Raw genomic sequence first — 48,179 nt, 5'->3', positions numbered from 1 at the left:
CCGACTTCATCAGTTCCGTGACCGACGAGGTCATGGAGGAGATTGGCGCGTGGCAACAGCGGCCTCTGGAGCCGATGTATCCGGTCATTTTCTTTGATGCTCTGCGGGTCAAAATTCGCGAAGAAGGCTTGGTTCGCAATAAAGCGATCTACTTGGCACTGGGCGTTTTGCCAGATGGAACGCGCGATATTCTTGGCATCTGGATTGAGAACACCGAAGGTGCGAAGTTCTGGATGAAGGTGTTCAATGACCTCAGGACGCGCGGCGTCGAGGATGTGCTGATTGCCGTAACCGACGGCCTCAAAGGCATGCCGGAAGCGCTCAGTGCAGTATTTCCGGAGACGACACTGCAGACCTGCATCGTCCACCTGATCCGCAACAGCCTCGCTTATGCGGCCTGGGACAAGCGTCGAGCCTTGGCCAAGGCTCTCAAACCGATCTATCAGGCCATCAACGCCCAGGCGGCTGAACAGGCACTGGATGAGTTTGAAAGCGGGCCTTGGGGCACGCAATATCCAACAGTGGTGACTGCCTGGCGACGGGCGTGGGATCGAGTGATTCCGTTCTTTGCTTTCCCACCGGCCATCCGGAAGGTGATCTACACCACCAATGCCATCGAGAGTATCAACGCTCAGCTACGCAAGATCATCAAAACCCGCGGTCACTTCCCGAACGACGACGCGGCGACCAAACTGATCTGGCTGGGGCTGCGCAACATCACAGCGAACTGGGGGGCAGCGGCGCATGACTGGAAAAGTGCGATGAATCAATTTGCGATTCTGTACGGAGATCGGTTCATCAGGCCAACCTGGTGAAATCAAGGCCTGCCGGGCGGCAGGCCATTACCGGCCCGCACACAAAAAACCTGACACTCCCGGCGCTACAAATGCAGCGGCAGGCACCTGTCAGCCCTGATGCGATCCCTGCTGGCCCAACCTGCCACCAATAACCTCAAGACTCTCCAAACATGGCAATAAAGTTGGCCAGCGCTGGCGATGCATTCTGCCCGCTCCATTTCATGTACAACCCAAGCCCTGGCACAGGCTGGTCACCGATAACCCGGATCGGCCGAAACTGCACACGTTCGCCAGGCGTGGAACTGGCAAACGAAGCCGGCACCAGTGCCACGCCAAACCCACAGGCCACCAAGCCAAGCAGCGTGTGAATCTGCGCAGCCTCCTGCACCACCTTGGGGTAAAAACCCGCCGCTTCGCACAACGCGATCAACTGCGCGTGATAGCCACCGCCAAGGTTTTGCGGGGTGAACACGAAATCCTCATCGGCAAACCCGCGCAGGTCCACGTCGTATTCCTGGGCCTTCGCATGACGGGCGGGCAACGCCATGACGATCTGCTCGTCAAGCAGCAGTCGCGACTCAAGGGTTCCGGCCGGCAGCGGCAACCTGCGCATGAAGCCGACATCTGCCTCGCCGGCCAGCAGCGCCTTGGCCTGCGAGGCCGACGGCATCTCGCGGATGGTCAGTTGCACGTTCGGGTAGGTCTCGCGGTAGCGGCGCAAACTGTTGAGCAGCGAGTCGTAGTAGGCGATGGAAATGGCAGTGATGGCGAGCTTGCCGCTGACCCCGGCAGACACATTGCGGGCGTACTCGATGCCCTGTTCCAACTCGGCCAACGTGCGGTAAGCCGTGTCGAGAAATGCCGTGCCGGCGGCGGTCAGGTGCACCCCGCGCTTGTTGCGCAGGAACAGCTTGAACCCGAGCTTTTCCTCAAGTCGACCAATCGCCTGGCTCAGTGGCGGTTGCGCCATGTGCAGGCGCTCGGCCGCCTTGTGAAAGTGCAGCTCTTCGGCCACGGCAATGAACTGCCGCAGCAAACGTGTCTCGATCATCCAGCATTCCTTCAGTACAGCTGACCCGGCGGTGATATCTTTCAGATATCAAACTTGCATGCTTTTAATATTAAGCCATTGATTTTTTTGTTGATATCTTAAAAAGGAGATTTGAAGTTACCCAGCAAATGCCCGTTACAGACCCTTTCCACGACAAAGTTGCGGTGATCACCGGCGCTGCACAGGGCCTGGGCTTGTCCTATGCCATGGCACTGGCCGAACGGGGCGCTAGGGTGGTGATCAGTGACCTGGGCACCGATCGTTCCGGGCAGGGGCAGGATACCTGGGCCCTGGATCACGCGCTGGCGGCCATGCGGGCCAAGGGCTTCGCGGTTGTCGGTCACACCGGCCGGCTGGAAAACGAAGACGCATGCAAACAACTGGTCGAGCTGGCCATCGAGCATTTCGGTGCACTGGATATCCTGATCCATAACGCCGGCTGGGTCGATTACCAGCGCATCGAGGCGCAGGATGACGCTTTTCTGCAGCGCGCGCTGGGCATCAACGTACAGGCACCCGTGTGGCTGGCCAAGCATGCCTGGGCCCACCTGAAGCGTTCCACGGCCCCGCGCGTGGTGCTGACCACCTCGGACCGTGCCATGTACCAGCGCTATGCGCAGCCCGGCCTGGTGGCCTACGCTGCCGGCAAGATGGCCCAGGTCGGCATCATGAATGCCCTGAGCATGGAGGGCCAGGAGCACGGCATCCTGGTCAATGCCATTTCACCCGTGGCCAAGACTCGCATGTGGGGCATTACCCAACCCCCGGAGGAGCTGAAACCCGAGTGGGTCACGCCCGGGGTGCTGTACCTGGCCAGCGCGCTGTGCCATGACACCGGCTACATCCTGCGCGCCAGCAATGGCCAGTTCACCGCCACACGCTTCAACGAGAACAGCGGCGTCAGCTACCCTCGGGACCTCGGCCGTGTGCAGGCGGGCAACCTGGCCGAGGTGGCCGAACGCTGGAACCGCATCAAGGAATGCAACTATGTGCCAGTCAAGGTCGCCAATACCCGCGCCGACCTGGGCGAAAGCCTGGTGTGGGACGAGCACAGCAGCACTTTGTACTTCGTTGATATTTCTGGCGGGCGGATCAACCGGTTGGCGGCCGACGGCGAAGTCGAGAGCCTGTACGAGTCCGCCGCACGCATCGGCGCCCTGGCGTTGACCGACCACGGCAACCTGATTTTCACCGAGGATGCCAGCGTGGGCATCTTCAATGTGCCGTCGCGCACGGTGAGCCAGCATTCGGCGGCGGTGCATCCCCGCCCGACCTACCGTTTCAACGATGGCGCATGCGACCCGCAAGGGCGTTTCGTGACTGGCTTGATGGACGAAACCCCCAGCGGCAAAAGCGGGGCGTTGTTTCGCTTTGACGGGCAGTTGTGCGATCAGGTGATCCACGACGACATGGCGTTGCCCACCGGTATTGCCTGGTCGCAGGACGGCCGCACGGTGTACTTCGTCGATTCGGCGGCGCGCGCAATCTATTGCGCCGACTACCTGGCCGAAGGGCGGCTGGGCGCCGTCACGCTGTTTGCCGAAACCCCTGCCGAGCTGGGGCGCCCGGACGGGCTCGCCCTGGATCGCGAAGGCGGCCTGTGGGTGTGCCAGTACCATGGCAGTTGCCTGCTGCGCTATGACCGCCAAGGCCACCTGACCGACCAGGTGCTGATGCCGGTGCCATGCCCCACCAGTTGCTGCTTCGGCGGCCCGGGGCTTAATACCTTGTACATCAGCACCGCGCGCTACGACATGAGTGCCGAAGACCTGCACCATTATCCGGACGCCGGCGACCTCTACGCTATCCGCCCGGAAATCGGCGGCGTCGCCCGACACTGCTTCAAGGAATAAGCACCTGGGCCTGACTGGCCGGTAACACGGCCAGTTCACCAAAGCGTTGCGCCGAATCGATATAGCGCAGCGCAGACTTTGCGTCTTTCCAGCCCACATAGCTCATCAGCGACTTCAATTCCCACCCATTGGCCGTGGCCCAGGTGGCAAAGCCACGGCGCAGCGAGTGGCCGGTGTACAGCGCTGCCGGCACCCCGGCGCGCTCCAGCATGCGCCGCAGCAGGCCGACCAGGCTGTTGCTGTTGAGTGCGCTGTCGCCGAGGTTGCCCCAGCGGTCTAGCTTGCGGAACACCGGCCCGTGGGCAATGCCGGCGACCTCCAGCCACTGCAGGTAGGCAGTGACCGGGCACAGGGCCTTGAGGGCAGGGGTGCGGTGCTGCACGCCCAGGGCCTCGCGGTCACCCTTGCTGCGTGGCAGGAACAGGGTGATGCCGACACCCGCTTCGGCCTGGATGTGTTCGATGCGCAGACGCGCCAGTTCATCGCCGCGAAAACCGCGCCAGAAGCCCAGCAACAGCAGCGCACTGTCGCGACGGGCGCGGCGCAGGGCGGCCAGGTCGTGATGCTCACGGGCCTCACGGGCTTCCTCTTCAAAGCAGGCCACGGCGGTTTGCAGGTGCTGCAGCAACAGCGGGGCTGCCTGTTTTGGCGGTGTCGGGTGCAGGGTGCGGATGCCACGCAGCACCTGACGCACCAGCGGCGCCTTGGTCGGATCGGGAAAGCCCTGGGCGACGTGCCATTGGCTGAGCGCGGCCAGGCGCTGGCGCAGGGTGCTGACGGCATGCTGGTCAGCGTGGTCGGCCAGGTAGCGGGCAATGCTTTCAGCGGTGGCCGGAAGGAAGCCGCCCCAGTGGGTTTCGAAGTGTTCGATGGCAGCCTGGTAGCTGCGCCGGGTATTGTCACGGGTGGCGGCGCGCAGGTAGCGCTCGATATCGGTCATGGTGCGGGTGTCGGTGGGTGATGGGCACACCATACCCGGTATCAGGGCGCAATGCATGCCAACGGGGTCGCGCAGGCAGGCTCAGGGCCGCAGCGCTGTGTCCATCATCTGCTGCAGCGGCGCATAGTCCGCCTGGCTGACCGGGACCAGGCCGCTGGCATCCTGCGAAGCAACGAACGCCGCCAGCGCCTGCGGGTCATCGAGCATGGCACTGCGAATACGGCTTCTCAGCGCCGGACACAGGCTGGCACTGAACACATACGGGTCGTAGTAGATTGGCCGTGACCGCCATTGTGCCTTGAGCTGCGCCGGTGCAATGGCGTGCTGGGCGAGGTACGCGTCGGTGCGCTCGCTGGCGACGAACGCGGCATCGACCCGGCCTTCCAGCAAGGCTTGCAGTGCATTGTCGTGGTTGCCGGCATACACCAGCGCACCAAAAAACTGCGACAGTGGCATGCCCACCCGTTCGGCGAACTCGACGCTGGGCACCAGGCTGCCGGAAGTGCTGGCCGGGTCGGTCAGCGCCACACGCTTGCCGCGCAGCGCCTCGATGCCATCAGGGCTTGCACCCCGGGTCAGCAGCAGCGCCTGGTAATGATTGCCCGCCGGGGTGTAGGGGCCAGCGCTCAAGGTGAGGGTGGCAAACGGCTCGATGCGCGGATCGCGGCGGTGGGCCAGCACGTACGAGGCGGGGCCGAGGCGGGCGATGTCCGCTCCACCCGAGACGATGGCATCGACCACGCTTTCGTAGGAGCTCGCGATCACCAGCTCCACTGGCACCCCCGCCGCCACGCTCAGGCGCTGCAGCAGCGACTGATGCTCGCGGATCATCTGTTCGGCGCTTTTGATCGGGATCACCACCAGGCGCAGGCTGCGTGGCGTACAGTCCGCCGGCGCAGCATTGCCAGGGGGGATGCCGAGCAGGTTGACCAGCAGCAACCCGGCCAGGGTTTTCAATACGCGCATGCCTTGTCCTCGACGCCGTTGAAAGGCGGGTATTCGCGCAACTGCGCCAGCGACAGCGGCCGGCTGAAGTGGTAGCCCTGGGCAATATCGCAGCCCGCCAGTTTCAGGCACACCACCTGTTCACGGGTTTCCACGCCCTCGGCCACCACTTCCAGCCCCAGGCGCTTGGCCAGGATGATGGTGGAGGACACGATCGGGCTGTCGTCATGGCTGTTGGACAGCGGCGCGATCAGCGAGCGGTCGATCTTCAGCTTGCTCAGTGGCAGTGAGTGCAGGTGGGCGAAGCCTGCGTAGCCGCGGCCAAAATCGTCCAGGCTGATACCCAGGCCGGCGTTGCGCAAGGTATGCAGGTGCGTCACTGCCGTGCCTTCGGCGTCAAGGATAGTGGTTTCGGTGATTTCCAGCTCCAGCCGATGGGGCGCGAGGCCATGCTGCAGCAACTTGCGCAGTAGCCGCGCGGCGAAGTCGGCCTGGCGCAGCTGCAGGGCGGAAACATTCACTGCCAGCCGCGTCTCCCGGCCCTGGGCATCCCAGCTGGACAACGCCTCACAGGCCAGGCGCAACACCTCCCAGCCCAGCTCGACAATGAAGCCGCTGCGTTCGGCCAGGTCGATGAAACGGTCCGGGTACAGCAGCCCGAATTCGGGGTGGTCCCAACGCACAAGCGCTTCGTAGCCCAGCACTTGCTGAGTATCCAGGCGTATCTGCGGCTGGTAGTGCAGCACGAACTGGCGCTCGGCCAAGGCGCTGCCAAAGGCCTGCTCCAGGGTGAACGCCTGAATGTCAGCCAGGTTCAGCGAGGGGTCGAAGAAGCGATACTGCGCGCGCCCGGCCTGCTTGGCCGAGTACATGGCGGCATCGGCGGTACGGATCAGGCTGTCGATGTCCTGGCCATCGCGCGGGCAGATGCTTACGCCCACACTGGGGCTGGTGTTGACCTCCTTGCCGTCCAGGGCGTAGGTGGCCGACAGCTTCTGGACCAGTTCACGAACCCAGCCATTGATCTGTTCTTCACTGCGCTCGCCGGCAAGCAACACCACGAACTCGTCGCCGCCAAAGCGCGAAGCCTCGTCGCCAGGCTCCAGCAGGCGCTGGATACGCCCGGCCACGGCCTGCAGCAGCAAGTCGCCGATCTTGTGCCCAAGCGAGTCGTTGATCGACTTGAAGCGGTCCATGTCGATGAACAGGATCGCCATCAGCCGGCGCTTGCCGCGCTGCCTGGTCAGCGCCAGGCCGGCCACTTCGACGAACTGGCGGCGGTTGTGCAGGCCGCTGAGGTGGTCGGTGGCGGCGGCGTGGCTGCTGCGCCGGTGTTCGTCCTCCAGGCGGCCGATCAATTGCTGGTTGACCTGCTGGGCATGTTCCAGCGCGCTGAAGGCCTCCTGGCGCTTGCGCAACAGGCGCAAGGTCCACAGCAGGCTGGCGAGGATCATCAGGGTCATGCTGAGGTTCAGCCAGAACTGCCGGGAATAGGCCAGGGTCGAGGCCGCCAGGATTTCATCCTGGCGCTGGCTGACCACCACGCTGAAGCCCCGTTCAGGGACGCGCCGGTACAGGCTCTGGTACGCCTCGCCAGCTGCGTATTGGGCCAGCAAGCCCGCTTCGTTGCCGCTGTTCGGTAGCTCGGGCTGCAGCGTATCGCCCGCCACCACCACGCCACTGGTGTCGATGCGCAACCGCTCCAGGCCGTCATCCTGCAGCAGCCGTACCAGGCCACTGCTGCCCAGGTCGATGTGCTGGAACAGCACCGCCAGGTAGCCGATGTCCAGCTGGACCACCAGGATATGGTCGATTTCGCGTCCGGTCAGGTCGGTCAGTGGCAGCACAAAGGGCAGGCGCCAGTCAGGCAGGGCGGCTGGCGGGCGGGCGGCTTGAACGCTGGGCAGGAAAGGTTTGAAACCATAGCGGGCAATGTGTTGCTGCAACTGCCGCAACCAGTCTTCGGGCAGCCCGCGGGCCTCGTCGGCATGGCTTGCCGACAGCAGCCGGCCTTGCCGGTCGTACAGGCTCATGCGCTTGAACACCGGGTCTTCGGCGAGTATCCGCGCCAGGCTGAAGTTGCCCTGGCGCAGCATCTTCATGTCGTCCTGGGTGACCCGGCCCACGGCCTGGGCGCGGTCGACAAGCTGGCGCAGGCTTTCGCCGACGATACTGGCCAGGTTCAGGTGCTCGGCGGCCTTGGCCGACAGCGCATCTTGCCGAGCGGCAGCTTTTTGCGTGACGTGCAGCCCCCAGAGGAAGGCCAGGGTCGCTGCACAGAGCATCAGGATCAGCAGCCGCAGAAGGCTGGCGGAGGAAAGCGAACGGCGAATCACTGCTGATAGTTCCCGACCCTGGGTGATGTTTGAAAAATACGACAGTCAGATGACAGCCTAATGACTAGTGGCCAATAGCCTCTAAGGTTTTCCCCGGTCAGCTACTGGTGTCTGCAAGCGCGCGGTTTCTTCCTCGATATAACTCATCAACGCGCTGACCTCGGCATCGCCCAGGCGCATGTTGGGCATGGCCAGGCGGTTGTACTGCTCATACAGCAGCATGGCCAAGGGGTCTTTTTCGGCCAGCATCTGGTCGGGCTCTTTCAGCCAGCGGGTCAGCCAGTTGGCATCACGCTGGCGGGTCACGCCCAACAGGTCGGGGCCGATACCGGGTTGCCCGGGTTCGCTGCGGCCCAGGGTGTGGCAGGACGAGCAGCGTGTGCGGAAGATCTGCTCGCCACTGCTGGGCGGGCGTATCACGGGGGCCTGGGCATAGTCGTTGTGCATGGCGCTGGCCTGCTTCCAGTTGTGCAGGCTGTTGCCCAGGCGGTCGGCGAGGATGTACGGGCTCTCGAAGGGCGAGGCCTTCATCCAGCGGCCGGTGGCCTGGTTGCCGATGATCAGGCTCAGGTTGTGGTCCTTGGAACGGCCGTTTTCCAGGCCGTCGATCCACAGCCCAAGGCTGCGGCGCAATTTTTCGATATCGTCGGGTTCACCGGTGAGCAGCGTCCAGCCCGGGCCAATGCCGAACTTTTCGGCGTAGCGCTTGAGGGTGGCGGGAGTGTCGTTGTAGGGGTCGATGCTGATGGAATAGAGGAAGATGTCCTTGCCGATGCGGTCCCCCAGTATTTTCTGCACCTGCCGCAGGCGGGCGGTTTCCACCGGGCAGGAATCGGTGCAGCCAGTGAAGATGAAGTTGATGGCCACCACCTTGTCCTTGATCAGGTCGTCGAAGAAATGCACCTTTTCGCCGTCCTGGGTCAGCAGCGGGATGTTGGGGAAGTAGTCCGCTCCCCAGGGGGTGGCGGCTTCGTCGGCCACCGGTTGTTGCGGCTGCAATGGCCAGAATGGAAGGCTGGCGGCGAACAGCGCGAGCACCAGCAGGAAACGCCATGTGCCGGGCATGATGCGGTCCTCTTTGTGGGGATGCTGCACACAATCTTTGCAGGAGCAGCCTTGTGCTGCGAAGCGGCCATTACAGACGTGGCGGCTGCCTGCACCGGCCTCTTCGCAGCACAAGGCTGCTCCTACAGTCGTTACCATTGCCCAGCTATTTGATGCTGATCGGCACTGTCACGCTCTGGCCCAGGGTCGACTTCACGGTCACCGTTGCCGGCGTGGCCGGGCCGTTGCCGGTGGTGGTTACCGACAAGCGCCAGCGGGCACCGCTGGTGGCGGCGGTGAGTGTGGCCGTGCCCAGGTTCAGCGGCCCGGCGGTGGTTGCAGCGGTCACGCTGATGCTGTTGCCAGTGGCCACCGAGGTGGTACCGGCCAGGTCCCAGGTGTAGCGGTTGCCACTGCGTACCTGCACCGTGGCACTGGTGACCTGGATCTGGTCGACTGGCGCCGCCGGGTTCACCACGATGCTGACCGTGGCGGGCGCTACCGACTCGGCACCCTTGGCATCACGCGCCGTGTAGTTGAAGCTGGCGGTGAACGGTGTGCCTACCGTGGCCGGTGGGGTGTAGGTCACGGTAGTCCCGTCGGTGCTGGTGGTGCCCTGGCCAGAGTCCGGCTGGCTGAGGCCAGTGACGGTCAACGGCAGGTTGCCTTCCGGGTCGGTGTCGTTGGCCAGCACATTCAGGCTGACGGCCTTGCCTGCGGTAGTGGCGGCACTGTCGTTGTTGGCGACCGGTGGCTTGTTGGCCGAACTATCGTCATCGCCATCATCATTACCTTTGGTACGGAAGGTTGGCAGGCCCACCGAAGCCATGTATTCCACCCCGTCCCAGCCCGGCAGCGGGGTCGGCATCACCTGGAACTGGCCCGGATGCTCGAGGTCCCAGCGCAGCAGCATCGACGAGTCCTCGTGCTGGGTGTTGTGGCAGTGCTCCATGTAGGTGCCAGCGAACTCGCGGAAGCGGATGGCCATTTCCACTTCTTCCGACGAATCGGTATCCGGGCCGATGCGATACACATCCTTGCGCGCCCATTTTTCCCACTCTGGCGGCGCCTTGCCGTCGCGGCTCAGGATCACGCCTTCCTCGAAGTGCACATGCACCGGGTGGCTCCAGCCGTTGCCGCCGTTCTTGATTTTCCACACCTCCAAGGTCCCGTCGCCGCTGAACCCGGCATCGGTGGACTGGTTGGCCAGTTGCGGTGCTGCACTGATGCGGCGTGGGTCCATGCTGTAGCCGAAACCACCGTCGGTCTTGATCGTCCACGGGGTGGTGTCGGTGCCGTCCGAGCGGCCGAAGATGAACTCGCGGTGGCGGGCATCCTTGATCTTGGCCTGGTCGGTTGCCGAGTTGCGGTCGATTGGCAGCGGCAGCATTTTCAAGCCTTCAGCCTTGCCCGGTTTGGCCGGTTCGTAGGCCACCGGGTCCATGCTCAGGTCCTGACCGGCGTACGGCTGTACCAGCAGTTGCAGGAACTTGCCGACTGCAGGGTCGCCGTTGTCCCACTGCGGGCCGTTGCTGGTCTGCTTGATCACTGCCTTGTATTTTCCCGACAGCACATCGGCCAGCGAAATAGTGCCTTCCGGGCCCTTGCCGGTGCGGTGCTCCTCAAGGTTGATGAAGTACAGCTTGTCGCCGGCCTTGATGCCGTTCTTGGCGAAGTTGATGATGATGTCGTAGCGTTCGGCGATGCCTTGCAGCGGCAATATACCGTTGTTGTCCTGCAGGTTACCGTCGGCATTCAGGTCCATGGTGCCGTCGAACGGCACGGCGTGTTCCATGATGTTGCCGTCGTTGGCGATCATGTGGAACGGCACTCGCGCATACGACACGTTGGAGCCGGACGGGCCTTTGAACTCACCGCTGGTGCCCGCAATTTCACGTACCACGGCAAACTTGAAGTAGCGCGACACCGAGCCGTTGAGGATGCGGAAGCGGTAGCTGCGCGCACGCACCTTGAGCTTGGGCTGGTATTGCCAGTTGACCAGGATCTGGTCACCCAGGAAGCCATCGGTGTTGAACGGGTTGAACCACAGCTGGCCGTTGGCATCCCAGGCCTTGTCGGCGATCACCAGGTTCACGTCGTAGTCGCGGTTCCCCCATGGCATGCCCGAGCCGCTGGGGAAGCGCAGGTTGACGCCATCCTGCAACGCCTCGTTGCCGCGGTCCAGGGCGCTGTAGTAGTTCATCATCACGGCGTTGCCCTTGTAGACGTTCTGCGCCGTGAAATCCATCATATGGTCGTGGAACCAGTGGGTGCTCATGGTTTCACGCCAGTCGCCACGAATCTTTATGCTGCCGTTCTGGCAGGTTTTCAGGCCTGGCGAGTCATCGTTGACGAACAGCGTTTCACCTGGCGCGCAGGGGAACGCCGCACGCGGGTCCTGGGCACGCGTGTTGATGGTGTCGTAGCCGGCCAGCTGCACGGGCCAGCGGTAGTCGTAGTACTGACCGGGGAAGAAGTAGGCGTTGGCGAAGCCGTCGCTTTCAGCCGGTGAGTGGCCGTTGTGCTCGTGGGTCGAAATGGTATGCAGGCCAAAGCCCCCGTTGGCCGAGGGGTCGATCGGCAGGGCGTTGTAGTGGCGCATCAGGATTGGCTGGCCGTAGCGCACCATCAGCAGCTTGGGCGGGAAGGTGCCGTCGAACGTCCACAGTGACTTGTGGTTCTGCAGTGGGAAGTTGGGGTGGAATCGGGTATCGATGCCTTTGGTGGTACCCAGCGTGGTCGGGATATCGGACGTCTGGTAGTACAGCCCGCCCGGCGCGAACTCACCGGCAGCATAGTTGTGCAGCTGCTTGCGATCGCGCAGGCCCAGGTTTATCCGCGCCCCGGCCTGGGCGGTCTTGAACGCCGCCTGCGGGTAGAACTCGTTCCAGCGCTGGTGCGACCAGCCTTTTCCTGGTGGCCGGCCTTCTGCCGGCGAACCCACCGGGTGGCGGTTGAGGAACATTTCGATCTGCGCCTTCCACGGGTTGCGGTCCAGCACGTTGGCGTACTGGGTGGGGAAGGGGTACAGGCCTGGCTGCTTGAGGAATGCTTCCAGCGCGGTGCCGCTGGGGCCGCTGCGGGCCACCACGTTGGGGTCCTGTGCAGGGGCGGCGCCGAGCGTGGGGACCGGGAATGTCAGGTCGGGCGGAGGCAGTGCCGGGTCGAGTTTTTCCGGCCCGAATTCTTCAAACAGCAGCAATTGCTGGGTGAAGGGTTGGGCGCCGAACAACGGGCTGGGCTTGCCGTTGGTAGGGTACCGGTCCGAGGTTTGCAGCGCGGGAGGCAGCACGTTGTCTATACGCACCGTCGAACGGTCGCCATACACGCCATCAGTGAGTTCCAGCGAGCCCTCGTTGGCTTCTTTCAAGGTATTGAGGTTTAGCAGAGCCGGCGTGGGGTCGTCGGGCTGATCAGAGTAATAGGACGGATCGGTCGGTGGTGGCTGGCTATTGTCATCCAGCGGCGAGGCCACTGCTGTGATCAGTCCGAGGCTGAGCATCAGCGCTGTGACGGTAGATAGCTGGAATGCATGCCTGGCAGGGTGGATCATGGCAGGTGTTTTCATTGCCTTGTGCCTCGCTCACGGCTATATGGCTGGGAGCCATCAATGGCGTTTTGCCTGGTTCAAGGGCCTGAGCAATGGTTGTGCCAACAGATATTTCTGTAATGCTTTGTTAAACAAATCCTTGCGGCGCCTGAGGCGCGCTAAATAACCGCGCGTCAATAATGGGGATAAGTCCCCAGTAGCGGGGCACCGGTTGCCCACGTTTTGGGGAGTGGGGGGAGTGACAGCCGGGGCGCCCTGGGGTATACCTGAACGCCACCAAGGGGAGCCCGGCAACGGGCTGAGAAACCGCTGAGCTCTGCAGCGCGGTGACCCTTCGAACCTGATCCGGATCATGCCGGCGAAGGGATGGGATTCGAAACCTGCCTTTTTGCCGGCCTCACTGCGGGGCCTGTCCATGCCAACTTCCAAGGTCTCGCTGTCACCCCCTTCAAGGACAGCAACATGACCGAACGCTTCAGCCAGTTCCTGCGCCGCCAGAGCGAGCCGACCTGGTCGGCGGCCGTTGGCCACCGTTTCGTGACCCAATTGTGCGACGGCAGCCTGCCTGACCCGATCATGGTCGACTACCTGGTGCAGGATCACCGCTTCCTCGACAGCTTCCTGGCCTTGCTGGGCGCGGCCATCGCCAGCACCGACAGCTTCGAGGCGCGCCTGCGCTTCGGGCGCTTTGCCGGAATGATCAGCAGCGACGAGAACACCTACTTCCTGCGCGCCTTCGAGGCCCTCGACGTCAGCCCTGCACAACGCAGCGAGCCGGCCGATAGCGCGCCAACGGCGGGCTTCAAGGCAATCATGCGCGAAGCGGCGGCGACCCGCTCCTACGCGGCGGCGCTGGCCGTGCTCAACGTTGCCGAAGGCCTGTACCTGGACTGGGCGCTGAAAGCGCCGAAACCCATGCCGGCCAATTTCGTCCATGCCGAGTGGATCACCTTGCACGACAACCCGGCGTTTCAGGCGTTCGTCGCCTTCCTGCAAAGCGAGCTGGACCGCGTCGGCCCGCAGGAGGCGGCACTGGCGAGTGACTTCTACCAGCGCACCGTGGCGCTGGAGCTGGCCTTCTTCGACGCCGTGTACCCGGAGGTCAAATGAGCATGGACATCTTCCAGCGCCTGAAGACGGCTGCCGAGCCCCAGTGGCACAGCTATGTCGACCATGATTTCGTGCGGCAGATGGGCGAGGGCACACTGAGTGAGGCGGCGTTTCGGACGTACCTGGTGCAGGACTACCTGTTCCTTGTCCAGTTCGCCCGCGCCTGGGCCCTGGCTGCCTACAAAAGTCGCCGCCCGGCCGACATCCGCGCGGCACAGGCGGGGCTGGCGGCGATTCTGGATGAAACCGAGCTGCACTTGCGCCTGTGCGCGCGCTGGGGGCTGACCCAGGCCGACATCGAGGCGGCACCCGAGCACCAGGCCACCGTGGCCTATACCCGTTATGTGCTGGACTGCGGTGCAGCGGGCGACTTGCTGGAGCTGCACGTGGCACTGGCGCCGTGCGTGATCGGTTATGCCGAGATCGGCCGGGCCCTGGCAGAGCAGATCGGCGACTTGAGCAACCACCCGTACCGCGAGTGGATTGGCGAGTATGCCGGGGACGGTTATCAGGGCGTGGCAGCGGCAGCGCGCAAGCACCTGGATGAGCTGGCGGCGCGGAGCATGACCGAGCAGCGGTTTGGCGAACTGGTCGGTATTTTTGGCCAGGCGTCGAGCCTTGAGGCTGATTTCTGGCAGATGGGGTTGGATGGGGGGTGATTGGGGGCTGAGAGGTGTTTGCCCCAGGATTTTCAGCGCCTGTCAGCCCTGATGCAAATCTCCCAAATCAAAGGGCTCGAACCGCTATGATGTGTGAGCAATGCAAAGCCCAAGGAGATCCTCGATGAACATCCTCAACGCCCGACTGCGCGGCAAACCCGGCCTGTTCCGCATCGAACTGAACGCCGAGCGCGTCGCCGCCATCGTGCCCCAGCCCGAGCCGGTGACACCACGCGCCGCCGATGACCTGGACGCTGGGCAAAACCTGGTGGTGGCGCCTTTCATCGAACCGCATATCCACCTGGACGCCACGCTTACTGCCGGCGAACCAAGGTGGAACATGAGCGGCACCCTGTTCGAAGGCATCGAATGCTGGGCCGAGCGCAAGGCAATCACCACCCACGATGACATCAAGACCCGCGCGAAAAAAACCATCGGCATGCTCGTGGACCACGGCATCCAGCATGTGCGCACGCATGTCGATGTCACCGACCCCGCGCTCACCGCGCTCAAGGCCATGGTCGAGGTGCGTGACGAAGTGCGCGAGCTTGTCGACCTGCAGATCGTTGCCTTCCCGCAGGAGGGTATCGAGTCGTATGCCAACGGCCGGGCGCTGATGACCGAAGCGGTGGCGATTGGCGCCGACGTCGTCGGTGGTATTCCGCATTTCGAAAACACCCGCGACCAGGGCGTGTCGTCGGTGAAGTTCCTGATGGACCTGGCCGAGCGCAGCGGCTGCCTGGTGGATGTGCACTGCGACGAAACCGACGACCCGCAATCGCGATTTCTCGAAGTGCTGGCCGAAGAAGCCCGGGTACGCGACATGGGCAGCAGGGTAACGGCCAGCCATACCGTGGCCATGGGCTCGTATGACAATGCCTACTGCTACAAGCTGTTCCGCCTGCTCAAGCTGTCGGGCATCAACTTCGTGTCGTGCCCGACCGAGAGCATTCACCTGCAAGGGCGCTTCGACAACTACCCTAAACGACGCGGTGTCACCCGCGTGGCCGAGATCGATCGTGCCGGCATGAACGTGTGCTTTGGTCAGGACTCCATCGTCGACCCGTGGTACCCGCTGGGCAACGGCAACATCCTGCGCATACTCGAGGCTGGGCTGCATATCTGCCACATGCTCGGCTACGACGACCTGCAGCGCTGCCTGGATCTGATTACCGACAACAGCGCCCGCACCCTGAACCTGGGCGAGCGCTACGGCATCGAGGTCGGGCGGCCGGCGAACCTGTTGCTGCTGTCGGCCCCAGACGATTACGAGATGGTGCGCAGCCAGGGGCATGCGCTGGTGTCGGTGCGCCATGGCAAGGTACTGATGCGGCGCACCCCGGCGCAGGTGCAACGGTTGCTCTAAAGTTGGCAGGGCACAGCTGAATGCCAGTCAGTTAAGCAATTGGGGCCGCTCGGCGGCCCATCGCCGGCAAGCCAGGCTCCCACAAGTACGGCGCATGGCTTGAATGCGATGCGGTCGGATGGAGCAGGCATCCAGCAAGCTTGGCTCCCACAGGTACGGCGCATGGTTTGAATGCGATGCGGTCGGATGGAGAAGGCATCCAGCAAGCTTGGCTCCCACAGGTACGGCGCATGGTTTGAATGCGATGCGGTCGGATGGAGCAGGCATCCAGCAAGCTTGGCTCCCACAGGTACGACGCATGGTTTGAATGCGATGCGGTCGGGGTGGGAGCTGGCTTGCCGGCGATGGGCTGCACAGCAGCCCCATTAGCCTTGACTGACTGGCATCAGGGCTGAATGGCCTTCAAAAACTTCCCTGCAAGATGTTGCGGCGGCACACGATCACCGCAACACCCCGCTGCTGCAATAGCAGCGGCACCTTCGATACTCCTCCGTTAGCTGAGGCCGATCTCCGCTCTCGTTGGCGCCGTTGCGTCCTCCCCATTTCTTCGATCACGAACCCGTCACCGGCTGGTGCTGGAATGCGTTAGCGATGCGCACGTGTGTACGGCTGCGTCGTAAAAACGCCTGAAATTTCACATAACATGCGATAAGCCGTGATTATTCCACCTTAATAGAGCATTGCGGGGCAGCCCAACTATCGTCATAATTGGTATGTAATTACATGGTACATAACACAGTACAAAATCGTAGGAGCAAGCATGGCCCGGGGCGGTATCAACAAGGTCGTAGTGCAGCAGGCACGTCAGGCACTGATTGCCCGGGGCGAAAACCCCAGCATCGACGCCATACGTATAGAGCTGGGCAATACCGGGTCGAAGACCACGATTCATCGCTATTTGAAGGAACTGAACGGCCAGCAGCCGGTGGCGTCGGAAGGGGGCGTAGCGCTGAGCGAAGTGCTCAGCCGCCTGGTCGGCCAACTGGCCACGCAGCTGCAGGACGAGGCGGACCTCAGGATCGAGCAAGCCGAAAGCACATTCACCGAGCAGCGCGAACAACTCGAAGCGCAGCTTGCGATCGCGCAACAGGCGCTGGCTGCAGCCCATCAGCAGCACCAGATCGACGTGACTGCGCTGGCAGCCGAGTCGCAAAAGCTGCTGTCCACCCAGAGCACGCTGCAGGCCGAACAACTGCGCAGCGCCAGCCTCAATCAGTCGCTGGGTGAAATGCAGGTGCGCCTGGCCGACAAGGACGAGCAGGTCAAATCGCTGGAGGACAAGCACCGCCATGCCCGCGATGCGCTGGAGCACTACCGCACGGCCAGCCGTGAACAGCGCGATCAGGAGCAGCGCCGCCACGAAGCGCAGCTGCAGCAGTTGCAGCTGGAACTACGCCAGTTGCAACAGGGCATGATCGTCAAGCAGGACGAGCTGACCCGCCTTCACCGCGACAACGAGCGCTTGCTGGGCGAACACCGCCAGGCCGCCAATGAGTGCCGGGCGCAAGACCAGCTGCTAGAGCAGCGCGACGCACAAATACAGGGGTTGCGCACGATGCTCGCCCAGGCCCAGGGCGCCAGCGACGAAATGCGCCGGCAGCTGGATGTGCAGACCCAAAGCCTGCAGGACAGGCGCGACCTTTGCGCCGAACAGGCTCGCCAGTTGCAGCGGCTGGAGGAGCACCTGAGGGAGCGGGACGAGGCCCTTGCGCAGTGCAGGGCGCAACTGCCTGCGGTTGCAGATTAATCAAACTTTCGCGGACGGCTGCTTTCTTCTATGGACACTCACGGGAGATAGCCATGCCTGAATCTAAAGCGCCGAACAAAGAAGGACCTCACTCGTCCGAACAGTCAGATAAGCCGAATGACCTGGGGTTCGACCCCGATTCGCCGGATGCCGATGACCCGCAGGTCGACCCGCAAGGGCCGGCCAAACCGCCAAGGGATGTGGAAAAGAAACAGTGAAGGCTAGCGTCACTCGACGTCATCAGGGACCGCAAAGCGGCCCCTGATTTGCCTGACTAGCGGTGTGCCCCCAGTATTGTCAGGCCTCGGCCTGTCTGGCTGCCTCGACACCCGCAGCAGACAACTTGATCGGATAGCTCACGCTGATCTGGTGGTCATTGCCCACCGTCACGCTGCCATCATGAATCAAACCCGCCTCCTGCAACGTCTTGAGCATGCCGGCCACGGCCTTCTCGCCGCGGTAGTTATCCAGCACTTCCTTGCCCAGCCCTTGGGGGTGCGCATGTAACAGGCGGGTCAGTACTTCGGTTTTCAATGCATCATTAGTCATGCTGGGCCTCACTTGCCGTGCTTGGTCTGAAGCGCTTTGGCGTGTTCCAGGTGCTTTTCGAGTTTCGGCAGGGTCTCGCTGGCGAAGGCCTTCAGCTCCGCCTTGTCGGACGAAGCAGCTTCTTTCTTGAACAGCTCCACTGCTTTTTCGTGGGCGTCGACCTGGTTGTTGACGTAAGACTTGTCGAACGACTCGTCGCGCCACTCCAGGATCATTTTCTTGACCTTGTCGGTCATGGCCGCCTCATCGGGCACTGAGATATCCAGCTTGCGGGCAATGTCGCCGAGTTTCTGGTTGGCCTGGGTGTGGTCGGTGACCATCTGCTGGGCGAATGTCTTGATCTCGGCGTCCTGGCTTTTTTCCAGGGCCAGCTTGCCGGTTACCACCTCGGCAATGCCAGCTTCGGTGGCCGCGTCGACAAAATCATCTGAACTGGCTGCCATCGCCTGGACCGATGCCAGGCCCAATACCATGGACAAACCAACGCGCTTGATGAAGAGACTGCTCATGCTTCACTCCTTAAACCGTGGCGCGACGTCAGTGTCGCGTACGGTTGAGGGTGCGGGGGAGGCAAAGGTTTAATCTTTTTCGCGACGGGTTTCGCTCCGGCGGCCCTGAACTATAGTGAAAGGCGGCAAAATGCCGTATGGCTAGGGATTTGAATGTGCGCAGCCAGGAAACAGGATGATGACGGGCTTATCGCGGTAGCCGGCGAGGGGCGCGCTGTGGCGTTGTTCCGCCTGGTATTGGCATTCATGCTGGTGGTGATGCTGGCCTTCGCCCTGGTGGAAGGCTGGCGTATCTGGCGCGACTACCGGCACGCCTTCAGCAATGCCGAGAACATCGTCACCAACCTGGCCCGGGCCACGGCCCAGCATGCCGAAGACGCCATCCGCCAGGTCGACGCCATCACCGCTACGTTGGCCGAGCGCCTTGAAGGCGACGGTTTCGACCACATCAACCGGCCCCGGCTGCATGCACTGCTGGCCAAGCAGAAAAGCATCATGCCGCAGTTGCACGGGCTGTTCGTGTATGGCCCGGATGGCCACTGGATCGTTACCGATCAGGCGCTTATCCCCGCCAATGCCAACAATGCCGACCGGGATTATTTTGTCTATCACCGTGACCATGCCGACCGCGGTGTGCGGGTCGGTTCGGTGGTGCGCAGCCGCTCGACGGGCGACCTGATCATTCCCATTTCCAGGCGCCTGGAGTACCCCGACGGCAGCTTCGCTGGCGTCCTGCTGGGCACCATCAAAGTGCAATGGTTCGTGAAGTATTACGGCGACTTCAAGATTGACGAGCGCGGCGCGCTGGTACTGGCCAAGCGTGACGGGACCATCCTGGTGCGGCGCCCGTTCGTCGAGCCGGCGGTAGGCCGAAGCCTGGCCAACAGCGAGATCTTCCGTAACCACTTGCCTTACGCTGCGGAGGGGGTAGCAGAGGCAGTAGCGGTGGTAGACGGGACGGCTCGGCTATACGCCTACCGCGCGCTGTCGAGTTATCCGCTGGTGGTTGAAGCGGGCTTGTCGCGTGAATCCATCGTCGCGCCCTGGCGCCACGATGCCATCAAGTCGCTGGCGGTGTTGTTGTTCTTGTTGCTGGGTCTGGCAGCATTTGCTGGGGTGGTGCTGCGCCAGTTACGCGAACGAATAACCATCGAGCGGGCGCTGCACCAGGCGCACCAGACGCTGAAGGCGCTGGCCTTGACCGACAGCCTGACCGGGTTGGGAAACCGTCGTCGCCTGGATGCGGTGTTCGAGGCAGAATTGAAGCGTGCGCGGCGACAGGGCTACCCGGTGGCATTGGTGATGCTCGATCTGGATTACTTCAAGGCCTACAACGACCTTTACGGGCATCCTGCGGGCGACCAGTGCCTGCGGCGCTTCGCTGAAGTCTTGCAACAGGCCCTGAAGCGGCCAGCAGACCTGGCAGTGCGCTATGGCGGAGAGGAGTTCACGCTACTGTTGCCCGATACCGATACACACGGGGCAGAGGTGCTGGTAGTGGAAGTGCAGCAATTGCTGCGGCGCCAGTTGCTCGAGCACGGCGGGAGCCCGCTGGGGCGCGTGTCGTTCAGTGCCGGGATTGCGGTCGGTGATCTGGCGCGGGAAGGGGTGACGGCCGAGAGGCTGATGGCGGCCGCCGACGGCGCGTTGTACCAGGCCAAGCGGCAGGGCCGGGATGGATTTTGCGTAGCGGCAAATGCAGGGGTTGGCGTAGCGCCCTAAGGCAGGAAGCCCCAGTTGAAGACGCATGGCGCAGCGCCCGCTGGTCCCGCTCGTTGCGCAAAACCCCGCACAACCGCCAACCCAGATCCTTGTCGAACGCTTGATGCCGGGCAGCCACTGGATGTCGTGCACAACGGTAGGGCCAATGCGCATGCGTCTGTCCTGTTGTTTCAATCGGCTGCCAGTACCTGTGGCTGCAGCTGCCAGCGCACCGAGCTTACACCTTTCTCCAGGCTGACCCGGCTGACCAACCGCTCCAGTTGCCCCGGTGCCTGCGCCGTGCCCAGCAGCTCGGCGCGCACTTCCAGGCGGGCCGGGTTGTCCAGGTCTTCGCTTTGCAGCGACTGCAGGCGCAGCTCAGGGTCGGCCAGGCTATGCAGCATCAAGCTGCGAACCTGGATCTCGTCCTCGGCACGGCAGACGATGCGCACTTCAAAGTGCTGTTCCACTTCGCTGGCCGGCACCACGTCCTGTCGGTCCAGGCGCTGGGCGATGTCGCGTAGCAGGATGTTGGCGCACAGAATCACCAGGCTGCCCAGTGCCGCCTCCAGCAGCAGCCCCAGGCTGCACAGCACGCCGACCGCCGCCGTGCACCACAAGGTAGCGGCGGTGTTCAGGCCGCGTACGTTGAAGCCGTCGCGCATGATCACACCGCCACCCAGAAAGCCGATGCCCGAGACCACATACGCGGCAACCCGCGAGGCGTCGGCAGGGAGCATGCCTGGCACCGCCTGGGTCATGAGGACGAACAGGCAGGCACCGGTGCTGACCAGCGCGTTGGTGCGCAGTCCGGTCAGGCGTTGGCGCAGTTGGCGCTCGGCACCGATCAGCGCCCCCAACATCAGGGCGATGCTGACGCGCAGCAGAAATACTTTCCAATCCATAGCAAACCTCTTCCACGGGCAAATGCCCGCACGTACGCCATCAGGTGGCGCGGTTGAAAAACCAGAAAATGCGCAGGACCACGGGGGAGGGGAAGAGAAGAGGGGGGTTACAAGAAACCACCGTCTTGCCATTGCGGCCAGACAGTGCAGGACACTGCCAGGCTAGCGCGCCACGTGGGCCTGTCGCAAGCGACTGGGGCTACTGTCCAATGCAGGTCTCCTGTTCAGGGAAGCAAAATTGCGTCGCGGACCTTACGCCCCGGGACAGACGAGGTCAAGGGTAAAAAGATGACAATGGCTTCATCGGCAAAGGGCCTGCAGCCGGCACGCCTGCATGGCAAAAAACGCAGCCAGTGGGTACCCTTGCACTTTCCTTGGCCATCACCTGGACCGTTCCATGCTGTTCAATCTCGCCATCTTGTTCGGCACCCTGGTGACCATGGAGGGCGTTGGCACGCTGGCTCATAAATACATCATGCATGGTTGGGGCTGGTGGCTGCATCGATCTCACCATGAGCCACAGCTGGGCATGCTCGAAACCAACGACCTGTATCTGCTGGCCCTGGGGCTGATCGCTACCGCGCTGGTGGCATCAGGCAAGGCGGGGTATGCACCGTTGCAGTGGGTGGGCGCTGGTGTGGCGGGGTATGGGGTGCTGTATGTGGTGGCCCACGACGGTTTCTTCCACCGGCACTGGCCGCGCAAGTTTCGGCCGGTCAACGGTTACCTCAAACGCCTGCACCGGGCGCACCGGTTGCACCATGCGGTGAAGGGGCGGACCGGGTGTGTTTCGTTCGGTTTTTTCTACGCGCCGCCGTTGAAGGTGTTGAAGCGGCAGTTGCGCGGGAAGAGCGGCTGAAGGTGGCTGTGCTGGGGCGGGGTTGTTGGTTGGGCATGTTCCAAGAGGGATAGCATCCGGGCTGAAAGGCGTTTGCCATAAGAGGTGCAGCGCCTATGAGATCGAGCGCCGCGCGGGCGGCGCTCGGTTTCAGAGGCGATGAAGATGTGGTGGCGGACACCCGCGAAGCGCCGCGCTGGCGGCGCTCGATCTCATAGGCGCTGCAACTGCTGCGGCAAGCACCTGTCAGCCCTGATGCAATCCCCCGCAACCCCATGACCTGCCAGCAAAAGCACCATGGCCTCCCCTCAATTCACCGTCTCCCCCTCAGCCCGCGCCGCCACATGCCCGCGGCTCACCCACCAGCCAAACCCCGCCGCAGTAAAGAACATGATCAAGCTGTACAGCGCCGCCGGCACGGCCATGGTCGGGTTGTTCAGCAGCGAAGGGCTCAAGGCCAGGGCAATCGCCAAGGTGCCGTTGTGAATACCGATCTCCATGCCGATGGCGATCGCCTGGCGTTTGGGAATGTTCAGCAGGCGCGGTACAAAGTAGCCAACTGCCAGGCTGAGCAGGTTGAACAGCAACGCCGCCAGCCCCACCACCGGCGCGTACTCGGCCACGGTCTGCCAGTCCTTGGTCAGGGCCAGCACAATGGTGAACGCCAGGAACAGCGCCGCCACCAGCTTCATCGGTTTCTCCATGCGCCCCGCAAAGCCGGGGGCGAAACGCCGAATCAGCATACCCAGGGCCACCGGCAGCAAGACAATGGCAAACACCTGCATGACCTTGCCAAACTGCAACGGGATGGCCTGGTCCGATGCCATGAACCAGCCCAGCGACAGGTTCACCAGCAACGGCATGGTCAGGATCGCAATCAGCGAGTTGACGGCCGTCAGGGTGATGTTCAGCGCCACGTCGCCATGGGCCAGGTGGCTGAACAGGTTGGCCGTGGTGCCACCCGGTGATGCTGCCAGCAGCATCAGCCCCACCGCCAGCGCCGATTCCAGGCCAAAGCCATTGGCGATCAGGAAGCATACCAGCGGCAACAGCAGAATCTGGCAGGCCAGGCCGATCACCACCGGCTTGGGATACTTCACCACCCGGGCGAAGTCGGCCAGGGTCAGCGACAACCCAAGGCCGAGCATGATGATGCCCAGGGCAAGCGGCAGGAACGCGGTAAGCAAGGGCGAGGCGGTCATGGGCGTGTCTCTTGGGCGAAGGATCCCGACGAGTGTAGGACGGCCTCGATTGATAGCTAATTGCAAAGAGCCAGCTCTTGGTAACTGTTTGTTACCGGCAAACCGGCCATCGCGCCCGCATGCCGCATTGCAGCAGGCCTGCAGGCACAGTAGCATTCCCGCTTTTACCGAGGATTAGCCTTTCATGCCGTTCCAGCAAGGTCTGCTTGCCACTCCGGTGCCGGCGCACGCCCGTCACCTGTTCTTCACCCTGCAGTCGCCCGAGGCGTTGCCTGCCGCTCTCGATGCCTTGCTGCCGCAGATCGATGGCGTACAGCTGATCCTGGGCGTCGGAGCACCGCTGGCCAAGGCCATGGGCCGCGAAGTGCCGGGCCTGCGTGCGTTTCCGCAGCTGGATGCCGCCGTGGAAAACCCGAGCACTCAGCACGCCTTGTGGTTGTGGCTGCGCGGCAACGAGCGCGGCGATCTGTTGCTGCGTGCCCAGGCCCTGGAACAGCTGCTGGCGCCGGCCCTGCGCCTGGCCGACAGTGTTGATGCCTTCCTGCACCGTGGCGGCCATGACCTGACCGGCTACGAGGATGGCACCGAAAACCCGGTGGACGAAGACGCCGTGCAGGCAGCCATTGCGGCAGACGGCTCCAGTTTTGCAGCCTTTCAGCTGTGGAAGCATGACCTGGAATACTTCAAGTCGCTGCCGCAGGCGGACCAGGACAACATCATCGGCCGTCGCCTGAGCGACAACGAGGAGCTGGACGACGCGCCCGAATCAGCCCACGTCAAGCGGACCGCCCAGGAAAGCTTCGAACCTGAGGCGTTCATGGTGCGTCGCTCGGTGGCCTGGGCCGACCAACGCGGTGCTGGCCTGGCCTTCGTCGCCCTGGGCCACAGCTTCGACGCGTTCGAAGTGCAATTGCGGCGCATGAGCGGACTGGAAGACGGGATCATTGACGGCCTCTACCGCTTCAGCCGGCCATTGACCGGCGGCTATTACTGGTGCCCGCCGATCGCTGAGGCGGGTGTCGACCTGAGCCAGCTGCTGCAGGGCTGATCACTAAACATCCAGACACAGAAACACCTGCCAACGCAGGCCAGAGCGGCTAGCATTGAAAGTTTCCGGTTCATGACGGGGGCTTTTCCATGTACGCACGTCGTGATGTCCTACGCGCAGGTGCCGCCTTGGGTTTGCTTGCCGCGAGCCCTTGGTTGCACGCCGCTGCCCCGACCGGGCTGCTGACGCGCAAAGTCCCTTCCACCGGCGAGGCGCTGCCGGTGATTGGTGCCGGCACCTCCGGCAGTTTCGAAGTGGAAGCCGGCTCGGCTCAGTACCAGCAGCTGAAAACTGTCCTCAAGGCCTTTTTCGAGGGCGGCGGGCGGGTCATCGACACTTCACCCAACTACGGCGGCGCCGACCGTATTCTTGGCCAATTGCTGGAGGAGGGCGGCTGGCACCGGCAATGCTTCATTGCCACCAAGATCGCCGCCAACAGCCGCGCCGATGCGCAAGCGCAATGGGCTGGTAGCCTCGAAAGCCTGCGTACCGACAAGGTCGACCTGCTGCAGATCCACAACCTGCGCGACTGGCAGCGGCAACTGCCCTATGCCCAGGAACTGAAGCAGCAGGGCAAGACCCGCTACGTAGGCATCACCCATTACCTGAACAGTGGGCAGGACGAGGTCGCCAGCATCGTCCGCAGCCAGCCGCTGGACTTCATTCAAATCAACTACTCGGTCAACGCGCCCGAAGCCGCCCGCGAGTTGCTGCCGCTGTGCCAGGACAAGGGTATTGCGGTGCTGATCAACAGGGCCTTTGACGATGGCCGCCTGTTCGCCAAGGTAAAGGACCAGGCCTTGCCCGCCTGGGCTGCAGACGCGGGTATCGGCAGCTGGGCGCAGCTGTTTCTCAAGTTCGCCATCAGCCACCCGGCGGTGACCACGGTCATTCCTGCCACCAGCCGCCCCGACCGCCAGCTCGACCAGCTGAAGGCCGGCCATGAGCCGATGCTTACCCAGGCGCAGCAACAGGCGCTGATCAAGCTGTTTGCCTGACGCCATGCAGGCCTGGCGGCGGCGCCTGGACCAAGGGCTGAACATCCAGCCTGGCGAGGGGCCGGCGGTCGTCGCCGGCCTGCTGCTGTTCTACCTGCTGTTCACCGGCTATTTCATGCTGCGCCCGGTGCGCGAAACCATGGGTGTCGCCGGTGGCGTCGACAACCTGCAATGGCTGTTCACCGGCACCTTCATCGCCACCCTGGCGTGCCTGCCGCTGTTCGGGTGGCTGGCGTCCAGGGCGCAGCGCCGGCATATCCTGCCGTGGACTTACGGCTTCTTCGCCAGCAACCTTGTGCTGTTTGCCGTGCTGTTTGCCCGCGCGCCCGACGATGTGTGGGTCGCTCGGGCCTTCTATATCTGGTTGTCGGTGTTCAACCTGCTGACCATTTCGCTGGCCTGGAGCGTGCTCGCCGACCTGTTCTCCACTGTGCAAGGCAAGCGCCTGTTCGGCTTGCTGGCGGCCGGGGCCAGCCTTGGCGGGCTCAGTGGCCCGATCCTGGGCACGCTGCTGGTGGCGCCACTGGGGCATGCCGGGCTGCTGCTACTGGCGGCCGCCTTTTTGCTCGGCAGCATCGGCGCGACCCTGTACCTGCAGCGCTGGCGTGCCCGCCAGCCATTGCCAACGCAAGCCGGCCACCCGGACGCGCGGCCGCTGGGCGGCAACCCGTTTGCCGGTGCTACCGCCGTGCTGCGCTCGCCGTATCTGCTGGGCATCGCGTTGTTCGTGGTGTTGCTGGCCAGTGTCAGCACCTTCCTGTATTTCGAGCAGGCGCGCATCGTCAGCGAAACCTTCACTGACCGCACTCGACAGACGCAGGTGTTCGGCCTGATCGACAGCGTGGTCCAGGCCCTGGCCATCATCACCCAGGTATTTCTTACCGGCCGCCTGGCGCGGCGCCTGGGGGTTGGCATATTGCTGGTGGCGGTACCGCTGGTAATGGCGGCTGGCTTCTTGTGGCTGGCACTGGCACCCGTGTTCGGCGCATTCGTGGTGGTGATGGTGGTACGGCGCGCCGGTGAGTACGCGCTGGTGCGCCCAGGCCGCGAAATGCTGTTCACCGTGCTGCCCGCCGAGGACAAATACAAGGCCAAGAACTTCATCGACACTGTGGTCTACCGCGGCGGCGATGCCTTGAGCGGTTGGCTGAAGCGGGCGCTGGACGTGATGGCCGAACACCCGCAGCTGGCGATGCTGACCGGCACACTGATTGCGTTGTGCTGGGCGGCTACCGGGAGTTGGCTAGGGCGCCGACAGGCTTGCCTGGAACGCCCGCTGCGCGACTGACAAGCGCACCAAATATGGCGCCGCCGCTTATTTAACGCCGCCGGTCCGAACGCTTCGCAATAAACCGAATCCCTTCATATGCCGGAACTCCGAACAGGTGTACGGCGAAAAAGCCGTGCATTCCGAAGTCATATGAGGTTTGAGACCATGGCCAACAAAGAGAATAGCCGCACCGGCAATCAACAAGGCAGCCAGGGTGGTAGCAAGAACCCAGGCAACTTCGCCAATGACCGCGAGAAAGCTTCCGAAGCAGGGCGCAAAGGCGGCCAGCATTCCGGTGGCGGCCAAAGCAGCGATACCAGCCGCAAGGGCGGCCGTTCGTAAGTGAGGCTACGCAGTGCCAGGGCAACCTGGCACTGCGATTTTCTGAAGCAGGAGCTCCTTATGCGACTGACTCCCCTGATCGTCCTGATAGGCGCCCTGACCTTGGTCGGCGGCTGTTTCGACCGCGACAACGACCACCCGGGCAAGGATTCCGATCCCAGCAAGCCTTCTCTGCAGATGCAGCAACCCGCTGATAAACCCGCTCCCCAACCTGCGCCAGACCCTGAGCCGATGCCAGGCCAGAAAACCAGCCCATAACACGCGCATGAGGAACACGCCATGACGGTCACGACCTGCAAGACCGCCGTGAAGGGTAAGGCCTTGGCGACCGTGCCCAGCCTTCACGCTCGTTACCACGAACTGCTCGAAGGCCGTGACACGAGCAGCGCCGCGTGGTTGAACGAACAGCTGGCGCACGCTCGGCGCTTGCCGGACGACCTGCCAGCTGATCCCGCCCAGTTGCAAGCCTGGAGTGCCCAGCATGCCGCTCAGGTGGCCGAAGCCTATGCGGCGTATCTGCAGCAGCGTCGACAAGGCGCGCCACGGCGCTATTTTGCCAACCGTGCCCAGGCCTTGTGGTTTCTCCAGCAAGTGGCGCCCACCAAGGCAGTAGACGGTGCATGGCTACACAGCACCTTGCGCCACTGGGGTGATCCGCGCTTCCACGGCCTGATCCGTACCTACCTGGAAGAACTGGGCAGCGGCGACCCGCGCTGTAACCACGTGCTGATCTATCAGCGGCTGATGAGCCGCATCGGCTGCCCAGGCCAGGCCGAACTTGAGGACGAACGCTACCTGCAGGGTGCTATACAGCTCGCGCTCGGGCAGCACGGCGACGCATTCCTTGCCGAGATGATCGGCTACAACCTCGGCTACGAGCAACCGCCGTTGCACCTGCTGATTACCACTTACGAGCTGGCCGAGCTGGGCATCGATGGGCAGTACTTCCAGCTGCATGTCACTATCGATAACGCTGCCAGCGGTCATGCCCACTTGTCCACCCAGGCAGTGCGCCAACTGTGCCCCGCCCACGATCAGCATGCCTTCTATGAGCGCGTCAGGCTCGGTTATCGCCTCAATGACCTGGGTGTCGATACGCCAAGCCTGATCAGCCGCTTCGACCTGGAGGCCGAGCTGCTGCGGGCGCTTGAGCACAAGCGCAATTTCGGCCAGTTCATGCATTCGGACCACTGCCGCCTGCAGCAGCGTACCGTCAACCAGTGGCTGGCCGAGCCGGGCGCCATGCCAGCGTTTCTGCAGGCGCTGCAGGCCCAGGGCTGGATCCGCCGCGGCGAACAGCCGGCCCAGAGCCGTTGGTGGGCGTTGATCGAAGGGCCGTCGGCACCCATGTACGGCGTATTCGACGCTTACGAGAAACAGCTGTGGCACGACTGGATCGCGTCGGGCTGGCAAACCCGGGTCAGGCGCGTCATGCCGGGCAGCTGGGATGTTCCTGTGCAGCCGGAGGACGCACCTCTCGGCAGGTCGCAGGATGAAAATATCGATGCATTGATTGAGAAAATGGCCGGCAATCGCCATGCCGCACCGGAGGGTCTGATCGCGACCCGCGCGTACCTGCGCGCCACCGGCCTGATTCAGGAGCAACCCTGCTGATGATGCTCGACCCACAACATCTGGAAACCGACCGGGCATTACTGCAGCTAGGCAAGCGCCTACGCGCCGACGGCTACCGTTTCACCTGTGTCACGCCCGCTACCCACGCCCGCGTCAACAGCCGCCAGGGGGCTGAACAGGCCCGCACCTTGCGCGACGTGTTCGGCTGGAGCCGCCCGTTCTCGCCAGCCTTGCTGTCTGCTGATGAACTGGGCCAACTGCAGCGCGGCCATCTTGTCACCGAACACGGGCAACTGCTGCATAGTACCGTGCGCTGGTCGACCCTCGATGACCTGCTACTGGTGCACTCGGCATACCCCACCGACGCCAGCGATGCAGTGTTTTTCGGCCCGGACAGCTACCGCTTCGCCCAGGTCATCCATGACCACCTGCAACGCACCCCGCAGCGGGTCGAGCATGCGGTCGACATCGGCTGCGGCAGCGGCGTCGGTGCACTGCTGATTGCCCGGGCCGCGCAGCATGCTCAGGTCAGCGCTGTCGACATCAACCCGCTGGCGCTGCGCTACACCGCCATCAATGCAGCACTGGCCGGTGTCAGCAATGTTTCGGTCGAGCCCAGTGACCTGCTTGACGGCATTACCGGCACGTTCGATCTGATCGTGGCCAACCCACCCTATATGCTTGACCTGAGCGAGCGCACCTATCGGCATGGCGGTGGATCACTGGGCGCAGCGCTTTCGCTGCGCATCGTCGAGCAAGCCCGCGAACGGCTGAGCCCGGGCGGATCGCTGCTGCTGTACACCGGGGTCGCGATGGTCGAAGGGCGGGATGCCCTGTTGGAAGCGGTCCGCCTGCGGCTGGCAGGGCCTGAATGGTCGTGGGTATACCGGGAAATCGACCCGGATGTTTTCGGCGAGCAACTGGATGAGCGTGGCTACGAGCACGTGGAACGCATTGCGGCCGTGGCGCTTACCGTCACCCGTAACGGGTAATCCGACTATGGCCAGGTCGTGCACCTTCGGCATCGAAGAAGAGTACCTGTTGATCGACCTGGCCACTGGTCGGGTGCCGGTGACCCCGGCGCTGGGCGTGACCAAGCGTTGCCGCGATGCGCTAGGCAAGCACTTTGTCCAGGAGATGTTCCGCAGCCAGATCGAGGTGGCTTCCCCGGTGTTCGGCAACCTTGACCAGGCGCGGGAATTCTTCGCCCAGGGCCGCCAGCGCCTGGCCGCAGCCGTGGCCCAGGAAGGCATGGGCCTGTATGGCGCCGCGAGCCATCCGTTCGCCCAGTGGCACAGGCAGAAACCCGCCGCATCGGCGCATTATCGGCAGTTGTTCGATGACTACCAGCACGTGGCGCGGCGCAGCTTGCTCAACGGCCTGCATGTGCATGTGGGCGTGCCGGCAGAATGCGACCGGATGCAGTTGATCAATCGGTTGGTACCCTGGCTGCCGCTGCTGCTGGTGTTGAGCACATCGTCCCCGCTATGGACCGGCCAGCACACAGGCTACATGAGCTACCGCAGGGTGATTTGCGCTGAATGGCCGCACATGGGCTTGCCTGAGCCATTGCCCGACTGGCCCGCCTACGAAAGTTACCGGGCGTTGCTGCAGCGCACCGGTGTACTGGCCGAGGACGGGGATTTCTGGTGGGCGATCCGCCCCTCGCGACCCTATCCGACCGTAGAACTGCGCATCTGTGATGCCTGCCCCGACCTGGAGGATGCGCTGTGCATCGCCGGGCTGTTTCGGCACCTGGTGGAGCACAACCTCGATCCTGGGCTCGACCGCGCGCCCCCGGCACGGGAGCTGCGCTGGGTAGCGCAGGAGAACTACTGGCGCGCCATGCGCCATGGTCGCCACGGCTCATTCATCGGCCAGCAGCAACAACAGGCGGTGTCTTCCCAGGGCTGGCTCGCCCAGTTGCACGAGGCTTTCCCGGTCGATACGGCAGATGCCGAGCGCTCCCTGCTGCATGCGCGCCGCCTGCTGGACGCTGGCACCAGCGCAGACCGGCAGCTGGCCTGTTTCGAACGTGCACGCGCAAACGGCGCCACAGCGCATCAGGCGCTGCGCAGGGTGGTTGATCAGGTGGTGGAAGAGGGTGGTAAACAGCGCCCCCATGACACCGCGGCACTTGCAATCGCAGAGGGTTGAACGACAATGGCGGCGCCTTTGCCAGCCACCCGGACGTTCTGCACCATGATCCTTGCCCAGCAATTCCCTGATATTTCGTTGGCCGATACGCTTTTTGTCTTCGCCCTGGAGGCCGAAGCGGGCAGTGTGTTCGCGGGGATGAACACCGTGTTCACCGGCATCGGCAAGGTCAATGCCGCCATCGCCCTGACCAAGGCCATCGCTACGCGCCGGCCCAGGCTCATCATCAACCTCGGTTCCGCCGGCAGCCTGCGCCACGGCAAGGGCGAGGTGGTGTGTTGCACCCGATTCGTCCAGCGCGACATGGACGTGACGCCGTTGGGTTTCGCCCGCTACGAGACGCCGTTATCGGATATCCCCGTGCTGTTGGAGCATGGCGTGACAGTGCCGGGCTTGCCGCTGGAAACCTGCGGCAGCGGGGACAGTTTCGAGATCAACCATGGTGACGCGCCTTATGATGTGGTCGACATGGAGGCCTATGTGCTGGCGTTGATCGCACGTAGCGAAGGCATTCCGCTGGTCTGCCTGAAGTACATCTCCGATGACGCCGGCAGTGATGCGGCGGGCGATTGGGCGGTGCAAGTGCACCTGGCTGCCGAGGCCTTCAAACGGGTGCTGTTCAGCCAGGGCTGACCGCCGGTCGGTGTTTGCGCGGGCCGAAAAAACCATCGATGCCGGGACTACCTCGAAATGGAAGAACTGCCTTCGCGCTACACAGTCGCGAAGGCTTCTACCTGTTTTCCGCAGAGGACCCGCACCATGCCCAGCAAGCCCCAGGACCAGTTCAGCATGCAAAACCCGCTGACCCAGTATCCACACCCGCCATTCCCGGCCCAAGGCCAGGCTGCACCTGGCCTGGATGCCAACATGCAACCCAAACCCGATCACGGCGAGCACACCTATAAAGGCTTCGGTCGCCTCGCGGGGCGCAAGGCGCTGATCACCGGTGCCGACTCGGGCATCGGCCGGGCCGTGGCCATCGCATTTGCCCGCGAAGGGGCGGACATTGCCCTCAACTACCTGCCGATAGAACAGCCCGACGCCCGCGAAGTGATCAAGTTGATCGAAGCAGAGGGCCGCAAGGCGGTCGCCATTGCCGGCGACCTGAAGGACGAGCACTTCTGCAAGCAGCTGGTCGACCAGGCCCATGAGCAGCTGGGCGGCCTGGACATTCTGGTGAACGTCGCTGGCAAGCAGGAAGCCCGCAAGGACATCAGCCAGATCAGCCACGAGCAGTTCGACCACACCCTGAAAACCAATGTCTACGCGTTGTTCTGGTTGTGCCAGGCCGCCGTCCCGCTGATGCCCGCCGGGGCGACCATCATCAACACGGCCTCCATCCAGTCCTACCAGCCCTCGGCCACATTGCTCGACTATGCCACCACCAAGGCCGCGATCGTTGCCTTCACCAAGGCGCTGGCCAAGCAAGTGATCGAGCGCGGCATCCGTGTCAATGCCGTGGCACCCGGGCCGATCTGGACCGTGCTGCAGCCCAGCGGCGGCCAGCCAGCCGAGAAGATCCCGGACTTCGGCGGGCATACCCCGATGAAGCGCCCGGGCCAGCCAGCCGAATGCGCATCGGTGTATGTGCTGCTGGCCAGCCAGGAGTCCAGTTACATCACCGGTGAAATTTTCGGCGTGACCGGCGGCAACCCGCTGCCATAGGGCGCCAAGGTTAAACCTTCGCGGTCCCCAGCAGTCACTTGTGATATCGGCAGGCAATCGAGGAGCAGGTCCATGGCTAGGGCAATCTGGAAAGGCGCGATCAGTTTTGGCCTGGTACATATCCCGGTAGCGCTCAATACCGCAGTGCGCACCGAGCGCGTCGACTTTGACTGGCTCGACAAGCGCAGCATGGACCCGGTTGGCTACAAGCGGATAAACAAGGTCACCGGCAAGGACATCGACAAGGAAAACGTCGTCAAAGGGGTGGAGTACGAGAAGGGCCGCTATGTGGTGATCAGCGAGGAAGAAATCCGCAAGGCGCGGCCCGAGGCCACCCAGACCATCGATATCTTTTCCTTTGTCGATGCCGGTGATATCCCGCTGCAGCATTTTGATACGCCGTACTACCTGAGCCCGGACCGGCGTGGCGGCAAGGTGTACGCGTTGCTGCGCGAAACCTTGGCCAGCACCGGCAAGGTGGCCCTGGCCACGGTGGTGCTGCATACCCGCCAGCATCTGGCGTTGCTACGGCCGCTGGACGAGGCCCTGGTGATGATCACCCTGCGCTGGCCGGAAGAAGTGCGCGGGCTGGAAACCCTGGAGCTCGACAGCAGCGTCACCGATGTGAAGGTGGACAAGCGCGAACTGGACATGGCCAAGCGACTGGTCGAGGACATGTCCGGTGTCTGGAGCCCCGACGAGTATCATGATGCCTTCCGCCAGACCATTCTCGATCTGGTGGAAGAGAAGGCCAGCAAGGGCAAGATCGAGACGGTGGAGAAGGGCGAAGCTGCCGGTGCCGAGAAAAGCGCGGACATCATCGACCTTACCGAACTGCTCAAGCGCAGCCTGGGTGGCAAGGTCAGCGCACCGAGCAAGAAGAAGCCTGCTGCCGAGAAGAAGCCTGCCAAGCGTACGCGCAAGGCGTCATGACCCCTCGACCGGTGCAAAGCCCTCCAGGTTCGCCAGGTAATCACCAAAGCCCTCGCGCGCGCGGCTGTCGCGGCGGCTACTGGTGGCCACGCTGTGCCGGGCGGTCCAGCTGATCAGCACGCCCAGCGCCTCCAGGTCCCGGACCAGGTGCACATCCTCATGGGCCGGCAGCGGCCGGAACCCGCCAATGCGCTGATAGGCCTGCGCGCTTACCCCAAGGTTCGCCCCATGGATATGCCGATGGCCCTCACGGGCTTCGTAGCGGCTCAGGTACAGCTGGCGCAACGCCGCCTTCTGCCACGGCTGCCAGCGCTGCACGTGCACGGTGCCGCACACCACATCCGTGCCGCAGTCCAGCTGGGACACCAGCCAGTGCGGCGGCACCTGGCTATCGGCATCGGTGCAGGCCAGCCAGCTGGCGCCGCGCTCGATCATCCAGGCCGCGCCGGCCCGCCGGGCTTCACCGACGTTACCCGCGTCAAGAGCCAGGGTGTGCACCGCATGGCGCCTGGCCACGGCCGCACTGCCATCGCTGCAGCGGTCCAGTACCACCAGTATTTCAACCTGATGCCCGGCCTGTTCAGCCTGGCGTGCCGCCGCCAGCACAGACTTGAGGCAGCGGCCAAGGCGGCGGGCTTCGTTATGCGCAGGGATAACCACGGCAATCATGGGCAGGTCTCGTCGAGGTCGACCACGCTGGGCTGGCTGGACCAGTACTCCAGCAGGAAGTCCGCCTCCTCATGGCGAAATACCGGGTACAGCGGCAGGTGCTTGGCCAGCATCCGGTGCACTTCGCGGCCGTCCTGCGGGCAACCCGCAATCGGGTGAGTCCAGTGGCATGCCAGCAGGCCGCCGTCGTAGGTCAGGCTGGCCGCCGACTGCTCGATAACCTGCAGCCAGTCGGTGGGGTCAAGGTAGTAGCCGATTTCGCTCAGCACGATCAGGTCAAACCGCCCACCCGGCCAGTCGCCGGGCAGCCGTGCCGCGTCCACCGAGGCGTGCCGGACGTCGGCCAGGCGCTCGCGGGTCAGGCCCACCGCAGTGGGATCGATGTCCTGGCACAGCAGATCGGCGCAGCGGTCGGCGAGCAGGGCACTGAGCTCGCCATTGGCGCAGGCGGGTTCGAATACGCGCTGGTAGCACTGGCGCGGCAGGCTGGCCATGACCAGTTCACGCTTGCGCTTTTCGTACCAGCGGGTGCGGAACGCCCACGGGTCTTCGTTGCTGGCATACAGGTCAGCGAAATACTGCGCATCAAGGCTCATGACAACTCCGTTTAAAGAAACACCAGTTCAAAAGGTTGCAACAGGCAGTCACGCAGGTTCGTCGGCAGCACCGGCGGGTTAGTGCCATCCGGCTCCAGCTGGCTGGCGTGGGCGGCCAGGGCCTTGCGCTTGCGCGCCAGGCGGGTTTCATCCAGCTGCAGCCGGTGCGCACGGGGCCACGGCAGGCGCGGGTCGTCAGGCTGCGCCCAGTGCCACGCCCACACCGGCACCTCCGCCAGTTGCACCTGACGGGCGTGCGCGGCGTGCGCGGCAGCGCGGCCGACGGCCTCGTGGTCACAATGTCCATCCCCGCGCCAGGTTGCCATCAGCAAGTCATCGGGCCGCAGCAGCTGGGTCAGGTGGCTGACCAGAAACGCCTCTTCGCGAGGCAGATGGCCGTCCTTGAGGTTGAGTCGGCGCCAGTCCACCCGGCCCAGGTCAAGGTCCAGCTGCTGCAGGGCCAGGCGGCTTTCCTGCGGACGCTGCCGACGCAGGCGATGCTCGCTCCATTGGTTTGATCCGGGATGGCTGCCTTCACCGTCCGTGGCGGAGATCAGCAGCAAGTCGCCTTCGCGCCCCTGGAAATCGGCCAGCAAGCCGCCCGCCATGAGTATCTCGTCATCCGGATGTGGCGCGATCAGCACCAGGCGGCGCCCCGGCGGGCACAGCTGGCGCGCATCGAGCCAGGTGGCGCGGGCCAGGAGTGCCGCTTGCTGCCAGGCTGCCCACGGCGTGCCGCTGCTGGCTTGTATCAGGTTCTCGCTCATAGCTGCCACGCCCCGGCCGGCACTTGTGCCAGCTGCTGCCCCAGGACCGCCAGGTCACGCTCGGCGTGGCTCTGGCGCAGGAATACCGGCAGGTCGGCAATCAAGCGAGCAAAGTGGCTGCTACGGCAGAACGGGGTCGCGCCCAACGCCCGGCCGACATGGCTGATCACTTGCTCCACCGCCTGTTCGACCTGCGCACGGGTGCGCCGCACTTCGAAACTGGCGTCTGCCCCGGGCTGGCGGTCAATCCAGCCAGCGCATTCGCGCAGCGCCGCGCGGGCGCCGAACAGCGCGGCGTCCACAGCACCCAGGTGCGCATCGGCATGCACATCGGGCCGTGGGTTGCGGCAATGCTCGCGCAGGTAGTCCGCCAGGGCTTCTGCCGCACCGTACCAGCAGGCGGCAATGCCCGCGCCGCCGTGCCAGAAGCCGGGGCGCGACAGGTACTGGCCGGGTTTGCCGATGAGCGTGCCAGGGGTGTTGTTGAATTCGACTTCGACGCTGGCCGTGGTCGCCATGCCCACGGCTTGCCAGTGTTCGATGTTCAACTCCTGGCTGGGTTGCGACAGCTCGATCGCAACCAGCTGCGGTTGCTCCGCTTCGTCCCAGGCGGTGATCAAGGCCCTGTCGATCTGCAAGGCGCCGGAACACCATGCTTTGCGGCCGACCAGACGCACCTGGTCACCCTGCCGCGCGCTGATATGGGCACGTGCACCAGGCGGCTCGGCAGCCCATACACCCCAGATACCGTCTGCAGCGTGATGAGCGGCAGCACATTCGGCGAGTATGGCCAGGGCGTCGGTGTGGCCTTCGTACAGCTTGGCCAGGGCCAGGTCGCAGCCGGCCACCCTGGCCAGGGTCTGCCAGCGGCGAAGTGTGTTGCCCTGGCCCGGCAACGGCAGCAGGTCCAGGTGATCGGCTTGCAAGGCCTGGATAAGCTGGGGCAGTTGCGTGTCCAGGTTCAAAGGCTGCTGCCGTTCACCGAAGGTGCGCAACAGCCGGTCGAGGTTGGTCAGGTTGAAGTCCTGAACGATGCTCATCAGCGCGTCTCCCGGGTCATGTCCATTGGCTGTAACGCCATCATTCGAGGCCCATCTGCTTGCGCATGCGGGCGGTGACCGACTGCCGCACTTTACCCATGTCAGCCCATGGGTCTTCCACCTCCGTCAGGCGCTCGCGCAGGTTGGCGATGTTCCACTGGTTGGCGCCCTTGAGCTGTGTCAGCTCTTCGCGCCATATGGGTACCGAAACCGGCAAGCCCTCGCGGGCCCGAAGCGAGTAGGCGCAGGCAGTGGTGGCACCTTTGCCATTGCGCAGGTAGTCGATGAAGATACGGCCCACGCGGTTTTTGGGGCCGGATACGGCACTCAAGCGGTCCGGGAACAGCTTGGCCAGGTAATTGACAATGGCATGGCTGAAGTCCTTCACTTCGTCCCAGCCGGCCTTGCGGGTCAACGGCACCACCAGGTGGATACCTTTGCCGCCGCTGGTTTTCAGAAACACCTTCAGGCCCAGCTCATCAAGCAGGGTCAGGGTCAGCTGAGTGGCCTCGAGCATGGCTTTCCAGGGCAGCGCGGGGTCCGGGTCGAGGTCCAGGACGAAGCGGTCTGGCTTGTCGAAGTCTTTGTCAGTGCCATTCCAGGTGTGCAATTCGAGCATGTTCATCTGCACGGCGCCGAGCAGCGTGTCCGGGCGATTGATGACCATCGCCGCCTGACCCGCCTCGGCTTTTTCGTAGCTGAGCACATGCGCGATGTGCAGCTGGCCTGCGTTTTTCTGGAAGAACAGCTCGCCCGCCAGCCCGTCCGGCGCACGTACCAGCGCCACCGGCCGGTGCTTGAGCTGCGGCAGGATCCACTGGCTGACCGCTGCGTAGTATTCGGCCACGTCACGCTTGGTGCTGCCGCTGCTGGCATCGATGACGCGGTCGGGGTGGGTCAGGCGCAGGTCGTCAAACTCATCCGCTGCCTTGGCCTTTCTGGTTTTCGGCACGGTCTTGGCGGGCATGGCGCGCTCCAGGTCGATGGCAGTGGCAGGTTTGTCATCGCGCAGGCCATGGAACACCGAGTGACGGACGATGCCCTCCCGGGTCATCTGCGCGTAGGCGACTTCGGCCAGCAACTGTGGCTTCAGCCAGTGCACGCCGCGGGCTTCGGCCCCGGTCGGCGGTTTGGGCAGTGCGGGCTTGGCGATTTCCAGCGGTTCGAGACGGGCATGGATACTGGCAAGCGTGGTGCTGCTGAAGCCGGTACCGACCTTGCCGGCATAGCGCAGCGCGCCGCTTTCATTGTCATGCAGTGCCAGCAGCAAGGCGCCGAAACCGCTACGGCTACCTTTGGGGTCGGTAAAGCCGACAATCACGAACTCCTGGCGTTGCGTGCACTTGAGCTTGATCCAGTCGGCGCTGCGCCGGCCCACGTAGGGGCTGTCCAGGCGCTTGCCGATCAGCCCTTCAAGTTGCAGGCGGCAGGCGCTGTCGAGCAGCGAATCCACCGGTTGGTCGAAGTCGGCGGAGAACTTCAGGTTGTCGGCCTCGTTGTGCTCCAGCAACTGGCGCAGCGCTTGGCGGCGCTCCTGCAGCGGTACCTGGCGCAAGTCACGGCCGCCCAGAAACGGCAGGTCGAACAGGTAATAGGTGATCTGCTCATCGCGCCCGGAGTCAAACGCATTCTGCAGCGCCTGAAAATCGGCCACGCCGTGTTCGTTGTTGACCACCATTTCGCCATCCAGCCAGGCCGAGTCGACGCCCAGCTCGCGCAAGGCGTTCAATTGCCCCGGCATTTTGGCACTCCAGTCGTGGCCATTGCGGGTAAACAGGCGGATGTCATCGCCTTCGATCCGGGCCAGGATGCGATAACCGTCGAATTTCACTTCGTAGCGCCATTCACCGGTGGGCGGTGAGTCGACCAAGGTGGCGAGCTGCGGCTCCAGGTGGGTTGGCAATGCAGCTGCTTTGCCGGTGCTTGCCCGCTTGCGGGTGGCAGGTTTTCGCTTCGCTGCTTTTGCGGTACTGCCTTTTGGCACCAGGGTGCGGTCGCTGATGACGCTGTCGGGCTGGTCGTCGACGATGCTGTATTCGCTTTCACTGCGTGCCTGGCCGTCGTGCGACTTGACCAGCATCCACTGTTCCTTCTTGCCCGCCAGGCGAGTGCGAAACAGGTTCCATACGCCGCTGAGCTTCTCGCCCTGCAGGCGAAAACGCAGTTTGCCCTTGGCATAGGCCGCCTGCGCATCGCCCTCGGGCTCCCAGATGCCCCGGTCCCAGACAATAACGTCACCCGCGCCATAATGCCCCTCAGGGATGTTGCCTTCGAAGTCGGCGTAATCCAGGGGGTGATCTTCGACGTGCACGGCCAGGCGCCGTACCTTCGGGTCGAGCGACGGCCCTTTGGGGATGGCCCAGCTTTTCAGCGTGCCATCCAGCTCCAGGCGAAAGTCGTAGTGCAGGTGGCTGGCGTCGTGTTTCTGGATGCAGAACTGCAAGGCGTGGGCCCGCTTGGCACGGCTGCGCTTGCCACTGGGTTCAGGCGTGGCGTTGAAATCGCGTTTGCGCGCGTATTCCTCGAGGGGTTTGGCCATGGCGGGCTCCGGGGCGAGTCGCGGTCTTATCGTTGGGAGGCGGCTGGGCCCGGCGGAGTTCAAAATATCCGCCGAGGCGAGCGCGCTGAAAAACTCTGAATCTTCCTGGGTTTGGTGGAGTCGACCGAAGGTAAGCCAACTGACGGAGACGATCATGTCCAGACCTGATGACCCCAAACCGTATACACCGACCGAAATCGATGACACCGAAGACCGCATGGGCAGCGTCCATGAACTGGATTTCAGTGAGCGCCAGGATGAACGCGAGGGGCGGGTAGGGGATGAGCGCCCGGCAGCCGATGTCGCCCAGGAATTTTCGCCGCGCCGCGTGGCGCAGAGCGGCATGACAGGGGGCGAGGCCTTGAGTGACAGCTTGCATGAGGACAACGTGACCTATGACGACCTGAGCCCCGATACGCTGCTGGACGAGACCGGCGCCCGCGACCCGCATGAGCCTGGCCAGGGTGGCCCGGCGGACGAGGCATTGCGCGAGGTGAATGCTGACGAGATCGGCGGTGGGTTCGGCCTGGATGAAGCCGAGCTGGCCCGTTCCGCACCGCTGGATGGCGAGCCATGGACCGATGATGTGATCGACGAAGACCAAGGGGGCAAGCCATGAGCGAGTTAAGATGCGCGTGCAGTGAATGCTCCTGTACGGTGGATGCCGCCCCTCAGAACGGCAAGGCCTACTGCTGTGAGGCCTGTGCCAGCGGGCACCGTAACGGTGAACCGTGCCGTATGCCGGGTTGCAATTGCGGACAGGTGGCGCAGGTGAAGGAAAGCAGCGTCGACAATGCGCTGGATGAGACCTTCCCGGCGAGTGATCCGATTTCTCCCTGATTCATGCTAGTACTTTGAACGGCTTGCAGGTGTTTGCCGCAAGATATGCAGCGCCTATGAGATCGAGCGCCGCCCGCGCGGCGCTCGATCTCATAGGCGACGCAAATGCTGTGGCAAGCGCCTGTTTAGCGCTGCCGGGACTGTTCTGCCTGGCCTTCAATGCGTCTGCCAGATCCCATTGCTGCGCTCACACTCGGTACGCGCCTGCCCCAGGCTAGGTGTATCGTAGTAATAGGTCACCACCCGGGCATCCTTGGGCAAGCCAGGCCGAGTGGACGGCTGGTCATTGCCGGCTGCTTCAGGATTGGCCAGCGCCTCCTGGGTCAACGGTGCGATACAACTGCCCACGCTGCCATCGGCGCAACGCGCCACCTTCTGCTTCTGCGCGCTGAGCATGTCCTTGCTCTCGTTGCTGCACGACCAGTTGATCGCTTCCGGCGGCATGTTGCCGAAGGTGTAGCAGGTATGTTGCGCCACCGGTTTCACCGCTTCGCTGGACGATCGGGTGACCACATCGCAGGCCTCGGCCAGCACCTCGCCGCTGGCCAGGCTTGCCAACATCAATGTCATCGTAAAGACACGCATGGGACACCTCCCGGCCACAGGCCGTCATTCACGTCGAAGCTGGTTTGTCGCGCTGGCGCATGGCCTTGGCACGTTTTTCCAGCACCACATAGGTGATCACCGCCAGCGCCAAGGGAATCAGGTAATACAAGGTCCGGTAAGCCAGCAGCGCCGCCACCAGGCTGCCCTGGCCCATCTGGCCATGCAGCAACCCCAGAAATACCGTTTCCAGCACGCCCAGCCCGGCCGGAATATGCGCAACCACCCCAGCCACGCAACTGATCAGCAGAATCCCCAGAATAGAGGGGTAGAAGGCCTTGTCGGGCAACAGCCAGTAGATCAGCAAGGCCATCATCGCCCAGTTGCTGGCGCCGAGTGCCACCTGGCACAGCGCCAGGCGCAGCCCAGGCAGGGTCAGCTCGTGATCACGCCAGCGCCAGGTGCGCTTCTTGGCAAAACCACAGGCAAACAGATAGGCAAAGGCGATGGCCAGCAGCGCAAAGCCGATGAATTGCAGGCCCGTAGTGCCCACCGCCCAGTTCGCGGGCAGCTCTACCAGACGCAACGCGAACACACCACCGGCGAGCAGCATGTAACCCATCCAGTTGGTCAGCAGGCCGAGGGTGAGGATGCGGGTGATGGTGGCCGTATCCAGCCCAAGCCGGCTGTACAGCCGGTAACGCAGCGCAACGCCGCCCACCCAGGTGGTGAAGTTGAGGTTGAAGGCGTAGCACACGAACGCGACTGGCAGCACCTGCCGGGCAGGCAACGTGTGGCCGGTGTAGGTGCGTGCCAGCAGGTCGTAGCTGGCGAAGATCAGGAAGCTGCACAGCGCCATCACCAGGCCCACCGCCAAAACGCCAGGCTTGTAGGCGAACAATGACTGGCGCACTTCGCCCCAGTCCAGATTGCGTGCCAGCATGAACAACAGCACCGGGATCAGCACCACGAACAGCACGGTGAACAGGCGTTTGGCCCAGGTTTGCCAGCGCTTGCGCTCCATCAGGTATTGCCCTCGTGCAGGTTGCCTTGGGTGTGGACTTGCGCTTGCAGCGATTTCAGGCGTTTGCGGTGCGCCGGCAACCAGCCGGCAATGCGCGGAAAATGCCGAACTACGTGGAAGCACAGGAATATCAGCGGGGCCCGCCACCAATAGCCGCGGATCATGCGTTCCAGGGTCACCGGCTTGCATTGCTCGCTTGCCAGCGTGCGCAGGTGCTGGTGCAGCTGCTGGTTGAAGGCACGGTCGCGGATGAACAGGTTGGCCTCCAGGTTCAATGACAGGCTCAACGGGTCCAGGTTGCTGGAGCCGACGGTGGACCACTCATCGTCCACCAGCGCCACCTTGCCGTGCAGCGGGCGCTGGCAGTATTCGTGAATGCGTACGCCATCGCGCAGCAGGTAGTTGTACAGTAGCCGTGAAAGCGCCCGCACCCAGCGCATGTCCGGCTGGCCCTGCATGATCAGGGTCACCTCCACCCCCCGGCGGGCGGCATTGCGCAGCTCGCGCAGCAGGCGGTAGCCGGGGAAGAAATACGCATTGGCGACCACGATGCGCTGGCGGGCAGCGCGCAAGGCCTCCAGGTACTGCGCTTCGATGGCGGTGCGACGCTGCCCGTTGTCACGCTCCACCAACACCGCAGTTGTTTCGCCGGTAGGCGCGGTCACGGGTCGCACCTCGCTGGGGGGTTCGAGCACAGGCGACATCAGGCGTCGGCTCACTGCATGCACTTGCGCCACCACTGGGCCGGTGACTGCGACGGCGTAGTCTTGCTTGGCCATCGGCCCATAATCGCCCAAGTGATCGGCGCTGTAGTTGATGCCGCCGATGAAGGCCAGCTCGCCGTCGATGACCACAATCTTGCGGTGCAGGCGCCGGAACAGATTGGTGCGCATGCCCGCCAGTTTCGGCTGGGGGTCGAACAGGTGAAAGCTGACCCCGGCATCGGTCATGGCCGCAATAAAATCGTCGGGCAGATCCGCCGTGCCGTAGCCATCTGCCACCACCTCGACCCGCACGCCGCGGCTGGCAGCCTCGATCAACGCCCGCTGCAGCTGCTGGCCGACCTTGTCGTCGAAAATGATGAAGGTTTCCAGCAGGACTTCTTCCCGTGCCTGGCCGATGGCGTCGAATACACGGGGGTAGAATGCCTCGCCATTGATCAACAGTTCCACGCTGTTACCGTCTACCCAGGGTCTTTTCACACAACGATCTCCGCAGCCAGGGGGGCGTGGTCGGACAGGTGCGACCACGGGTAGTTGGACAACACCTGGGCCTTGCCAGGCATGGCGTTGCGCACATAGATCCGGTCCAGGCGCAACAGCGGCATGCGCGCCGGGAAACTGCGCGCCGGGGTGCCGAACCGCTCGCCAAAGGCTTCGACCAGGCGCTGCGACAGCACTGCGTCCGCCTTCAGCCGCCAGTCATTGAAGTCGCCGGCAACAATCACCGGCGCTTTTGGCGGCAGGCGGTCAAGCAGTTCGAGCAACAGCTTCACCTGGCTTTGCCTGTGCGCTTCGCGCAGGCCCAGGTGCACGCACACCGCATGGACCTGTTCGTGGCCTGGCACTTCCAGCTGGCAGTGCAGCAGGCCGCGCTGCTCGTTGCCGTGTACCGACACGTCGAGGTTGTCGAAACGGGTAATCGGAAACTTGGAAAGCAGGGCATTGCCGTGGTCGCCGTGGGGGTACACCGCATTGCGACCGTATGCAAATTGCGGCCACATGCTATCGGCGAGAAATTCGTACTGCGGTGCCTCCGGCCACGCTGGGTGGCGTACAGCATGCTGCTGGTGGCTGCCATGCACTTCCTGGAGGAATACCAGGTCTGCACCGGTGGTACGCACGGCTTCGCGCAGCTCGGGCAGGATGAAGCGCCGGTTGAAAAAGGTGAAACCCTTGTGCACGTTGAGGGTGAGCACGTTCAGCCGGTGTACGGCGGTAACTTTGTCGATGATGCAATGGGGGGCAGGCAGGGTCCTGTTCACAGCGGCACCTCCGGCGCCACGCCGGGCTCGGTCATCAGCGGGTGGTCCAGGTGCAGCTTCTCCAGCAAACGTCGCGCATCGTAGGGCGCATGCACCTTCTGGTCGTTGTCGAAGTAGCAGTAGACATCCCGCGAAGCACGCCGAGGCGGCGGGCCCGGGACGATCAGCTTGGCATCATCGGCCTGGCTGCCCTGGCTCCATTGCTGAATCCGATGCTTCCAGCGCCGCAGCGCGCGCACCGTGTAGCCGCTGCTGTACAGTTCGACATCGCCGTGCAGGCGCATGTACATGAAGTCGGCCGTGACATCTTCCACGTACGGCCACTTACCCGCGCTGTCGGCAACCACCAGCGCAACGTGGTGCTTGCGCAACAGCTTGACGAAGGCTTCGCACAGGAAGCTCTCGTGGCGTATTTCCACCGCATGGCGCAGCCGGTAATTGCCTTGGATGGCGGTGCCGCCATTCCCTTGCAGGCGTTCGGCGCAGCCCTCGGCACAGGCCCGCGCAGCTGCAACATCGCGGGGTAGCAAGTCAAGAAACGCGCTGAAAAGCGCCTCGTCGAACTTCATGTTGGGTGGAAACTGCCAAAGAAACGGCCCTAGCTTGTCACCGAGCAGCAGCGGGCCAGACGCGAAGAAATTGGCAATCGGCTGTTCGATCTCCCTCAGCCGGCGTATGTGGGTGATGTAGCGGGGCGCCTTCACCGAGAACACGAAATCCTCAGGCGTCGCGTGAGCCCAGGCCTGGTAACGGTCAGGCGTTTGCAGGCTGTAGAACGACCCGTTGATCTCGATGGTGTTCACGGCTCGAGAGGCAAACGCCAGCTCATCGTCCTGGGGTAGCCCCTTGGGGTAGAAATCCTTGCGCCAAGGGCCATAGCGCCAACCTGAAATGCCGATACGCACTTCGCTCACGCTGCCTCCTCATGATCGTCGTTGCCCGGTTCATCAATTGCGACACGTGCAACTGCACAAGGGTTCAAGGGTGAAGATCGACGGCGCGCACGGTCGCGGATTGAACTTTGCCGTCACGCGCGATTCCACCCTTAAGCAGCCCAAGCCTGGCGCTACGGGGAGGACCGACAGCATGAAATTCGACCGTTTCGCGCAATGGCTGGCGAATTGTGCGGGTCGCCCGCAAACCTTCGTCATCGCCTTTCTGTTGATACTGGCTTGGGCAGTGACCGGCCCGCTGTTCGATTACAACGATACCTGGCAGCTGGTGATCAACACTTCGACCACCATCGTCACATTTCTGATGGTGTTCCTGATCCAGAACACCCAGAACCGCGACAACGACGAACTGCACATCAAGATCGACGAACTGCTGCGCACCACCAAGCGTGCGCACAAGGCATTGCTGGACCTGGAAGACATGGACCCGGCCGAGCTGCACGCCCTGCGCAAGCAGTACCAAAGCATGGGCAAGCTCGACCCGCATCAGGCCGACCGCCGGGACCCACCCGGTGACTGAAGGCCTGCCCGATTCACCGGAAGAAGCACTGCCAGACCCTGGAGGCACGCATGGCCAGACATATCATCCACTTCACCGGCCCGATCAATTCATCTACCTGTGGCAACCTGATCAATACCTGCTCCAAAGCCATGCAACAAGGCGCAGATCTGCTGCAGCTGAACATCGCCACCATGGGCGGGGAGTGCAGCTACGGCTTTACCCTGTACAACTTCCTGCGCGGCCTGCCGATTCCGTTGCACACCCATAACCTGGGGACGGTGGAGTCCATGGGCAACATCCTGTTCCTGGCAGGCGAGCACCGCACTGCCTGCACCCACAGCAAGTTCCTGTTCCACCCGTTTCACTGGACTTTGCATGGCTCCGTGGACCACGCCCGCATGGCCGAGTACGCCATGAGTCTGGACTACGACTTGCGGCTGTATGCGGAAATCGTGGCAGAGCGCACCCAGGGCAGCAGCGAGGTGCTGGATGTACCGCGCTACCTGATGGCCTACCCGCGCATACTCGGCCCGCAAGAAGCGCTGCAAAGCGGCATGATCCATGCCATCGACGAGATGCCGCTGGCGTCGGAGGTGAGCCAGTGGAGTGTGCATGCCTGAGGCCAGCCACTGGCTCGCAATGCCGTACTGACTGATGTGCGGTCAGTACGGCACCGAGCCGTGCAGGGCTTCGATCGCTTCCACCAGGTCGTCGTAGCCGACCGGTTTGTTCAGGTGCCGGTCAAAGCCCGACTGCCGCGACTTGTGCTGGTCGGCACTGGCGCCGTAGCCGGTCAGCGCGATCGCCGGCGTGTGCTGAAGGTGGCGCAGGCCCCTCAGCGCCTTGATCAACGCATGGCCGTCCATGACCGGCATGCCGATGTCGGACAGAATGATGTCGTAGGTCGAGTCCCCTGCCGCCTGCAGCGCCTGGCGCGGGTCATTGAAGGCGCTGACTTCGGCGCACTCCATTTCCAGCAGTTGCTGCATCACCTCCAGCACTTCAGGCGAGTCATCGACCAGCAGCACGTGAATGCCGCTGAGCCGACCCGCGTAGTCCACCTCGGCGGGCACCGCAGACGGGCGGCGTCCGGCAGCGGACAAGGGCAGGCTGACGGTGAACGTACAGCCCTGGCCGATGCCCGCCGATTGCGCCTGCACGCTGCCGCCATGCGCTTCCACCAGCTGCCGGACCAGCGACAGGCCAATCCCCAGGCCTTCACGGGTGTGACTGCCCGATGCCGGCGTGGCTTGGCTGAACAGGTCGAAAATATGCTCCAGGCTGCCTGCACTCAGGCCGATACCCTGGTCGATAACCCGCAGCGAGAGCTGATCATCCGCATGGCTCAGCACCAGGCGGATCACCGAGCCGGCCGGGCTGAACTTCATGGCGTTGTTCAGCAGGTTCCAGATCACCTGTTCCAGCCGGGTGCTGTCGCCCTCGATGAACAACGCCAGCCCGTCCGCGGGCAGTTCCAGCGCCACGCTGCAGGCTGGTTGCTCACTCAGCACCACCGCGTGGATCCCCTGCAGGATGGCAGTGAAGTCCAGCGGTTCGGTCTTGAGCTTGAGCTTGCCGGTACGGATACGCGCTACATCGAGCAAGTCATCGATGATTCGCGCCTGGCTGGTGACCGCGTCGCGGATGGTGCTCACGGCCTTGTTCGCGGCCGCTATATGGGCAATCGAAGGCAGGCGCCGGAGGATCTCCGCGTTGAGCTGGATCAGGTTGAGCGGATGCTTGAGTTCGTGGGACATGATGGCGAAGAACTCGTCCTTCATGTGGCTGTTGCTCTGCGATTCGGCCAGCTGCTTGGTCTGTTCGTCGTGCAGGCGTTTGTGCCCGGTGAGGTCGCGGGCGATTTTCACGAAGCCGCGCAAGCTGCTGCCCTTGAGCCGGGAGATTTCGCCGCTGGAGTAGAAGCGGCTGCCATCTTTGCGCACATGCCAGCGCTCGTCCTGGCTACGGTCGTCGGCACGTGCTGCCTGCAGCTCCCGCTCGGGTACGCCGTGCTGGCGATCTTCCTCTGTGAAGATCAACTGGTAGTGCTGGCCGAGCACATCGGCCTTGGCGTAGCCGAAGATCAACGTGGCACCGGTGTTCCAGTCGGTCACCAGGCCCTGCTCGTCGAGCAGGATGATGGCAAAGTCGTGAGTGCTCTCGGCAACCACACGCATGCGCTCTTCGCCCAGGCGCACGCGCTCTTCGGCTGCCCGGCTCTTGCTGATGTCGATGAAAGTGAGCACCGTGCCGTCGATCTTCTGTTCACTGGAGCGGTAGGGCAGCAGGCGCGCCAGGTACCAATGCTGGTCCCGGCCGACGATTTCACGCTCGATGATGCTTTCGCCCTGGACCACGGCACGGGCGTCGTCGGCCAGTGCCGGGTAGTCCAGGCGATGGGTGATGTCGAGCAGCGACCGACCGGTGTCGACCGGCAGCATGTTGAACAGGTCGGTGGCGCGCGGGGTGAACCAGCGGATGTGCAGGTTGCGGTCGACGAACACCGTGGCGATGTCGGTGCTGGCGATCAGGTTGCTGAGGTAGTCGTTGACCTTGTCGGTTTCCTCGACCTTGTTCTTGAGCTCGTAGTTGACCGTCAGCAGTTCCTCGTTGATGGACTGCAGTTCTTCCTTGCTGGTCTCCAGCTCTTCACTGGCCGAGCGCAGTTCTTCGTTGATCGCCTGCATCTCTTCGTTGGAGGCGGTCAGCTCTTCGCTGGAAATCTCCGATTGCTCAATGGTTTCGTGCAGCTGCAGCCGGGTGCGCTGCAACTCCCGCTCCAGGTTGTGCAACACCATGCTGTCGGTCTGGCGAATGGCGCCGGGAAGGGGCAGCGACGGGTCGGGCGCGCGTTCTTCGAAAACCACCAGCAGGTACTCGCCAGCGCTGGCCTCGTCCTTGTGCGGCTGGACGGTGATTTCCACCTGTAGCCGTGCTGCGCCTTCGCCCAGGTCAACCGGCCGCGAGGTCACGGCTTCGGTGCCCTGGCGGGCCTGGAACAGGGTGCTGCGCAAGGCCAGGCGCAAGCTCGGCAGCACCAGGTTCAGCAGGTTGCGGCTGAGTTCGCCACTGCCCAGTTGCATGAATCGCCCCACGCCTTCGCTCAGATGCAGGATGGTACCTTCGCCATCGATGATCAGGCTGGGCGGGGTCCGCCGCGCCAGCGCCCGGTGGTGCAGTTCGGCATAGGCAGGTTTGCGCCCGGGCTTGCTTTTACCCCGCGCAGGTTGCAGCACATTGGCAAGGTCCGGGCCCGGCAACTGCCGGCCCGAGCGCCGCGCGGCGTTACTGACGTCACGTGCCCGGTAAATGCGGTTGCGCTTGTCGACCACGGCGAACAGCTCACTGGCCAGGTCGGCGGATTCGGACGAGCCGAGGAACAGATAGCCGCCGGGGCGCAGGGCGAAGTGGAACATGCGCAGGATGTCCTGCTGGATTTCGCGGTCGAGGTAGATCAGCAGGTTGCGGCAGACGATCAGGCTGATCTGCGAAAACGGTGGGTCGGACAACAGGTTGTGCCGGGCAAACAGGACTTTTTCGCGAACTTCCTTGCGCACCCGGTAATGCTGGTCCTCCTTCGCGAAAAACTGGCGCAACCGCGAAGGCGGTACATCGGTGACGATCGCCTCAGA

The 48,179-nt window shown here is 63.5% G+C and carries 44 protein-coding genes, 2 pseudogenes and 1 riboswitch; of the genes and pseudogenes, 25 read left to right on the top strand and 21 right to left on the bottom strand.

Going from position 1 to position 48,179, the window contains the following annotated elements; all coding sequences use genetic code 11:
* The coding region (locus tag HP547_RS01815; RefSeq protein WP_172285368.1) for an IS256 family transposase at positions 1–815 on the top strand (815 nt) is incomplete at its 5' end.
* Between the two features lie 136 nt (positions 816–951).
* Here the strand turns inward: HP547_RS01815 and HP547_RS01810 are convergent.
* A complete protein-coding gene (locus HP547_RS01810; RefSeq protein ID WP_172285367.1) occupies positions 952–1,848 on the bottom strand; it encodes a LysR substrate-binding domain-containing protein in 897 nt (298 codons plus the stop codon).
* Positions 1,849–1,976: 128 nt separating this feature from the next.
* Between HP547_RS01810 and HP547_RS29430 the strand changes: the two are divergent.
* Together HP547_RS29430 and HP547_RS29425 are read left to right on the top strand one after the other, a co-directional pair.
* Positions 1,977–2,585, top strand: a pseudogene (locus HP547_RS29430) (SDR family NAD(P)-dependent oxidoreductase); the annotation flags it as partial.
* A gap of 6 nt (positions 2,586–2,591) precedes the next feature.
* Positions 2,592–3,701, top strand: coding sequence for an SMP-30/gluconolactonase/LRE family protein (locus tag HP547_RS29425; protein WP_256676235.1), 1,110 nt, complete (start codon positions 2,592–2,594; stop codon positions 3,699–3,701).
* Here HP547_RS29425 and HP547_RS01800 read toward each other — a convergent pair.
* From HP547_RS01800 to HP547_RS01780, 5 genes are all read right to left on the bottom strand, one after another.
* Entirely contained in the window at positions 3,691–4,698 is a 1,008-nt protein-coding gene (locus HP547_RS01800) for a site-specific integrase (protein ID WP_172228767.1), read from the bottom strand. The genes HP547_RS29425 and HP547_RS01800 overlap by 11 nt on opposite strands.
* A 24-nt stretch (positions 4,699–4,722) precedes the next feature.
* Positions 4,723–5,607 carry a phosphate/phosphite/phosphonate ABC transporter substrate-binding protein gene (locus HP547_RS01795; protein ID WP_172285366.1) on the bottom strand — a complete coding sequence of 295 codons (885 nt, stop codon included), beginning with the start codon at positions 5,605–5,607 and terminating at the stop codon, positions 4,723–4,725.
* Positions 5,595–7,922, bottom strand: coding sequence for an EAL domain-containing protein (locus HP547_RS01790; RefSeq protein ID WP_172285365.1), 2,328 nt, complete (start codon positions 7,920–7,922; stop codon positions 5,595–5,597). Before HP547_RS01790 ends, HP547_RS01795 begins: the two co-directional genes overlap by 13 nt.
* A gap of 81 nt (positions 7,923–8,003) precedes the next feature.
* A complete protein-coding gene (locus HP547_RS01785; protein WP_172285364.1) occupies positions 8,004–8,987 on the bottom strand; it encodes an SCO family protein in 984 nt (327 codons plus the stop codon).
* Between the two features lie 145 nt (positions 8,988–9,132).
* Entirely contained in the window at positions 9,133–12,534 is a 3,402-nt protein-coding gene (locus HP547_RS01780; protein ID WP_172285363.1) for an Ig-like domain-containing protein, read from the bottom strand.
* 251 nt (positions 12,535–12,785) lie between these two features.
* Positions 12,786–12,900: riboswitch (TPP riboswitch) on the top strand.
* 78 nt (positions 12,901–12,978) lie between these two features.
* On the opposite strand from HP547_RS01780, the gene HP547_RS01775 reads away from it, so the two are divergent.
* From HP547_RS01775 to HP547_RS01755, 5 genes are all read left to right on the top strand, one after another.
* Positions 12,979–13,626, top strand: a complete 648-nt coding sequence (locus tag HP547_RS01775) for a TenA family protein (protein ID WP_172232144.1) — start codon at positions 12,979–12,981, stop codon at positions 13,624–13,626.
* Positions 13,623–14,285: a thiaminase II gene (gene tenA / locus HP547_RS01770; RefSeq protein ID WP_172285362.1), complete on the top strand. Its 663-nt coding sequence runs from the start codon at positions 13,623–13,625 to the stop codon at positions 14,283–14,285. Before HP547_RS01775 ends, tenA begins: the two co-directional genes overlap by 4 nt.
* A gap of 124 nt (positions 14,286–14,409) precedes the next feature.
* Positions 14,410–15,651 carry a cytosine deaminase gene (codA, locus tag HP547_RS01765; RefSeq protein WP_172285361.1) on the top strand — a complete coding sequence of 414 codons (1,242 nt, stop codon included), beginning with the start codon at positions 14,410–14,412 and terminating at the stop codon, positions 15,649–15,651.
* 760 nt (positions 15,652–16,411) lie between these two features.
* Positions 16,412–17,398: a DNA-binding protein gene (locus tag HP547_RS01760; RefSeq protein WP_172285360.1), complete on the top strand. Its 987-nt coding sequence runs from the start codon at positions 16,412–16,414 to the stop codon at positions 17,396–17,398.
* 53 nt (positions 17,399–17,451) lie between these two features.
* Positions 17,452–17,616: a DUF6021 family protein gene (locus HP547_RS01755; RefSeq protein WP_172229025.1), complete on the top strand. Its 165-nt coding sequence runs from the start codon at positions 17,452–17,454 to the stop codon at positions 17,614–17,616.
* A gap of 79 nt (positions 17,617–17,695) precedes the next feature.
* On the opposite strand, the gene HP547_RS01750 is transcribed toward HP547_RS01755, so the two are convergent.
* Both HP547_RS01750 and HP547_RS01745 read right to left on the bottom strand, forming a co-directional pair.
* The gene (locus HP547_RS01750) at positions 17,696–17,947 is read right to left on the bottom strand and encodes a hypothetical protein (RefSeq protein WP_172229023.1); all 252 of its coding nucleotides are present in this window, start codon (positions 17,945–17,947) and stop codon (positions 17,696–17,698) included.
* 8 nt (positions 17,948–17,955) lie between these two features.
* Positions 17,956–18,456, bottom strand: coding sequence for a DUF4142 domain-containing protein (locus HP547_RS01745; RefSeq protein ID WP_172229021.1), 501 nt, complete (start codon positions 18,454–18,456; stop codon positions 17,956–17,958).
* A 153-nt stretch (positions 18,457–18,609) separates the two neighbouring features.
* On the opposite strand from HP547_RS01745, the gene HP547_RS01740 reads away from it, so the two are divergent.
* On the top strand, positions 18,610–20,178 hold the full coding sequence (locus HP547_RS01740; RefSeq protein ID WP_172285359.1) for a sensor domain-containing diguanylate cyclase: 1,569 nt from the start codon (positions 18,610–18,612) through the stop codon (positions 20,176–20,178).
* Positions 20,179–20,348: 170 nt separating this feature from the next.
* Here HP547_RS01740 and HP547_RS01735 read toward each other — a convergent pair whose 3' ends face one another.
* Positions 20,349–21,062: an MgtC/SapB family protein gene (locus tag HP547_RS01735; protein WP_172285358.1), complete on the bottom strand. Its 714-nt coding sequence runs from the start codon at positions 21,060–21,062 to the stop codon at positions 20,349–20,351.
* A 397-nt stretch (positions 21,063–21,459) separates the two neighbouring features.
* Here HP547_RS01735 and HP547_RS01730 point away from each other — a divergent pair, with 397 nt between their 5' ends.
* Positions 21,460–21,921, top strand: a complete 462-nt coding sequence (locus HP547_RS01730) for a sterol desaturase family protein (protein WP_172285357.1) — start codon at positions 21,460–21,462, stop codon at positions 21,919–21,921.
* A gap of 287 nt (positions 21,922–22,208) precedes the next feature.
* On the opposite strand, the gene HP547_RS01725 is transcribed toward HP547_RS01730, so the two are convergent.
* Positions 22,209–23,102 carry a bile acid:sodium symporter family protein gene (locus HP547_RS01725; RefSeq protein WP_172285356.1) on the bottom strand — a complete coding sequence of 298 codons (894 nt, stop codon included), beginning with the start codon at positions 23,100–23,102 and terminating at the stop codon, positions 22,209–22,211.
* Between the two features lie 184 nt (positions 23,103–23,286).
* Between HP547_RS01725 and HP547_RS01720 the strand changes: the two genes are divergently transcribed.
* The 11 genes and pseudogenes from HP547_RS01720 (at position 23,287) to HP547_RS01670 (ending at position 33,090) form a co-directional block, all read left to right on the top strand.
* Positions 23,287–24,150 (top strand): Dyp-type peroxidase, encoded by an 864-nt coding sequence (locus HP547_RS01720; RefSeq protein WP_172285355.1) that lies wholly within the window; start codon positions 23,287–23,289, stop codon positions 24,148–24,150.
* An 89-nt stretch (positions 24,151–24,239) separates the two neighbouring features.
* Complete coding sequence (locus tag HP547_RS01715) at positions 24,240–25,148, top strand: aldo/keto reductase (protein ID WP_172227392.1); 909 nt, start codon at positions 24,240–24,242, stop codon at positions 25,146–25,148.
* 4 nt (positions 25,149–25,152) lie between these two features.
* Positions 25,153–26,436 (top strand): NTP/NDP exchange transporter, encoded by a 1,284-nt coding sequence (locus HP547_RS01710; protein WP_172285369.1) that lies wholly within the window; start codon positions 25,153–25,155, stop codon positions 26,434–26,436.
* A 204-nt stretch (positions 26,437–26,640) separates the two neighbouring features.
* A pseudogene (locus HP547_RS01705) lies at positions 26,641–26,760 on the top strand (KGG domain-containing protein); the annotation flags it as partial.
* A gap of 60 nt (positions 26,761–26,820) precedes the next feature.
* Positions 26,821–27,018, top strand: a complete 198-nt coding sequence (locus HP547_RS01700) for a hypothetical protein (RefSeq protein WP_172285354.1) — start codon at positions 26,821–26,823, stop codon at positions 27,016–27,018.
* 21 nt (positions 27,019–27,039) lie between these two features.
* Positions 27,040–28,374 carry an iron-containing redox enzyme family protein gene (locus tag HP547_RS01695; protein WP_172285353.1) on the top strand — a complete coding sequence of 445 codons (1,335 nt, stop codon included), beginning with the start codon at positions 27,040–27,042 and terminating at the stop codon, positions 28,372–28,374.
* The gene (locus HP547_RS01690; protein WP_172227400.1) at positions 28,374–29,327 is read left to right on the top strand and encodes a class I SAM-dependent methyltransferase; all 954 of its coding nucleotides are present in this window, start codon (positions 28,374–28,376) and stop codon (positions 29,325–29,327) included. Before HP547_RS01695 ends, HP547_RS01690 begins: the two co-directional genes overlap by 1 nt.
* A gap of 7 nt (positions 29,328–29,334) precedes the next feature.
* A complete protein-coding gene (locus HP547_RS01685) occupies positions 29,335–30,492 on the top strand; it encodes a carboxylate-amine ligase (protein ID WP_172285352.1) in 1,158 nt (385 codons plus the stop codon).
* A gap of 45 nt (positions 30,493–30,537) precedes the next feature.
* A complete protein-coding gene (locus HP547_RS01680; RefSeq protein WP_172227403.1) occupies positions 30,538–31,125 on the top strand; it encodes a nucleosidase in 588 nt (195 codons plus the stop codon).
* Between the two features lie 126 nt (positions 31,126–31,251).
* Complete coding sequence (locus HP547_RS01675; protein WP_172285351.1) at positions 31,252–32,157, top strand: SDR family oxidoreductase; 906 nt, start codon at positions 31,252–31,254, stop codon at positions 32,155–32,157.
* Positions 32,158–32,229: 72 nt separating this feature from the next.
* A complete protein-coding gene (locus HP547_RS01670) occupies positions 32,230–33,090 on the top strand; it encodes a Ku protein (protein WP_172227407.1) in 861 nt (286 codons plus the stop codon).
* Here HP547_RS01670 and HP547_RS01665 read toward each other — a convergent pair.
* From HP547_RS01665 to ligD, 5 genes are read right to left on the bottom strand one after another with little or no spacing between them, the layout of a single operon-like run.
* Positions 33,085–33,759 carry a glycosyltransferase family 2 protein gene (locus HP547_RS01665; RefSeq protein ID WP_172285350.1) on the bottom strand — a complete coding sequence of 225 codons (675 nt, stop codon included), beginning with the start codon at positions 33,757–33,759 and terminating at the stop codon, positions 33,085–33,087. The two genes, HP547_RS01670 and HP547_RS01665, sit on opposite strands and share 6 nt — an antisense overlap.
* Complete coding sequence (locus HP547_RS01660; protein ID WP_172227411.1) at positions 33,756–34,355, bottom strand: bifunctional 2-polyprenyl-6-hydroxyphenol methylase/3-demethylubiquinol 3-O-methyltransferase UbiG; 600 nt, start codon at positions 34,353–34,355, stop codon at positions 33,756–33,758. The genes HP547_RS01665 and HP547_RS01660 overlap by 4 nt, the downstream gene beginning before the upstream one ends.
* A gap of 11 nt (positions 34,356–34,366) precedes the next feature.
* Entirely contained in the window at positions 34,367–35,122 is a 756-nt protein-coding gene (locus HP547_RS01655) for a PIG-L deacetylase family protein (protein ID WP_172227413.1), read from the bottom strand.
* Positions 35,119–36,162 carry an acyl-CoA dehydrogenase family protein gene (locus HP547_RS01650; protein WP_172227415.1) on the bottom strand — a complete coding sequence of 348 codons (1,044 nt, stop codon included), beginning with the start codon at positions 36,160–36,162 and terminating at the stop codon, positions 35,119–35,121. The genes HP547_RS01655 and HP547_RS01650 overlap by 4 nt, the downstream gene beginning before the upstream one ends.
* 40 nt (positions 36,163–36,202) lie before the next feature.
* Positions 36,203–38,701 carry a DNA ligase D gene (ligD, locus tag HP547_RS01645; protein ID WP_172285349.1) on the bottom strand — a complete coding sequence of 833 codons (2,499 nt, stop codon included), beginning with the start codon at positions 38,699–38,701 and terminating at the stop codon, positions 36,203–36,205.
* A gap of 154 nt (positions 38,702–38,855) precedes the next feature.
* Here ligD and HP547_RS01640 point away from each other — a divergent pair, with 154 nt between their 5' ends.
* Both HP547_RS01640 and HP547_RS01635 read left to right on the top strand, forming a co-directional pair.
* Positions 38,856–39,320 (top strand): phosphotransferase system, HPr-related protein, encoded by a 465-nt coding sequence (locus HP547_RS01640; RefSeq protein WP_172285348.1) that lies wholly within the window; start codon positions 38,856–38,858, stop codon positions 39,318–39,320.
* A complete protein-coding gene (locus HP547_RS01635; RefSeq protein WP_172233836.1) occupies positions 39,317–39,541 on the top strand; it encodes a metallothionein in 225 nt (74 codons plus the stop codon). The genes HP547_RS01640 and HP547_RS01635 overlap by 4 nt, the downstream gene beginning before the upstream one ends.
* 156 nt (positions 39,542–39,697) lie before the next feature.
* On the opposite strand, the gene HP547_RS01630 is transcribed toward HP547_RS01635, so the two are convergent.
* The 5 genes from HP547_RS01630 to HP547_RS01610 are packed head-to-tail and all read right to left on the bottom strand — an operon-like array spanning position 39,698 to position 44,006.
* Positions 39,698–40,126: a hypothetical protein gene (locus HP547_RS01630; RefSeq protein ID WP_172233703.1), complete on the bottom strand. Its 429-nt coding sequence runs from the start codon at positions 40,124–40,126 to the stop codon at positions 39,698–39,700.
* 28 nt (positions 40,127–40,154) lie between these two features.
* The gene (locus HP547_RS01625) at positions 40,155–41,108 is read right to left on the bottom strand and encodes a lysylphosphatidylglycerol synthase domain-containing protein (RefSeq protein WP_172285347.1); all 954 of its coding nucleotides are present in this window, start codon (positions 41,106–41,108) and stop codon (positions 40,155–40,157) included.
* The gene (gene clsB, locus HP547_RS01620; RefSeq protein ID WP_172230805.1) at positions 41,108–42,310 is read right to left on the bottom strand and encodes a cardiolipin synthase ClsB; all 1,203 of its coding nucleotides are present in this window, start codon (positions 42,308–42,310) and stop codon (positions 41,108–41,110) included. The genes HP547_RS01625 and clsB overlap by 1 nt, the downstream gene beginning before the upstream one ends.
* Positions 42,307–43,092 carry an endonuclease/exonuclease/phosphatase family protein gene (locus HP547_RS01615; RefSeq protein WP_172230802.1) on the bottom strand — a complete coding sequence of 262 codons (786 nt, stop codon included), beginning with the start codon at positions 43,090–43,092 and terminating at the stop codon, positions 42,307–42,309. Before HP547_RS01615 ends, clsB begins: the two co-directional genes overlap by 4 nt.
* Positions 43,089–44,006 carry a DUF72 domain-containing protein gene (locus tag HP547_RS01610; protein WP_172230799.1) on the bottom strand — a complete coding sequence of 306 codons (918 nt, stop codon included), beginning with the start codon at positions 44,004–44,006 and terminating at the stop codon, positions 43,089–43,091. The genes HP547_RS01615 and HP547_RS01610 overlap by 4 nt, the downstream gene beginning before the upstream one ends.
* A gap of 172 nt (positions 44,007–44,178) precedes the next feature.
* On the opposite strand from HP547_RS01610, the gene HP547_RS01605 reads away from it, so the two are divergent.
* On the top strand, positions 44,179–44,565 hold the full coding sequence (locus tag HP547_RS01605) for a low affinity iron permease family protein (RefSeq protein WP_172285346.1): 387 nt from the start codon (positions 44,179–44,181) through the stop codon (positions 44,563–44,565).
* A gap of 38 nt (positions 44,566–44,603) precedes the next feature.
* On the top strand, positions 44,604–45,167 hold the full coding sequence (locus tag HP547_RS01600; protein WP_372242461.1) for an ATP-dependent Clp protease proteolytic subunit: 564 nt from the start codon (positions 44,604–44,606) through the stop codon (positions 45,165–45,167).
* Positions 45,168–45,209: 42 nt separating this feature from the next.
* Here HP547_RS01600 and HP547_RS01595 read toward each other — a convergent pair.
* A partial coding sequence (locus HP547_RS01595; RefSeq protein ID WP_172285345.1) for a PAS domain-containing protein occupies positions 45,210–48,179 on the bottom strand: 2,970 nt, incomplete at its 5' end.

The organism is Pseudomonas sp. CM27 (genome assembly GCF_013179515.1).
Lineage (GTDB): Bacteria > Pseudomonadota > Gammaproteobacteria > Pseudomonadales > Pseudomonadaceae > Aquipseudomonas.
This window is presented reverse-complemented; position numbering and strand designations above follow the sequence as displayed.

Excerpts from the sequence above, each read along its gene's own strand:
- HP547_RS01810 (WP_172285367.1), bottom strand. The coding sequence starts at position 1,848 with ATGATCGAGACACGTTTGCTGCGGCAGTTCATTGCCGTGGCCGAAGAG.
- HP547_RS29425 (WP_256676235.1), top strand. The coding sequence starts at position 2,592 with ATGTGGGGCATTACCCAACCCCCGGAGGAGCTGAAACCCGAGTGGGTC.
- HP547_RS01800 (WP_172228767.1), bottom strand. The coding sequence starts at position 4,698 with ATGCATTGCGCCCTGATACCGGGTATGGTGTGCCCATCACCCACCGAC.
- HP547_RS01795 (WP_172285366.1), bottom strand. The coding sequence starts at position 5,607 with ATGCGCGTATTGAAAACCCTGGCCGGGTTGCTGCTGGTCAACCTGCTC.
- HP547_RS01785 (WP_172285364.1), bottom strand. The coding sequence starts at position 8,987 with ATGCCCGGCACATGGCGTTTCCTGCTGGTGCTCGCGCTGTTCGCCGCC.
- HP547_RS01780 (WP_172285363.1), bottom strand. The coding sequence starts at position 12,534 with ATGAAAACACCTGCCATGATCCACCCTGCCAGGCATGCATTCCAGCTA.
- HP547_RS01775 (WP_172232144.1), top strand. The coding sequence starts at position 12,979 with ATGACCGAACGCTTCAGCCAGTTCCTGCGCCGCCAGAGCGAGCCGACC.
- tenA (WP_172285362.1), top strand. The coding sequence starts at position 13,623 with ATGAGCATGGACATCTTCCAGCGCCTGAAGACGGCTGCCGAGCCCCAG.
- codA (WP_172285361.1), top strand. The coding sequence starts at position 14,410 with ATGAACATCCTCAACGCCCGACTGCGCGGCAAACCCGGCCTGTTCCGC.
- HP547_RS01760 (WP_172285360.1), top strand. The coding sequence starts at position 16,412 with ATGGCCCGGGGCGGTATCAACAAGGTCGTAGTGCAGCAGGCACGTCAG.
- HP547_RS01755 (WP_172229025.1), top strand. The coding sequence starts at position 17,452 with ATGCCTGAATCTAAAGCGCCGAACAAAGAAGGACCTCACTCGTCCGAA.
- HP547_RS01750 (WP_172229023.1), bottom strand. The coding sequence starts at position 17,947 with ATGACTAATGATGCATTGAAAACCGAAGTACTGACCCGCCTGTTACAT.
- HP547_RS01745 (WP_172229021.1), bottom strand. The coding sequence starts at position 18,456 with ATGAGCAGTCTCTTCATCAAGCGCGTTGGTTTGTCCATGGTATTGGGC.
- HP547_RS01740 (WP_172285359.1), top strand. The coding sequence starts at position 18,610 with ATGTGCGCAGCCAGGAAACAGGATGATGACGGGCTTATCGCGGTAGCC.
- HP547_RS01735 (WP_172285358.1), bottom strand. The coding sequence starts at position 21,062 with ATGGATTGGAAAGTATTTCTGCTGCGCGTCAGCATCGCCCTGATGTTG.
- HP547_RS01730 (WP_172285357.1), top strand. The coding sequence starts at position 21,460 with ATGCTGTTCAATCTCGCCATCTTGTTCGGCACCCTGGTGACCATGGAG.
- HP547_RS01725 (WP_172285356.1), bottom strand. The coding sequence starts at position 23,102 with ATGACCGCCTCGCCCTTGCTTACCGCGTTCCTGCCGCTTGCCCTGGGC.
- HP547_RS01720 (WP_172285355.1), top strand. The coding sequence starts at position 23,287 with ATGCCGTTCCAGCAAGGTCTGCTTGCCACTCCGGTGCCGGCGCACGCC.
- HP547_RS01715 (WP_172227392.1), top strand. The coding sequence starts at position 24,240 with ATGTACGCACGTCGTGATGTCCTACGCGCAGGTGCCGCCTTGGGTTTG.
- HP547_RS01710 (WP_172285369.1), top strand. The coding sequence starts at position 25,153 with ATGCAGGCCTGGCGGCGGCGCCTGGACCAAGGGCTGAACATCCAGCCT.
- HP547_RS01700 (WP_172285354.1), top strand. The coding sequence starts at position 26,821 with ATGCGACTGACTCCCCTGATCGTCCTGATAGGCGCCCTGACCTTGGTC.
- HP547_RS01695 (WP_172285353.1), top strand. The coding sequence starts at position 27,040 with ATGACGGTCACGACCTGCAAGACCGCCGTGAAGGGTAAGGCCTTGGCG.
- HP547_RS01690 (WP_172227400.1), top strand. The coding sequence starts at position 28,374 with ATGATGCTCGACCCACAACATCTGGAAACCGACCGGGCATTACTGCAG.
- HP547_RS01685 (WP_172285352.1), top strand. The coding sequence starts at position 29,335 with ATGGCCAGGTCGTGCACCTTCGGCATCGAAGAAGAGTACCTGTTGATC.
- HP547_RS01680 (WP_172227403.1), top strand. The coding sequence starts at position 30,538 with ATGATCCTTGCCCAGCAATTCCCTGATATTTCGTTGGCCGATACGCTT.
- HP547_RS01675 (WP_172285351.1), top strand. The coding sequence starts at position 31,252 with ATGCCCAGCAAGCCCCAGGACCAGTTCAGCATGCAAAACCCGCTGACC.
- HP547_RS01670 (WP_172227407.1), top strand. The coding sequence starts at position 32,230 with ATGGCTAGGGCAATCTGGAAAGGCGCGATCAGTTTTGGCCTGGTACAT.
- HP547_RS01665 (WP_172285350.1), bottom strand. The coding sequence starts at position 33,759 with ATGATTGCCGTGGTTATCCCTGCGCATAACGAAGCCCGCCGCCTTGGC.
- HP547_RS01660 (WP_172227411.1), bottom strand. The coding sequence starts at position 34,355 with ATGAGCCTTGATGCGCAGTATTTCGCTGACCTGTATGCCAGCAACGAA.
- HP547_RS01655 (WP_172227413.1), bottom strand. The coding sequence starts at position 35,122 with ATGAGCGAGAACCTGATACAAGCCAGCAGCGGCACGCCGTGGGCAGCC.
- HP547_RS01650 (WP_172227415.1), bottom strand. The coding sequence starts at position 36,162 with ATGAGCATCGTTCAGGACTTCAACCTGACCAACCTCGACCGGCTGTTG.
- ligD (WP_172285349.1), bottom strand. The coding sequence starts at position 38,701 with ATGGCCAAACCCCTCGAGGAATACGCGCGCAAACGCGATTTCAACGCC.
- HP547_RS01640 (WP_172285348.1), top strand. The coding sequence starts at position 38,856 with ATGTCCAGACCTGATGACCCCAAACCGTATACACCGACCGAAATCGAT.
- HP547_RS01635 (WP_172233836.1), top strand. The coding sequence starts at position 39,317 with ATGAGCGAGTTAAGATGCGCGTGCAGTGAATGCTCCTGTACGGTGGAT.
- HP547_RS01630 (WP_172233703.1), bottom strand. The coding sequence starts at position 40,126 with ATGCGTGTCTTTACGATGACATTGATGTTGGCAAGCCTGGCCAGCGGC.
- HP547_RS01625 (WP_172285347.1), bottom strand. The coding sequence starts at position 41,108 with ATGGAGCGCAAGCGCTGGCAAACCTGGGCCAAACGCCTGTTCACCGTG.
- HP547_RS01605 (WP_172285346.1), top strand. The coding sequence starts at position 44,179 with ATGAAATTCGACCGTTTCGCGCAATGGCTGGCGAATTGTGCGGGTCGC.